The 53566-nt window shown below is 62.2% G+C and carries 62 protein-coding genes and 1 pseudogene (1 of these 63 cut by a window edge); 33 read left to right on the top strand and 30 right to left on the bottom strand.

All coding sequences use genetic code 11. The features are described 5' to 3' along the window. The 3 genes in view from NKH57_RS22300 to NKH57_RS22290 are tightly spaced (at most 60 nt apart) and all read left to right on the top strand, a layout consistent with a single transcriptional unit that may run on beyond the window. Positions 1-560: the 3' portion of an RNA methyltransferase gene (locus NKH57_RS22300; RefSeq protein WP_352947352.1), read on the top strand. It extends 355 nt beyond the left edge of the window; the window shows 560 of its 915 coding nt (coding positions 356-915); its start codon lies beyond the left edge, outside the window; it ends in the stop codon at positions 558-560. Then, positions 553-1341 (top strand): glutamate racemase, encoded by a 789-nt coding sequence (gene murI / locus NKH57_RS22295; protein WP_023759542.1) that lies wholly within the window; start codon positions 553-555, stop codon positions 1339-1341. The genes NKH57_RS22300 and murI overlap by 8 nt, the downstream gene beginning before the upstream one ends. Before the next feature lie 60 nt (positions 1342-1401). Next, entirely contained in the window at positions 1402-1590 is a 189-nt protein-coding gene (locus tag NKH57_RS22290; protein WP_023759541.1) for a DUF3008 family protein, read from the top strand. A 132-nt stretch (positions 1591-1722) separates the two neighbouring features. Here the strand turns inward: NKH57_RS22290 and NKH57_RS22285 are convergent, their stop codons facing one another. Beyond that, a complete protein-coding gene (locus NKH57_RS22285; protein ID WP_023759540.1) occupies positions 1723-1932 on the bottom strand; it encodes a hypothetical protein in 210 nt (69 codons plus the stop codon). 376 nt (positions 1933-2308) lie between these two features. Here NKH57_RS22285 and rpsD point away from each other — a divergent pair, with 376 nt between their 5' ends. The 4 genes from rpsD to NKH57_RS22265 all read left to right on the top strand — a co-directional run bounded on the left by rpsD (position 2309) and on the right by NKH57_RS22265 (position 5289). Beyond that, the gene (gene rpsD, locus NKH57_RS22280) at positions 2309-2926 is read left to right on the top strand and encodes a 30S ribosomal protein S4 (RefSeq protein WP_023759539.1); all 618 of its coding nucleotides are present in this window, start codon (positions 2309-2311) and stop codon (positions 2924-2926) included. A 166-nt stretch (positions 2927-3092) separates the two neighbouring features. Continuing rightward, positions 3093-3980, top strand: a complete 888-nt coding sequence (gene ttcA / locus NKH57_RS22275; RefSeq protein ID WP_352947348.1) for a tRNA 2-thiocytidine(32) synthetase TtcA — start codon at positions 3093-3095, stop codon at positions 3978-3980. Continuing rightward, positions 3970-4797 carry an inositol monophosphatase family protein gene (locus NKH57_RS22270; RefSeq protein WP_352947345.1) on the top strand — a complete coding sequence of 276 codons (828 nt, stop codon included), beginning with the start codon at positions 3970-3972 and terminating at the stop codon, positions 4795-4797. Before ttcA ends, NKH57_RS22270 begins: the two co-directional genes overlap by 11 nt. An 84-nt stretch (positions 4798-4881) precedes the next feature. Further along, positions 4882-5289 carry a UCP034077 family protein gene (locus NKH57_RS22265; RefSeq protein WP_352947342.1) on the top strand — a complete coding sequence of 136 codons (408 nt, stop codon included), beginning with the start codon at positions 4882-4884 and terminating at the stop codon, positions 5287-5289. Here the strand turns inward: NKH57_RS22265 and NKH57_RS22260 are convergent. The 6 genes from NKH57_RS22260 to NKH57_RS22235 all read right to left on the bottom strand — a co-directional run bounded on the left by NKH57_RS22260 (position 5286) and on the right by NKH57_RS22235 (position 11921). Further along, positions 5286-6554 carry a multidrug effflux MFS transporter gene (locus NKH57_RS22260; protein ID WP_352947339.1) on the bottom strand — a complete coding sequence of 423 codons (1269 nt, stop codon included), beginning with the start codon at positions 6552-6554 and terminating at the stop codon, positions 5286-5288. The genes NKH57_RS22265 and NKH57_RS22260 overlap by 4 nt on opposite strands. A gap of 151 nt (positions 6555-6705) precedes the next feature. Then, complete coding sequence (gene grxD / locus NKH57_RS22255) at positions 6706-7041, bottom strand: Grx4 family monothiol glutaredoxin (protein WP_013532137.1); 336 nt, start codon at positions 7039-7041, stop codon at positions 6706-6708. 183 nt (positions 7042-7224) lie between these two features. Then, positions 7225-7458, bottom strand: coding sequence for a BolA/IbaG family iron-sulfur metabolism protein (locus NKH57_RS22250; RefSeq protein WP_023759532.1), 234 nt, complete (start codon positions 7456-7458; stop codon positions 7225-7227). Between the two features lie 97 nt (positions 7459-7555). Continuing rightward, entirely contained in the window at positions 7556-8143 is a 588-nt protein-coding gene (locus NKH57_RS22245; protein WP_352947335.1) for a hypothetical protein, read from the bottom strand. Positions 8144-8150: 7 nt separating this feature from the next. Further along, positions 8151-10382 carry a phosphoribosylformylglycinamidine synthase subunit PurL gene (gene purL, locus NKH57_RS22240; protein ID WP_352947332.1) on the bottom strand — a complete coding sequence of 744 codons (2232 nt, stop codon included), beginning with the start codon at positions 10380-10382 and terminating at the stop codon, positions 8151-8153. 120 nt (positions 10383-10502) lie between these two features. After that, a complete protein-coding gene (locus NKH57_RS22235; RefSeq protein ID WP_352947329.1) occupies positions 10503-11921 on the bottom strand; it encodes an aminotransferase-like domain-containing protein in 1419 nt (472 codons plus the stop codon). 93 nt (positions 11922-12014) lie between these two features. Here NKH57_RS22235 and NKH57_RS22230 point away from each other — a divergent pair, with 93 nt between their 5' ends. Then, the gene (locus NKH57_RS22230; protein ID WP_352947327.1) at positions 12015-12266 is read left to right on the top strand and encodes a DUF1127 domain-containing protein; all 252 of its coding nucleotides are present in this window, start codon (positions 12015-12017) and stop codon (positions 12264-12266) included. A gap of 65 nt (positions 12267-12331) precedes the next feature. Here NKH57_RS22230 and NKH57_RS22225 read toward each other — a convergent pair whose 3' ends face one another. The 7 genes from NKH57_RS22225 to purC all read right to left on the bottom strand — a co-directional run bounded on the left by NKH57_RS22225 (position 12332) and on the right by purC (position 16153). Next, positions 12332-12973, bottom strand: coding sequence for a Pr6Pr family membrane protein (locus NKH57_RS22225; protein ID WP_352947324.1), 642 nt, complete (start codon positions 12971-12973; stop codon positions 12332-12334). Positions 12974-12976: 3 nt separating this feature from the next. Further along, positions 12977-13384 carry a hypothetical protein gene (locus NKH57_RS22220; RefSeq protein ID WP_023759525.1) on the bottom strand — a complete coding sequence of 136 codons (408 nt, stop codon included), beginning with the start codon at positions 13382-13384 and terminating at the stop codon, positions 12977-12979. Further along, a complete protein-coding gene (locus tag NKH57_RS22215; protein ID WP_352602663.1) occupies positions 13381-14046 on the bottom strand; it encodes a glutathione S-transferase family protein in 666 nt (221 codons plus the stop codon). Before NKH57_RS22215 ends, NKH57_RS22220 begins: the two co-directional genes overlap by 4 nt. Positions 14047-14133: 87 nt before the next feature. Continuing rightward, on the bottom strand, positions 14134-14802 hold the full coding sequence (gene purQ, locus NKH57_RS22210; protein WP_352947321.1) for a phosphoribosylformylglycinamidine synthase subunit PurQ: 669 nt from the start codon (positions 14800-14802) through the stop codon (positions 14134-14136). After that, positions 14799-15053 (bottom strand): hypothetical protein, encoded by a 255-nt coding sequence (locus NKH57_RS22205; protein ID WP_352947318.1) that lies wholly within the window; start codon positions 15051-15053, stop codon positions 14799-14801. The genes purQ and NKH57_RS22205 overlap by 4 nt, the downstream gene beginning before the upstream one ends. A gap of 18 nt (positions 15054-15071) precedes the next feature. Further along, positions 15072-15314 (bottom strand): phosphoribosylformylglycinamidine synthase subunit PurS, encoded by a 243-nt coding sequence (purS, locus tag NKH57_RS22200; RefSeq protein WP_023759521.1) that lies wholly within the window; start codon positions 15312-15314, stop codon positions 15072-15074. Between the two features lie 44 nt (positions 15315-15358). Next, complete coding sequence (purC, locus tag NKH57_RS22195) at positions 15359-16153, bottom strand: phosphoribosylaminoimidazolesuccinocarboxamide synthase (protein WP_023759520.1); 795 nt, start codon at positions 16151-16153, stop codon at positions 15359-15361. 276 nt (positions 16154-16429) lie between these two features. Between purC and NKH57_RS22190 the strand changes: the two genes are divergently transcribed. Together NKH57_RS22190 and NKH57_RS22185 are read left to right on the top strand one after the other, a co-directional pair. Further along, positions 16430-16750 carry a DUF1476 domain-containing protein gene (locus NKH57_RS22190; protein ID WP_023759518.1) on the top strand — a complete coding sequence of 107 codons (321 nt, stop codon included), beginning with the start codon at positions 16430-16432 and terminating at the stop codon, positions 16748-16750. Positions 16751-16920: 170 nt separating this feature from the next. Beyond that, complete coding sequence (locus NKH57_RS22185; RefSeq protein WP_023759517.1) at positions 16921-17694, top strand: HpcH/HpaI aldolase family protein; 774 nt, start codon at positions 16921-16923, stop codon at positions 17692-17694. Between the two features lie 55 nt (positions 17695-17749). Here the strand turns inward: NKH57_RS22185 and NKH57_RS22180 are convergent, their stop codons facing one another. Both NKH57_RS22180 and NKH57_RS22175 read right to left on the bottom strand, forming a co-directional pair. Beyond that, complete coding sequence (locus NKH57_RS22180) at positions 17750-18856, bottom strand: acyltransferase family protein (protein ID WP_502907328.1); 1107 nt, start codon at positions 18854-18856, stop codon at positions 17750-17752. 242 nt (positions 18857-19098) lie between these two features. Then, positions 19099-19647, bottom strand: a complete 549-nt coding sequence (locus NKH57_RS22175) for an RBBP9/YdeN family alpha/beta hydrolase (protein WP_352947314.1) — start codon at positions 19645-19647, stop codon at positions 19099-19101. Between the two features lie 252 nt (positions 19648-19899). Here NKH57_RS22175 and NKH57_RS22170 point away from each other — a divergent pair, with 252 nt between their 5' ends. Continuing rightward, a complete protein-coding gene (locus tag NKH57_RS22170) occupies positions 19900-20712 on the top strand; it encodes a VOC family protein (protein WP_352947312.1) in 813 nt (270 codons plus the stop codon). A gap of 52 nt (positions 20713-20764) precedes the next feature. Here the strand turns inward: NKH57_RS22170 and purB are convergent, their stop codons facing one another. Genes purB through NKH57_RS22155 form a run of 3 tightly spaced genes read right to left on the bottom strand, consistent with a single transcriptional unit; the run spans position 20765 to position 23378 of the window. Then, positions 20765-22072: an adenylosuccinate lyase gene (gene purB / locus NKH57_RS22165; protein ID WP_352834046.1), complete on the bottom strand. Its 1308-nt coding sequence runs from the start codon at positions 22070-22072 to the stop codon at positions 20765-20767. A 59-nt stretch (positions 22073-22131) separates the two neighbouring features. Then, positions 22132-22596, bottom strand: a complete 465-nt coding sequence (locus NKH57_RS22160; RefSeq protein ID WP_352834049.1) for a hypothetical protein — start codon at positions 22594-22596, stop codon at positions 22132-22134. A gap of 56 nt (positions 22597-22652) precedes the next feature. Further along, complete coding sequence (locus NKH57_RS22155) at positions 22653-23378, bottom strand: DUF2259 domain-containing protein (RefSeq protein ID WP_352947308.1); 726 nt, start codon at positions 23376-23378, stop codon at positions 22653-22655. A 128-nt stretch (positions 23379-23506) separates the two neighbouring features. Here NKH57_RS22155 and NKH57_RS22150 point away from each other — a divergent pair, with 128 nt between their 5' ends. Beyond that, complete coding sequence (locus NKH57_RS22150; protein ID WP_352602647.1) at positions 23507-23761, top strand: DUF2171 domain-containing protein; 255 nt, start codon at positions 23507-23509, stop codon at positions 23759-23761. A gap of 14 nt (positions 23762-23775) precedes the next feature. Here the strand turns inward: NKH57_RS22150 and NKH57_RS22145 are convergent, their stop codons facing one another. Further along, a complete protein-coding gene (locus NKH57_RS22145) occupies positions 23776-24801 on the bottom strand; it encodes a P1 family peptidase (protein WP_352947306.1) in 1026 nt (341 codons plus the stop codon). Next, on the bottom strand, positions 24801-25874 hold the full coding sequence (locus tag NKH57_RS22140) for a branched-chain amino acid ABC transporter substrate-binding protein (RefSeq protein ID WP_352602643.1): 1074 nt from the start codon (positions 25872-25874) through the stop codon (positions 24801-24803). The genes NKH57_RS22145 and NKH57_RS22140 overlap by 1 nt, the downstream gene beginning before the upstream one ends. 181 nt (positions 25875-26055) lie before the next feature. Here NKH57_RS22140 and NKH57_RS22135 point away from each other — a divergent pair, with 181 nt between their 5' ends. The 8 genes from NKH57_RS22135 to NKH57_RS22100 all read left to right on the top strand — a co-directional run bounded on the left by NKH57_RS22135 (position 26056) and on the right by NKH57_RS22100 (position 33922). Further along, complete coding sequence (locus NKH57_RS22135) at positions 26056-26583, top strand: flavin reductase (RefSeq protein ID WP_023759506.1); 528 nt, start codon at positions 26056-26058, stop codon at positions 26581-26583. Next, entirely contained in the window at positions 26580-27509 is a 930-nt protein-coding gene (locus NKH57_RS22130) for an AAA family ATPase (RefSeq protein WP_352602640.1), read from the top strand. Before NKH57_RS22135 ends, NKH57_RS22130 begins: the two co-directional genes overlap by 4 nt. Before the next feature lie 3 nt (positions 27510-27512). Next, on the top strand, positions 27513-28757 hold the full coding sequence (locus tag NKH57_RS22125) for a vWA domain-containing protein (RefSeq protein ID WP_352947301.1): 1245 nt from the start codon (positions 27513-27515) through the stop codon (positions 28755-28757). Positions 28758-28795: 38 nt separating this feature from the next. Then, a complete protein-coding gene (locus NKH57_RS22120) occupies positions 28796-29134 on the top strand; it encodes an XdhC family protein (RefSeq protein ID WP_023759503.1) in 339 nt (112 codons plus the stop codon). Between the two features lie 6 nt (positions 29135-29140). After that, positions 29141-29878, top strand: coding sequence for an XdhC family protein (locus NKH57_RS22115; RefSeq protein ID WP_352947298.1), 738 nt, complete (start codon positions 29141-29143; stop codon positions 29876-29878). A 66-nt stretch (positions 29879-29944) separates the two neighbouring features. Next, positions 29945-31552: an NTP transferase domain-containing protein gene (locus NKH57_RS22110; protein ID WP_352947296.1), complete on the top strand. Its 1608-nt coding sequence runs from the start codon at positions 29945-29947 to the stop codon at positions 31550-31552. Positions 31553-31791: 239 nt separating this feature from the next. Beyond that, positions 31792-32649, top strand: coding sequence for an alpha/beta hydrolase (locus NKH57_RS22105; RefSeq protein WP_352947294.1), 858 nt, complete (start codon positions 31792-31794; stop codon positions 32647-32649). A gap of 100 nt (positions 32650-32749) precedes the next feature. Then, positions 32750-33922 carry an epoxide hydrolase family protein gene (locus tag NKH57_RS22100; protein ID WP_352947292.1) on the top strand — a complete coding sequence of 391 codons (1173 nt, stop codon included), beginning with the start codon at positions 32750-32752 and terminating at the stop codon, positions 33920-33922. 44 nt (positions 33923-33966) lie between these two features. Here NKH57_RS22100 and NKH57_RS22095 read toward each other — a convergent pair whose 3' ends face one another. Then, positions 33967-35019, bottom strand: a complete 1053-nt coding sequence (locus tag NKH57_RS22095; RefSeq protein ID WP_352947290.1) for a DUF1176 domain-containing protein — start codon at positions 35017-35019, stop codon at positions 33967-33969. A gap of 134 nt (positions 35020-35153) precedes the next feature. Between NKH57_RS22095 and NKH57_RS22090 the strand changes: the two genes are divergently transcribed. Continuing rightward, positions 35154-35660, top strand: a complete 507-nt coding sequence (locus NKH57_RS22090; RefSeq protein ID WP_352726617.1) for a DUF1993 domain-containing protein — start codon at positions 35154-35156, stop codon at positions 35658-35660. 57 nt (positions 35661-35717) lie between these two features. Here the strand turns inward: NKH57_RS22090 and NKH57_RS22085 are convergent, their stop codons facing one another. After that, the gene (locus tag NKH57_RS22085; RefSeq protein ID WP_352726619.1) at positions 35718-35882 is read right to left on the bottom strand and encodes a hypothetical protein; all 165 of its coding nucleotides are present in this window, start codon (positions 35880-35882) and stop codon (positions 35718-35720) included. Positions 35883-36278: 396 nt separating this feature from the next. Here NKH57_RS22085 and NKH57_RS22080 point away from each other — a divergent pair, with 396 nt between their 5' ends. The 3 genes from NKH57_RS22080 to NKH57_RS22070 all read left to right on the top strand — a co-directional run bounded on the left by NKH57_RS22080 (position 36279) and on the right by NKH57_RS22070 (position 39241). Further along, positions 36279-36740, top strand: coding sequence for a hypothetical protein (locus tag NKH57_RS22080; RefSeq protein ID WP_352947287.1), 462 nt, complete (start codon positions 36279-36281; stop codon positions 36738-36740). 116 nt (positions 36741-36856) lie between these two features. Beyond that, positions 36857-37924 (top strand): aldo/keto reductase, encoded by a 1068-nt coding sequence (locus NKH57_RS22075; RefSeq protein WP_352947285.1) that lies wholly within the window; start codon positions 36857-36859, stop codon positions 37922-37924. Between the two features lie 51 nt (positions 37925-37975). Next, entirely contained in the window at positions 37976-39241 is a 1266-nt protein-coding gene (locus NKH57_RS22070) for a cysteine desulfurase-like protein (protein ID WP_352947282.1), read from the top strand. Positions 39242-39259: 18 nt separating this feature from the next. Here NKH57_RS22070 and NKH57_RS22065 read toward each other — a convergent pair whose 3' ends face one another. The 5 genes from NKH57_RS22065 to NKH57_RS22045 all read right to left on the bottom strand — a co-directional run bounded on the left by NKH57_RS22065 (position 39260) and on the right by NKH57_RS22045 (position 44964). Further along, on the bottom strand, positions 39260-40288 hold the full coding sequence (locus NKH57_RS22065; protein ID WP_352947280.1) for a histone deacetylase family protein: 1029 nt from the start codon (positions 40286-40288) through the stop codon (positions 39260-39262). Further along, on the bottom strand, positions 40285-40797 hold the full coding sequence (locus tag NKH57_RS22060) for a GNAT family N-acetyltransferase (protein ID WP_352947277.1): 513 nt from the start codon (positions 40795-40797) through the stop codon (positions 40285-40287). The genes NKH57_RS22065 and NKH57_RS22060 overlap by 4 nt, the downstream gene beginning before the upstream one ends. A 205-nt stretch (positions 40798-41002) precedes the next feature. Next, positions 41003-41932, bottom strand: coding sequence for a 3,5-dioxohexanoate:acetyl-CoA acetone transferase (gene kce / locus NKH57_RS22055; RefSeq protein WP_352947275.1), 930 nt, complete (start codon positions 41930-41932; stop codon positions 41003-41005). 4 nt (positions 41933-41936) lie between these two features. After that, positions 41937-43322: an aminotransferase family protein gene (locus NKH57_RS22050; RefSeq protein ID WP_352947273.1), complete on the bottom strand. Its 1386-nt coding sequence runs from the start codon at positions 43320-43322 to the stop codon at positions 41937-41939. Position 43323: 1 nt separating this feature from the next. Further along, positions 43324-44964: a N,N-dimethylformamidase beta subunit family domain-containing protein gene (locus tag NKH57_RS22045; protein WP_352947271.1), complete on the bottom strand. Its 1641-nt coding sequence runs from the start codon at positions 44962-44964 to the stop codon at positions 43324-43326. A gap of 156 nt (positions 44965-45120) precedes the next feature. Here NKH57_RS22045 and NKH57_RS22040 point away from each other — a divergent pair, with 156 nt between their 5' ends. The 7 genes from NKH57_RS22040 (at position 45121) to NKH57_RS22010 (ending at position 50987) form a co-directional block, all read left to right on the top strand. Next, positions 45121-45369 carry a ParB N-terminal domain-containing protein gene (locus NKH57_RS22040; protein ID WP_013532091.1) on the top strand — a complete coding sequence of 83 codons (249 nt, stop codon included), beginning with the start codon at positions 45121-45123 and terminating at the stop codon, positions 45367-45369. A 257-nt stretch (positions 45370-45626) separates the two neighbouring features. Next, positions 45627-46025, top strand: coding sequence for a GFA family protein (locus NKH57_RS22035; RefSeq protein ID WP_352947268.1), 399 nt, complete (start codon positions 45627-45629; stop codon positions 46023-46025). A 140-nt stretch (positions 46026-46165) separates the two neighbouring features. Then, entirely contained in the window at positions 46166-46363 is a 198-nt protein-coding gene (locus NKH57_RS22030; protein WP_023759485.1) for a hypothetical protein, read from the top strand. A gap of 186 nt (positions 46364-46549) precedes the next feature. Further along, the gene (gene uppP, locus NKH57_RS22025; protein ID WP_352947265.1) at positions 46550-47422 is read left to right on the top strand and encodes an undecaprenyl-diphosphatase UppP; all 873 of its coding nucleotides are present in this window, start codon (positions 46550-46552) and stop codon (positions 47420-47422) included. Between the two features lie 71 nt (positions 47423-47493). After that, positions 47494-48282, top strand: a complete 789-nt coding sequence (locus NKH57_RS22020) for a phosphodiester glycosidase family protein (RefSeq protein ID WP_352947262.1) — start codon at positions 47494-47496, stop codon at positions 48280-48282. 181 nt (positions 48283-48463) lie between these two features. Continuing rightward, positions 48464-49528: a glycoside hydrolase family 25 protein gene (locus NKH57_RS22015; protein ID WP_352947260.1), complete on the top strand. Its 1065-nt coding sequence runs from the start codon at positions 48464-48466 to the stop codon at positions 49526-49528. 493 nt (positions 49529-50021) lie between these two features. Beyond that, positions 50022-50987, top strand: a complete 966-nt coding sequence (locus NKH57_RS22010; RefSeq protein WP_352947257.1) for a DUF3592 domain-containing protein — start codon at positions 50022-50024, stop codon at positions 50985-50987. Between the two features lie 15 nt (positions 50988-51002). On the opposite strand, the gene NKH57_RS22005 is transcribed toward NKH57_RS22010, so the two are convergent. Continuing rightward, on the bottom strand, positions 51003-51398 hold the full coding sequence (locus NKH57_RS22005) for a hypothetical protein (protein ID WP_352947254.1): 396 nt from the start codon (positions 51396-51398) through the stop codon (positions 51003-51005). A 138-nt stretch (positions 51399-51536) separates the two neighbouring features. On the opposite strand from NKH57_RS22005, the gene NKH57_RS22000 reads away from it, so the two are divergent. Next, entirely contained in the window at positions 51537-52058 is a 522-nt protein-coding gene (locus tag NKH57_RS22000; protein ID WP_352947252.1) for a hypothetical protein, read from the top strand. Next, positions 52051-52671, top strand: coding sequence for a hypothetical protein (locus NKH57_RS21995; protein ID WP_352947249.1), 621 nt, complete (start codon positions 52051-52053; stop codon positions 52669-52671). The genes NKH57_RS22000 and NKH57_RS21995 overlap by 8 nt, the downstream gene beginning before the upstream one ends. A gap of 167 nt (positions 52672-52838) precedes the next feature. Here NKH57_RS21995 and NKH57_RS21990 read toward each other — a convergent pair. Further along, a pseudogene (locus NKH57_RS21990) lies at positions 52839-53566 on the bottom strand (IS630 family transposase); the annotation flags it as partial.

The raw sequence follows: 53566 nt of genomic DNA, 5'->3' as shown, positions 1-53566 counted from the left end.
AGCGCACCGGCATCCTGTTCGGACGCGAGCGCTTCGGCCTCTACAATGACGAGGTTGGCCTAGCCGACGAGATCGTCACCTTTCCGGTCGATCCCGATTTCTCCTCGCTCAACATCGCCCAGGCCGCGCTGCTGATGTCCTACGAATGGATGAAGTCCGGCCTCGAGGACGAGACCAAGACCAATTTTTCCGGCCCGGATATGAAGCCGGCAAGCAAGGAAGAACTGCACGGGCTGTTCGCCTATCTCGAAGGTGCCTTGGAAGCGCGCGGCTATTTCCGGCCGGCCCCGAAGAAGCCGAAGATGGTCGACAATCTGCGCGCCGTACTGACGCGCCCCGGATTTGCCGAACCGGAGCTCAAGGTGCTGCGCGGCATCATCTCGTCGCTCGACCGGTTTTCGCCGGCGATGCCGCGCGGCGATGGTTCCCCGGGCGACGATCCAAGGCGGTTGCCCGCGGCCGCCGCACGTGCCCGCAAGGCGGAAGGCAATAGCCTTGCCGACACCGTCAAGGACGACGACATACCGCCATTCGGCGGAAAGGGCTCCGACAATGACTGAGCGGCCGATCCTGATGTTCGATTCGGGCATCGGCGGGCTCACCGTGCTGCGCGAAGCGCGCGTGCTGATGCCCGATCGCCGCTTCGTGTATGTCGCCGATGACGCCGCGTTTCCCTATGGCGCCTGGGAGGAACCGGCCCTCAACGCCCATATCCTTGGCCTGTTCGGCGCGCTGTTGGAAAAATTTCGGCCCGAGATTTCGGTCATCCCCTGCAACACCGCGTCGACGCTGGTGATCGATGCGCTGCGCGCGAAATTCCCGGGCCATCCCTTTGTCGGCACGGTGCCGGCGATCAAGCCGGCGGCGGAGCGCACGCGCTCCGGGCTGGTCTCGGTGCTGGCGACGCCCGGCACGGTCAAGCGTCAATACACGCGCGACCTGATCGGCAAATGGGCGCAGAAATGCCATGTGCGGCTCGTCGGCTCGGACCGGCTCGCCCCGCTGGCCGAGATTTACATGCGCGAGGGGTTCGTCGATGAGGAGATCGTGCGTCAGGAGATCGCACCATGCTTTGTCGAGAAGGATGGCGCCCGCACCGACATCGTCGTGCTCGGCTGCACGCACTATCCGTTCCTGGCCAACCGCATGCGCAAGACCGCACCCTGGCCGGTCGACTGGATCGACCCGGCCGAAGCGATCGCCCGCCGCGCCATGTCGCTGCTTGCACCGGTCGACGGACCGCTGCCGGTGGGTGAGCCCGACATTGCAGTCTTCACCTCCGGCAAGGTGGACTTCGCTACCAGCCGGCTCATGCAGGGCTTTGGCCTGACGGTCGCCTGATATCCGGAACATTGGCTGGCTTGTCGCGTTTTCTCTCAGGCAATGAAGGGAGAATCAGCCATGCCAGCCACCTCGAAAGCCCAGCAGAAAGCCGCTGGCGCCGCCTTGTCGGCCAAGCGCGGCGAGATGAAGAAGGGCGAACTCAAGGGCGCTTCCAAGGGAATGTACGAATCGATGAGCGAGAAGCAACTTGAGGAATTCGCCGAGACGAAGCGCAAAAGCCTGCCGGAGAAGAAATCGAAACATTAGGGATCAGGGCATCCGCGTTTCGCCATCGATAACAAGCTCGTCCATAAGAACATGAGCCGGAATGAAAAAGCCCGCGGCCAAGACCGCGGGCTTTGAAACGATATGTCGGCCGCCTGAGACCGAACCGGGAGCCTACCAGCGCGCCCAGCAGCGCTTGACTTTGTAACGGATGACCCTCTTGTGGCCGTGCCGCCAGACAATCTTCTTCTTGACCACGATGCGGCAGACCTCGTGCTGCCGGTGGCCACTCCAGTGCCGCGCCATTGCCGGCTCCGGCGTTATGACCGCCATGGATCCCGCCAACACCGCGGCTCCCGTCAGGGTAAGGAAGAACTTCTTCATGCGAATTGTGGCTCCTTTGCTCAAGTCCCTTCCTAATGCCGTTGGCGCAACCTCCCGCCACGTCCGGCACCGCACTCAACCCAGAGACGCTATATCGCCGCCAAACCCAAGGCCAGCAGTGAGCTTGACACCGGTTAAATCTCCGTTTAATCAGCGCGCCAACACCGGGCCGCAATGCCCGGTGGTTTTCTTTATGTGCGCAAGATGCGTGGAAACTCAATTCTGCTATCTTGTTTGAACTGACGTGTCCCGTGGGTTTTCCGCCGCGTTGCGTGGGAAAACCCTGTCAGGTCTCGAAAACGGAGGCCAGAGGAGGGCGCGTTTCCTTCACCCGGACCATGAGGTTCCGGGTGTGTTGTTTTGAAAAGGGAATGCGATGAGCAAGCGCGAATCCGCGAAGTACAAGATCGACCGCCGTCTTGGCGAAAATATCTGGGGCCGCCCGAAGTCCCCGGTCAACAAGCGTGAATACGGCCCCGGCCAGCATGGCCAGCGCCGCAAGGGCAAGCTTTCCGATTTCGGCCTGCAGCTGCGCGCCAAGCAGAAGCTGAAGGGTCACTATGGCGACGTTTCGGAAAAGCAGTTCCGCAAGGTCTATGAAGAGGCGGACCGCCGCAAGGGCGACACCTCGGAGAACCTGATCGGCCTGCTCGAGTCGCGTCTCGACGCGGTCGTCTACCGCGCCAAGTTCGTGCCGACCATTTTCGCCGCCCGTCAGTTCGTCAACCATGGCCACGTCAACGTCAACGGCAAGCGCGTCAACATCGGCTCGTACCGCTGCAAGCCGGGCGACGTCGTCGAAGTCCGCGAAAAGTCGAAGCAGTTGGTTATCGTTTTGGAAGCGGTCGGTCTCGCCGAGCGCGACGTGCCGGACTACATCGAAGCCGATCACAACAAGATGGTCGCGACCTTCTCGCGCATCCCCGGCCTGGCGGACGTTCCGTTCGCCGTGCAGATGGAACCGAACCTGGTCGTCGAATTCTATTCGCGCTAAGCGACGAATTCCGTTCGCGCTGAGCGAACGCATTTGCGATACCATTCAAAGGCCGCCTCGAGGCGGCCTTTTCTTTGTCTGCCTTTTCTTTCTCGGCCATGTCCGCTACTCCCGGGCGCAACGAAGTGCCGAACGATCGTTGCTCCAGGATTTCGGAACCGACGCCATGAACATGTTGCCAGACGCCGAATCGCTTGAATCAGCAGCCGACATCGCGGGCGGCTTCCATCCGCTTTTCGCAGATGCGCCGTCCTCGGTCGAGTTCAACAAATTGCGCAAGCGGCTGTTGCGGCTGACCCGGCAGGCGATCGAGGATTTTTCGATGGTGAAGCCCGGCCAACGCTGGCTGGTCGCGCTGTCGGGCGGCAAGGATTCCTACGGGCTGCTCGCCGTGCTGCTCGATCTCAAATGGCGCGGGCTGCTGCCGGTCGAATTGCTGGCCTGCAATCTCGACCAGGGCCAACCGAATTTCCCCAAGCACATTCTGCCCGATTATCTCGACAGATACACCATCCCGCATCGCATCGAATATCAGGACACTTATTCCGTCGTCACCGACAAGCTGCCTGCCGGCAGCACCTATTGCTCGCTCTGTTCGCGTCTCAGGCGCGGCCATCTCTACCGTATAGCGCGTGAGGAGGGGTGCTCGGCGCTGGTGCTCGGCCACCATCGCGAGGACATTCTCGAGACCTTCTTCATGAACCTGTTCCACGGCGGCCGTCTCGCCGCCATGCCGCCAAAACTGCTCAACGACGACGGCGACGTCATGGTGCTGCGGCCGCTGAGCTATTGCGCCGAGGGCGACCTCGAGAAATTTGCTACCGCGATGCGATTCCCGATCATTCCCTGCGATCTCTGCGGCAGCCAGGAGGGTCTCCAGCGCAACGCCATGAAGGCCATGCTGGAGGGCGTGGAAAAGCGCATGCCCGGCCGCAAGGACACGATGCTGCGCGCGCTGTCGAACAGCAGGCCATCGCATTTGCTCGACAGAAAGCTGTTCGATTTCGCGGCGCTCAATGAGACCGTCGGCACAAGGCAAGCCGATGACATTTGACGATACTGCGATCGACTGGCTCGCTGGCCTTCTATCCGACGCCGCGAAAGCCGAAATCATGCCTCGCTTTCGCCGGCTGGGCGAGGGCGACATCCGCCAGAAGACCTCTGCCGCGGACCTGGTGACGGAAGCCGACGTCGATGCCGAGCGGCTCATCACCGCGCGGCTGCGCGAGCGTTATCCCCAGGCGATGGTCGTCGGCGAGGAGGCCTGTTCCGACAATCCGGCGCTGCTTGAAGGCCTAGGCGAGGCCGATCTGGCTTTCGTCATCGACCCGGTGGATGGCACTTTCAACTTCGCCTCCGGCGTGCCCTTGTTCGGCGTCATGCTGGCGGTCGTGGTCAAGGGCGAGACCGTTGCCGGCATCATCCACGATCCCGTCGGCAAGGACTGGCTGATCGGTGCCAAAGGCGCCGGCAGCCATATCCGGCATGCGCATGGCAGCATCGAGAAGGTGCATGTCGCCGCACCTGCGCCGATCTCGGAAATGACAGGCTCGGTCTCCTGGCAATATATGCCCGAGCCGGAGCGGTCGCGGCTGGCGCGCAACCAGACGAAGATCCTGTCGCAATTCGCCTACCGCTGCGCGGCGCACGAATACCGCCTGCTGGCCAGCGGCCATGCCCACTTCGTCGTCTACAACAAGCTGATGCCGTGGGACCATCTGGCCGGCGTGCTGATCCATGCCGAGGCCGGTGGTCATGCCGCGCGTTTCGATGGCAGCGCCTATCTGCCCTCGCATCTCGGCGGCGGCCTGCTTGTCGCGCCCGATCGGGAAAGCTGGCACGAATTGCGCCGCGAGCTTTGGGCGCAATAGGATCAAGTCCTGCGGCCAGTGTCCGAACCGGCGGTGTCCGGCTAAAGGAGCGTTGCAATCTCACGCAGATCCGGAGGCACTCGAATGAAACTTCGGTTCGCAATCGTCGCGGCGGCTCTTGCCGCCGCCTTGTTTGCCAGCTCCCACGAAGCAAGATCGCAAGAGCGCAGCTGTCGTAGCCCCGATCCCGTCGACACGATAAAAGAGATGTCCGACGCAATCTACGCCTGTTGGAAGCCGCCGCCCGGAACCGCCGGCATGTCCCTGACGCTGCGATTCTCGCTTCGTCGCAACGGCACACTGATCGGCAAGCCTCGCGCCACATATTCCGATCTGGGGACCGATCCCCAGCTCAGCCGGGCCTTCGTGGCTTCAATCCTCAGGGCACTCGACGACGCCCTGCCATTGCCCTTTTCGGACAGCATGGGCGAAGCCATCGCGGGGCGTATGCTTGCCCCTCGCTTCACGGCAGCCCTTGAGGGTGCGTCTTAATGCAAGTCGGTGATGTGTCCTGAAACGGGTGGATTCTGCGGCTGGAACATCTTGCCGCGCTCGGCGATGAAAATCATCAGCAGCGCTGCGACCGAGACGCTGCAGAAGCCGGCGGCCAGCGGCGTCACAGTGCCGTTGAACGCCTGGCCGATCAGCGTGCCAAGAATGCCGCCGAGAAAAGTCTGCATGAAACCCAGGATGGACGATGCCGTGCCGGCCAGTTGGCCGAGCGGCTCCATGGCCAGCGCGTTGAAATTCGCGCCGAGCGCGCCGAACGGAACCATGGCGCAGGCAAAGAAGGTGATGAACAGCCAGAGCGGCATCTTCATTTCCAGCGAAACGACCAGCCAGGCAAGGCTGATGACCAGGAACAGCAGCAGCGCGCTCTGCGACAGGCGGCGCATGCCGATGCGGCCGACAAGGCGCGAGTTCAGGAAGTTGGAGAAAGCAAGCACGCCCGCAACCCCGGCGAAGATGACCGGGAACATCTCGCCGACATTGAATATGTCGACATAGATCTGCTGCGCCGAGGCGATGAAGCCGAACATGGCGCCGAAAATGAAGGTGCTGGCGAAGGCATAGCAGATCGCAACGCGGTTGGTGAGCACGATGCGAAACCCGCCGAGGATGGAGTTGACGGTCAGCGGCCGGCGATGTTCGGGATGCAATGTTTCAGGCAGGCGCAGCAGCGACCAGGCCGAGACAATGAGCGCACCGACGGCCATGGTGACGAAGATCCAATGCCAGGTCGCAAACAGCATGATGAACTGACCGATGCCGGGAGCAATGACAGGGATCGCCATGAACACCATGAAGATCAGCGACATCACCTCGGCCATGCGCCGGCCGTCGAATGTATCGCGCACGATCGAGACGGCGATGACGCGGGTGGCGGCAGCACCAATGCCTTGCACGGCCCGGCACAAGAGGAGTGTTTCAAAGCTTGGTGCAACGGCGGCCGCCGCAGCCGCGGCGACATAGATCACCAGCCCGGCGACCAGCGGTGCGCGACGGCCGAAGCGATCCGAGATCGGCCCGAAGAACAGCTGGCCGCCGCCAAAGCCCAGAATATAGGCGGTGATCACATATTGCCGGTGGTTTTCGTTCTCGACGCCAAGCGAGGCGCCGATCTGCTGCAGAGCGGGCAGCATGATGTCGATGGCCAGCGAGTTCAGCGCCATCAGCGCAGCGCACAGCGCAATGAATTCCCAGCGAGGAATGGGCAGTTTGCTTGCCGATTGCGGCGCTGACTTTTGCTGGTCCACGGCAAGTCCGATCTTTCAAACGAAAATGCGCCGGCGGGCCGGCGCATTGGCTCGTCTTGGTCCTTAGTTCAGGACATGAAAATTGCCGAGGTGCCCTGCGTTTCATGCATGTGTGCGGCGGTCAGGCGGCCGACATGCACGAAAACAAAAGTCAGGCGGCGCCTTTGACGCTGACGCCCTTTTCGACAAGGAATGTCTGAAGTTCGCCCGCCTGGAACATCTCACGCACGATATCGCAGCCGCCCACGAATTCGCCCTTGACGTAAAGCTGCGGGATCGTCGGCCAGTTGGAATATTCCTTGATGCCCTGGCGCAGTTCGGCGGAGTCCAGAACATTCACGCCTTTGTAGTCCGCGCCGATATAGTCAAGAATCTGGACGACCTGGCCGGAAAACCCACATTGCGGGAAACCGGGCGTGCCCTTCATGAAAAGGACGACGTCGTTGCCCTTCACTTCGTTGTCGATGTAGTCGTTGATGCCGCTCATTGAATATCCTTTCCCGCCTGTGGGAGTCAGGCTCGAAACATTTCCATTCAAATAAACCCAACGATTGCTCGAAACAAGACTTTAGCCGTGCCGTGGCTGAAATGGCGCAAAGGATGGGCTGTGTTGGGCCAAGCGGTTCCCTCGACACTGACTCGTGTGGTTGCGGTTGTTTTCCGGTGCGTTTTAGTCGGGAACGCTGGTCTGCAGCGCGAGCGCGTGCAGCACGCCGCCCATATTGCCCTTCAGCGCGTCATAGACCATCTGGTGCTGCTGCACGCGGGTTTTTCCCCGAAAACTCTCGGCCACCACCTCGGCCGCATAATGGTCGCCGTCGCCGGCGAGATCGCGAATCGTCACCTTGGCGTCCGGAATGCCGTCCTTGATCAGTTTTTCGATGTCGCGGGCATCCATTGCCATGGCAGAATCCTGTTTCGAGCGGCCGGTAGCCGGCCATAACATGAGAGTCGGGCGAGCCTAAAGCCTTTCCGGTCCGGATTGAAGCCGTTCTGTCCCATCAAGGGCAAGACGATTCGGGAACATCAGGGGCCCGTGGGCTTGCTTCATCCTCGGCGACGTCCTCACGTGTCGAAAAAGCACGGCCAAGGCTGAAAGTCAGCACATAGAGGGGAATGTTGATAATCAGGCTGATTATGGGGAGATAACTCGTCATCTGCCAGGCTGGCGAGAAGAACGGTTGACCGTAACCGTCGCAGACGAGCGAAGAGCCGTACTCCCACAGCGCCCCTATGACGGCCGCGCAGGCAAAAAGCTTAATGCAGGTGACGATATGCCTTGCCCGTGCCGGATCCGGTGCAAGGCGGCCCCAAAGCACCAGGGAGACGATCGGAATCGCATAGATGAGGTTCTGCGCGATGAGCATCGGGATGGCGCCATTAGCCGCGGCAAGAAACTGCGAGCGCGTTTCCAGCCGGGCGCAAACCTCGCTTGAGGTCGTCGACAGCAGGAAGAAGACGAACGGCCCGAGGAACCAGAAGAAGAACAGCGACGGCCAGAAGACGACTGCAAGCAGCGCCCGGGCAGCCAATTTCTGTGGTTGAGCATGACCTTTTTCCGAAAACCGGTTTCCACTTTTCGGGATCATGCTCCGGTCAGCTGGCCTGACCCATGAAGCGCGGGAACCAGCCCTCGTGCGCCCCGGTCAGTTCGCTGACCGGGATTGCCCGCGCCTCACCAAGCTTCAGCGCGCTGCCGCCGGTAGAGCCGATCCACGGCGCGAAGATGCCGAGTTCGCCCTGCTGCTTGCGGATGGCGTCCCATTCATCGCCATGCGGGTCGATCGACAGCGTCAGCAGATAACGGCCCTGATCCTCACCGAACCACACCGGAATGGGATCGGTCCCGACAAGCCCGGGAACGGTCGCGCCGATGCCGGAGGCCATCGCCATTTCGGCCAAAGCCACCGCGATACCGCCATCGGACACGTCATGCGCCGCCGTGACGATGCCGGATGCGATCAGAGCGCGCACATGGTCACCGACGCGTTTTTCATGGTCCAGATCGACCGGCGGGGGCGGGCCATCGGTGCGGCCGTGGATGTCCCTGAAATAGACCGACTGGCCAAGATGCGTTCCCCAGGAGTCCGGCGCGCCGACCAGCAGGATCATCTGGCCTTGCGCGGCAAAGCCGGTCCGCACCATCTTCGACCAGTCGGCGATCAGACCGACGCCGCCGATTGTCGGCGTCGGCAAAATGCCCTGGCCGTTGGTTTCGTTGTAGAGCGAGACATTGCCGGAGACGATCGGGAAGCCGAGTGCGCGGCAGGCCTCGCCGATACCTTTCACCGCACCGACCAGCTGACCCATGATCTCGGGCCGCTCCGGGTTGCCGAAATTGAGATTGTCGGTGGCGGCCAGCGGCAAGGCGCCGGTGGCGGTCAAATTGCGCCAGCATTCGGCCACCGCTTGCTTGCCGCCCTCATAAGGGTCGGCCTCGCAATAGCGTGGCGTCACGTCGGACGAAAAAGCGAGCGCCTTGGTGGGATGGCCGTCGACGCGCACCACACCGGCATCGCCGCCGGGAAGCTGCAGCGAATTGCCCTGGATCAACGTGTCGTATTGCTCCCAGACCCAACGGCGCGAGGAAAGATCCGGTCCGCCGAGCAGCTTCAACAGCGCATCGGCCACGTCGGCTTGCGGCACGTCATCGGCGGCCAGCGGCGCCGGCTTCTTCGGCTCGACCCACGGCCGGTCATATTCCGGTGCTTTGTCGCCGAGATCCTTGATCGGCAGGTCGGCGACCTGATCCCCTTGGTGCAGCACGCGAAAACGCAGATCGTCGGTGGTCCTGCCGACGATGGCGAAGTCGAGCCCCCATTTGTGGAAGATCGCCTCGGCTTCCTGTTCCTTTTCGGGGCGCAGCACCATAAGCATGCGCTCCTGGCTTTCCGACAGCATCATTTCGTAGGCGCTCATGCGCTCTTCACGCACCGGCACCTTATCGAGATCGAGCTCGATGCCGAGGTCGCCCTTGGCACCCATCTCGACCGCCGAGCAGGTCAGGCCGGCGGCACCCATGTCCTGGATGGCGATCACGGCGCCCGAGGCCATCAGTTCGAGGCAGGCTTCCAGCAGGCACTTTTCGGTGAAAGGATCGCCGACCTGCACGGTCGGGCGCTTCTCGTCGATCTTGTCGTCGAATTCAGCTGAAGCCATGGTGGCGCCGCCGACGCCGTCGCGGCCGGTCTTGGCGCCGAGATAGACGACAGGCAGGCCGACGCCCTTGGCTTCCGACAGGAAGATCGCGTCGGTCTTGGCAATGCCGGCCGCAAAAGCGTTGACCAGGATGTTGCCGTTGTAGCGGGCGTCGAAATTGACCTCGCCGCCGACCGTCGGCACGCCGAAGGCGTTGCCATAGCCGCCGACCCCGGAAACCACGCCCGAAACGAGATGCCTGGTCTTGGGGTGGTCAGGCGCGCCGAAGCGCAGCGCATTCATCGCAGCGATCGGCCGCGCGCCCATGGTGAAGACGTCGCGCAATATGCCGCCGACGCCGGTCGCCGCACCCTGATAGGGCTCGATGTAGGACGGGTGGTTGTGGCTCTCCATCTTGAAGACGACGCAGTCGCCGTCGCCGATGTCGACCACGCCGGCATTCTCGCCTGGGCCCTGGATGACTTGCGGGCCCGTGGTCGGCAGCGTGCGCAGCCACTTCTTCGACGATTTGTACGAACAATGCTCATTCCACATCGCCGAGAAGATGCCGAGTTCGGTGAAGCTCGGTTCGCGCCCGACAAGATCGAGAATGCGCTGATACTCGTCGGGCTTCAGCCCGTGCGCGGCGATGAGTTCGGGGGTGATCGGCACGGAATTGGAAATGGTCATGGGCAGCGATTTTTATCCGGGGCGCGTTGGGATTTTGAGTCACGTCTTATCGCAAGCTTTAAGGTCGATACACCCATGGTTCGACGAAAACGACGGAAAACCGGACAAAACCACAGGGCGTCAGGAGAAGCTGTCGTAGCCGGCACGGCCTTCATCGAGAAGTCGCCGGATCACCGCGACACCCTCGGCGATGTCCTTGCGCTGCCGTGGCTGCGAAATGCCGAAGCGGACGCCGTGGAAAACCTGCTCGGAACGGCCGGCCTTGAACTCGTCCTCGTCGTCGATCAGCACGCCATGTTCGAGGCAGGCGTTCTTGAAGGTGCCGGAAAGCCAGGGATCGGGTAGGGTCATCCAGACAAAAGGCACCCTGTCGTGTGCCTTGAACGCGAAGCCGGCCAAAGTCTCTCGCACGATTCCGATGCGGGCGCGGATTTCGCCGATGCTGCGCTTGCGTATCTCGTCCGCCTGGCCAGACAGCACCAGCCTTGTATTCACCTCGGCCAGCAGGAAAGGCATGCCGCCGGTCATCATCTTGTGGGCGACGCGGATGCGATGGCGATAGGCAGGCGGGCAGGAAAGCCAGCCGCCGCGCACACCGGCCGCGACCGACTTGGACAGGCCACCCGCCACAATGGTGCGTTCTGGCGCGTATTCGGCCAGCAACGGTGTCGGATCGTCGGTCAAATTGCCGTAGAGGTCGTCCTCGATGAGGATGACATTGTATTCGCGCGCGACACGCGCGATTGCCTCGCGGCGCGCCGCCGACAAGGTCGCCAGCGTGGGATTCTGCGCCGTCGGCATCAGGAAGATCATCCTGGGATGCTTTTGCGCGCAGACGCGCTCGAAATCCTGGGGGTCGATACCTTGGTCGTCCGATGCCACCAGTGCGGTGCGTCGGCCGATCAGGCCGGCGCTACGGGAAATCTGCGAGTAGGTGAGGTGCTCGAAGGCGACATAGTCGCCAGGGGTGGTGAGCGCCGCGATCGCCGCCATCACCGCGGCGTGGGTGCCGAGTGTGGGGACGATGGTCTCGCCATTAGGTCTGAACGAATTGCGCGATAGCCAGCGGGCGCCGGCTTCGAACCAGCGGTCGGGGAAATCCCTGGTATAGCTTGAAATCTCATGCGGGTGGTCCTGCGTCGTGCGCGACAGGATATCGGCGATATCAGCGCCCTGGCCGATGTCTGGCGCTGCCGTGCTGTCGAAACGCAATTTGCCGCGCGGTGCATCGATATGGCGAGTGCCTTCGCCACTGGTGACCGGCGCCGGCAGGTTCGGTTTCGCGCCGTCGGCGCGCTGACCGAGTACATAGGTTCCACGCCCGACTTCGCCGCTTACTAGGCCGCGCTCGCGCAGCAATTGATAGGCCCGGCCGACCGTGCCGACCGTAGTGCCGATGTCGTAGGCGAGGTCGCGTTGCGGCGGCAGCTTTGCTCCGGCTTCGATCACACCCCGATCGATATCCGTTTCGATTGAATCCGCCAGGCGCTGATACAGCGGGCCGGAGCCGTCAGTGAGATCTGGAAGCCAATTTGTCATGGTGACAATTCTCTATATTGCACCGAATTGTGAGTCAATACATATCGGAGTTGCACCAAAAAGGGTGCAATTTGGAATTCGGGTCGAAAGAAAATGAGCACAATCGCTACAATCCGCTCTTCGAGAGTCGAGCTATCAGGTCAATCGGCACGCCCACCGAGCCAAAGTGGCTTTGTCACCCGTCTGGTGCGCTTGGTCAGGTCGCTGGCGAGATGGATCGGCCATCTGCTGGAGCGTCGGCGCAGCAGGCTGGCGCTTCTGGAAATGACCGATGACCAACTCAAGGATATCGGGCTCTCGCGCTGCGATGCCCACCGCGAGGGTATCAGACCCTTCTGGGACTGAAAGCCAAGGCATTTTGCAGCCAAGCGGAATCGCTTGGCGTCGCAGAGGTGCCAATGCATGCCGCTCTAGCGGACGCTCAATAGCCGGGTGCGCGCAACGCCATGGTCCGCAAGGACGGCGACCACGCACAGCACGAGAAAAAGTCCGGTGATGGCGGCCGCCGAGATGGCAACGCTGGCCGGGCCGTTCCTGGCGACGTCCAGGAACGGGTAGGGCACCTCGCCTGCAAACGGCGCCCGCATCAGCGCATAGATCAGATAGGCGACGGGATAGAGCACCCACCAGGAGATGTCGCTCCAGCGCGTCCGACCGTCGGCGCCTGATGTCAGCCACCACAACACGAACAGCACCGGCGTCACATAGTGCAGCAGGACGTCGCAGAGCAGGAACAGTCCCTGCGGCTGCCAGAGCTGTGCCAGCACCGTGGCGTAGATGATGAAGACCAACGCGATCGAAACGGCAACGCCGGCCCGTATGCGCGTCCCGGCGAAGGCCGGCAGCCAAGCATAGCCGGCGGGCGACAGCAGCGACGCGTACACCAGCACCGCACCGATGTTGGTCAGGATGGTGAAGAAGCTAAAAACGAAAACGATGGAGCCGAGCAGGCTGCGGCCTGCCTCCATCGACGCCGGAATGCTGATGCAGAACTGCAGGACGAGCCCGGCCAGGCCAATGACCAGCCCCGTCATCTGCAGGACGCGGCCCATGGGCTAGGCGGTCGCGGCGCAGGCCGGATTGCCGGCTTGCCAGCGGGCGATGTCCGAGCCGATGCGCGCGCCGAGCGGATCGTTCATCAGCGGTCCGAACACATCGACGCGGCTTGAGTTGCCTTGCGCCTGAACGACCAGCAACGGTTTGCCGCCATAGTGTTTGGCCGGCACCAGCAGGAAACGCGGCGTGCCGCTGAACGAATTCAGTTCATTGGCCATCTGATATTGTTTGAAGGCTGGGTCCTTGCTGGCGATCCAGCATTTATGAGCCGATATCGCCACCTGTTCCATGGCCAGCAGCGCTGCACTCTTGCCCGAGGGCACAGGCGTGCTCTTCGGGGTCGATTGGCAGGATGTGAGAGCGAAAGCCGCCGCGGCAACCAGCGCGATCGCCTTGCTCCTGGTCAAGCGGCACCCATCTCAAGCTCGGACAGAAATATCTTCTGGCCGTCGGTCATCTCGCCCCACACCCGCGACAATGCCGGGTGCTGCGAGGCGATCTGCTCATAGGCGTCGAATTTCGGGTAGGCGTCGAGCAGGTCGCGGCGGCCTGTCATGGCGCGGAAATTGTTGAAGATGAACCGCGTCGGCGTCAGCCAGGCATCGGCGAAACTGATATCGTCACCGAGCGCGAAGGGCCCGTGCGCCATGCGCTCCTCGATCGCTGCCAGCCCGTGGTGCAGGCGGATGAACTGGGCGTCGATCTCGGCACTGTTTCGCTTCGGCATGGAATGAAGCTCGAAAAGCTTCATCATCGGGGTCAGCACATCGAGATCGGTGATGCGGGCGAACATGCGCACCAGCGCGCGGTCCTTGGAATCGGGCGGCAGCAGAGCCGGTTCCGGAAACCGCTCTTCGAGATACTCGGCGATGACCACCGATTCGACGATCGTTTCGCCAGAGCCGGTGATCAGCACCGGAATCCGGTTCATCGGCGAGATGGCGCGAAATCCTTCCGGGATGGGAAAGCCGGGCGGCGGCGCGATGATCTTGAGCGGCACGTCCTTGATGTAGGCCAGCGCCCGCACGATCGACGAGTAGGGCGACAACGGCCGCGAATAGAGTTTCATGACCGTTTTTCTCCCCCATGAACTGGACTTGCCTCGACAAAGAGACAGGAATGTCCGGATGTTTTCAAGACGCTTGCCTCGAAGAGGTCAGGCGGCGATGCCAAGCGCACTTTCGAACAGTCCACGGCCGTCAGTACCGCCATGGGCTGCTTCGATCAGGTTTTCCGGGTGCGGCATCAGGCCGAGCACATTGCCGCGGTCGTTGATGATGCCGGCAATGTCGTTGATCGAGCCGTTGGGATTGGTGCCGTCCGCATAGCGGAACACCACCTGGCCTTCGCCTTCGAGACGGGCGAGTGTGTCGGCGTCGGCGAAATAATTGCCGTCATGATGCGCAACCGGCGTGCGGATGATCTGTCCTGGCCGATAGCGGCGGGTGAACATCGTGTTGGCGTTGGTGATCTCAAGCTTCACTTGCCGGCAGACGAATTTCAGCGATGTGTTGCGCATCAAGGCGCCCGGCAGCAGGCCGGCCTCGACCAGGATCTGGAAACCGTTGCAGACGCCGATAACCGTCACGCCCGCGGCTGCCTTTTCGGCCACCGCCCGCATGACCGGCATGCGCGCGGCAATCGCGCCGCAGCGCAGATAATCGCCAAAGGAAAAACCGCCGGGAATGGCGATCAGGTCGACATCGGGGATTTCGGTGTCGGTCTGCCAAACAGTGATCGGCGGCTTTCCCGAAATCTTGGTCAGCGCCGCGATCATGTCACGGTCGCGGTTGAGGCCAGGCAGAAGGACGACAGCTGATTTCATTTCGGTTCGAAAGGCCTTTGGTTTTCGGCGAGTTCGCGTAAGTCGAGGCGTCGTTCTATGCGTTCGAGGCGCTCGTCCTGACGGGCGAGAATGCCATAAATGTTATGGATATCGCTTTGCGTCGCCACCATGTGACCCCGCAACACATTCAATTCCCGCTTCGTCTCGGAACCATCCTGACGAAGTTCACCAATTTCATGATGCACGCGCTTAAGAAGCTCGTACATCAGCTCATTCGTGACTTCCGGCATAGTGCCTCCGGCGCAACCTCAGGTAATCGCTACACTATAATTCTCAATCACCGTATTCGCCAGCAGCTTATCGCACATCGCCTTGAGGTCCGCCTCGGCTTTGGCCTTGTCGCTTTCCGCCAGCTCGACGTCGAACACCTTGCCCTGCCGCACCGCGCCGACGCCGCCAAAACCCAGGCCCGACAGCGCGTGTTCGATCGCCTTGCCTTGCGGGTCAAGCACGCCGTTCTTGAGTGTGACGGTAATGCGGGCCTTGATCACGCTGGACATGCTCCTGTTCTGACTATCGGGTTGCAAGCCGCTATTCAGTGCGGCTTGCCTTTGAGGCCGTCGGTCGAGGCGACAAGCACCGGGCCGGTGGGGCGCGGCGGCTCGTTCTCGTTCATGATGCCGAGGCGGCGGGCAACTTCCTGGTAGGCTTCGACGAGGCCGCCCATGTCGCGGCGGAAACGATCCTTGTCGAGCTTGTCATGCGTCGCCACGTCCCACAGGCGGCAGGAATCCGGCGAAATCTCGTCGGCGACGACAATGCGCATCATGTCGCCCTCGAACAGACGGCCGCATTCGATCTTGAAATCGACGAGCTGGATGCCGACGCCCATGAACAGGCCGGAGAGGAAGTCGTTGACGCGGATGGCCAGCGCCATGACGTCGTCGATCTCCTGCGGGCTCGCCCAGCCGAACGCGGTGATGTGCTCTTCCGACACCATCGGATCGTCGAGCGCGTCGGCCTTGTAATAGAATTCGATGATCGAGCGCGGCAGAACGGTGCCTTCATCGATACCGAGGCGCTTGGACAGCGAACCGGCGGCGACGTTGCGCACGACCACCTCGAGCGGAATGATCTCGACTTCCTTGATCAGCTGCTCGCGCATGTTGAGCCGGCGGATGAAGTGGGTCGGGATGCCCATGCGGTTGAGGTGGTTGAAGATGTGCTCCGAAATACGGTTGTTGAGCACGCCCTTGCCGTCGACGACTTCATGTTTCTTCTTGTTGAACGCGGTGGCGTCGTCCTTGAAGAACTGGATGAGCGTACCCGGCTCGGGTCCCTCATAGAGGATCTTGGCCTTGCCTTCATAAATGCGGCGGCGATTTTTCATCTGATTTTTTCTCTGGGGTTCCGGACAGGCGGCAATTGGCCATTTCCTGTCCGTCTGCCTGAAATAGTGCGGCTTACGGTAGGGTTCAATGCCGGGTCTATCCCAATCACATCGTTTGCTCAATCGGCAAATCCTTCCAATCAACCGCTTTCGGGACCGAAATGCCGCAGCGCAGCATGCGACGAAGCGTATTGACCGGCCCGCGACCTTTTGGTTTGTGCTTTGGCAACACACATATCCACCGCCAACGAATCGAATTTGACCCGGAGGGACGCCATGAGCAGCATGAAAGACCGCGAAGAGGGCTTCGAGCGCAAATTTGCTTTCGACGAGGAGCTTCGGTTCAAGGCCTCGGCGCGCCGCAACAAGGCGCTCGGCCTGTGGGCCGCCGAAAAGCTTGGAAAGTCCGGCACCGACGCCGACGCTTATGCCAGGGAAGTGGTTGTTTCCGATATCGAGGAAGCCGGCGATCACGACGTGTTCCGCAAGATCCGCAAGGATTTCGATGCGGCCGGCGTAGACCAGTCGGACCATCAGATCCGCCGCACCATGGACGAGTTGATGGCGCAGGCGATCGAAGAGATCAAGAACACCTGATCCGGCCGAAGCAGGTTCCGCAAAAGTGGCCAACGGCTTTGCGACAGAGAACCTGCGACAGACCAAAGAATGACTGGACCAATCGACCGCCCGGCCCATCCGGGCGGTTTTTCTTTGCCTTTGCCGCGGTTTCCGGCTGAAACTGCTGTCGTTAACAAGGAAGCGATTAGATGTCCCTGAAGTCCCGTCTTGCAGCCGATGAAACGCTGTTCACCGCATGGTCCGGCGTGCCGGATGCCCTGACCGTCGAAATCGTCGCCAAGCAGGGCTTTGATGCCGTCACGCTCGACATGCAGCATGGCGGCCATCACGAGGATAGCGTGCTGCGTGGGCTGGTGCCGGTGCTCGCTGCCGGAAAGCCGGCGCTGGTGCGCATTCCGGTCGGACGTTTCGACATGGCGAGCCGTGCGCTCGATTTTGGCGCCGAGGCGGTCATTGCGCCGATGGTGAATTCGGTGGCTGACGCCAAACTGTTCGCCGCCGCCATGAAATACCCGCCGGTCGGCGAGCGTTCCTGGGGCCCGACCTACGCCTTTCCGCGCCACGGCAAGGGCGACCAGGCCGAATGGCTGCGCGACACCAACCAGCGCGTGCTGGCCTTCGCCATGGTCGAAACGCGCGCCGCCCTCGATGCGCTCGATGGCATTCTCGACACGCCTGGCATCGACGGCATCTTCCTCGGCCCATCGGATTTCTCGATCGCCTGGAGCAATGGCGCCACGGTCGATTCCACACTGGAAAGCATGATGGAGACAGTGGCGTCGGTCGCCGAGCGCACCCGCAAGGCCGGCAAATATGCGGCGATCTATGTTGTCGACCCGACAATTGCCGGTCGTGTCGTATCGATGGGCTACCGGCTGCTGGCCATGGGATCGGAACACGCGCTGATCGGACTCGGTGCAAAAGCCCTGATCAACAGCGTCAGGGATTCGATCGGGTCCTGAACCCGAACGGACCAATTGTCGCTACAAGCCCAATTGTCGCTGCAGCATCGTGTCGTCAGGCCCGCGCTGCCGCGGTCATCGCCGCGGCTGGTCTGCTGCGTCTGAATTTGTTGAACAGGACGCCGAGTGCACGGACCCACCAATTGTTGAAGGCCATCAGCGGCAATGCCGCGAGGATCGAACCCAGTATGGCGGCGGCGGCGCCGAGCGCGGCGGAGCCGCTGGCCAGCAGGACCCATGACCCGAGCGAGCAGATGACGGGTACATGCACGAGATAGAGTGGGAAGGACAGATCGCCCAGGAAACGTGCCGCCTTGCCCGAAGACCATGACGGCGGCTCATCCGTACTCAGCACGGCATAGACCAACATGATGCTGGCCGGAATGGCCACGCAGGATTGCCGCAGGCCTACATCATCGGACACCATAGCCTCAAGCAGTGCAAAGGGCCGATATATGCCTACCGCATCCCCCGCATAACCCAGCAGCGCCAGGGAAATCATCGCCATGGCGCCTCTCACCCAGGGATTCGGACGAAATCCCATGGCGAGAAGCGGATAGAGCAGGAGGCTGGCCGGAAAGGCACAAAAGAAGTAGCTGACTTGTACCGTCAGGAATGCGCCTGTCGCTATGCAAAACCAGGATACCAGCGTCCCGCGGCCATGGAAGAAAAAGACGATCGGGGCGAGTGCGAAGGTCAGCATGCTGCCCCAGAACTCGACCGTCATGGTCCACAGGCTGCTGTCATAATATTTGTCGCCGTAAATGAACGTCCGCCAGGCCCCTTGCAGGAACGCATCGGAGAAACTCGCTGTCTCCCGCGACAGAACCTTTGGAGCATTGCCGAATCTGCCGAGCCACTCAGATTGGGTGACCGCCGCCGCATCCTCGAAGAAATACAGGTCGAGCTTGAAGAGGACACAGGACAAGAGAACCACGACAAGCACGGGTCCAGCCAGACGAGGCAAACGCTTTATGGCACCCAGCCACAGGTCTTGCGCCTCGCGGGTCTGAAAATAACGCTTCACAAGCACATAGGAAGAGAGCACGAAAAACAAGTAGACGGCGGAGCCGCCATTGAAGGCGATGAAAGCCGGACTTGTCTTGAGCGATTGCGCCGCCTTGTCTCCCTCTCCTATCGCCAACGGCGCAAAAGCACGCAAACAGTGCCCATTCAGAACAATGAGTGCCGCGACACCTCTCAACAATTCGAGTGAAGCATCTTTGCGCAAGTAGGGCCTTTTTTCTTGGAAAATTGCCCGTTTAGCGCACGAGAATAATCTTCCAGGTGAACAGAGCGTGCCGTCACCGAAGATCTTACCCCGATGTGCATTAAATTATTGTTCACACAAGCACAGCCGGGCCTATCCGGGCGGGTCCGTGCGGAAGCTTTGACAGCGACGTATTACAGGTCCGTCAGGAATTTGGCGAAGGTCATCGAGCCTTCGGGCCAGGGACCAAAGCCCGAATCCGCGTTGAGGTGACCGGTCGCGCCGGCATCGACGAACAGCGAACCCCACGCTCCGGCAATGTCCTCGGCGACATCGAAGGCGCAGAACGGATCGTTGCGGCTGGCGATCACGATGGACGGAAAGGGCAGCGGCCCGCGCGGGTAGGGGCCGAAGGTCATCAGGTGCCTCGGCCTGATCTCGGGATTGGCGACATCGGGCGGCGCCACGAAGAAGGCCCCGGCAACCGGCTTGCGGAACTGCGGGATGGCTTGCACGGCCGTGGCCACGCCGAGTGAGTGCGCGATCAGTACGACCGGCTTCTCGGCTTCGTTGACCGCCTTGGCCACGCTGGTTGTCCAGTCGTCGCGTACCGGCTTCGACCACTCGGCCTGCTCGACCCTGCGCGCCGTCGACAGCTTCGATTGCCAGCGGCTCTGCCAATGGTCGGGCCCGGAATTGGTGTAGCCCGGCACGATGAGAATATCTGCTTCCTTGACCTTCATGGCGCCTGAAATAGCGAGCCACGTCGCTTCGTGCAACGGGTCATGAACAGCGCTCTTGATCACAATAGTGAACAGGATGTTCGCTTCTTCACGTCTTGTGTGAACGATACCGATGGACGAAAGGTGGCCAGGAAAAGAAACAGCCGTGTGCGGAAGCCCTCACTTTTGGAACTGACACGACGTATGATGATTGGCGGTGCGGGGCTTCTTGCCTTGGGAGCTTCACCGCAGGCCGGTCGATCGGAGCATTTGATGAGTGAACTGCCCTTTGCCGCCACCACGCCGGTCAGCGTTGCCCGCGTTGGGTTGAAAGCGCGCGACGCTGAAAGTCTCGCGGCCTACTATCGCAGCGTCGTCGGCTTGCAGGAATTGAGCCGTGCCGACGGCGCGATCACGCTGGGCGCAGCCAACCGTCCGTTGCTGGTCATCGAGGCCGATGCTTCTGCCAAGCCGGATGATCCGCGCAGCGCTGGCCTGTTCCACACGGCCTTCCTGCTGCCCAGCCGCACCGATCTCGGCCGCTGGATCAACCATGCCATCGCCGAGAAGATCGCTATCGAGGGTGCCTCCGACCATCTGGTCAGCGAAGCGCTGTATCTGACCGATCCCGAAGGCAACGGCATCGAGATCTATGCCGACCGCCGTCCGCAGGACTGGAAGTGGAATGGCGACAAGATTGCCATGGCGACTGAGCGGTTGAACATTCCGTCGGTCGTTGCCGAAGTGCCGGTGGGTGACGCCGGCTGGCAGGGCGCGCCCGAAAACAGCATTATCGGCCATGTCCACCTGCGGGTCGGCCGACCGGAAGACGCCGAGGCCTGGTGGAACCAGGAGTTCGGCTTCGACACGGTGGCCAAATATGGCGGCCAGGCGGTGTTCCTATCGTCCGGCGGCTATCACCATCACATCGGCGCCAACGCCTGGCGGAGTTCGGGTGCGGGCCGCCGCGATCCAAGCAGGTCTGGCCTGGCTTGGGTCGAAATGCGTTCGGACAATGTGACCAGCCCGATTACCCGCGAAGATCCCTGGGGCACGGTCATCAGGACTGTTCCCGGCAAGGCCTGATTGCCATCTGGCGAGCGTCTTTCTTCCCGTCACTATACGGGGAGAAGGAAGCTCAGGCTTCGCCGAACACCCGCTTGAAGATCGTGTCGACGTGCTTGGTGTGATAGCCGAGGTCGAATTTCTCGCGGATTTCAGCTTCCGGCAGCGCTGCGGTCACTTCCTTGTCGGCGAGCAGTTCTTCAAGAAAATCAGCGCCTTGCTCCCATACCTTCATAGCGTTGCGCTGAACCAGCCGGTAGGAGTCTTCGCGCGACAGGCCGGCCTGCGTCAGCGCCAGCATGACGCGCTGCGAATGCACGAGACCGCGGAACTTGTTCATGTTCTTCAGCATGTTGTCGGGATAGACGAGCAGCTTGTCGACGACGCTGGTCAGCCGTGACAGCGCGAAATCGAGCGTCACCGTGGCGTCCGGCCCGATCATGCGCTCGACCGACGAGTGCGAAATATCGCGCTCGTGCCAGAGCGCCACATTCTCCATTGCTGGCAGCGCCATGGAGCGCACCATGCGGGCAAGGCCGGTGAGGTTTTCCGTCAGCACCGGGTTGCGCTTGTGCGGCATTGCCGAGGAGCCTTTCTGGCCCGGCGAAAAATACTCTTCCGCTTCCAGCACTTCGGTGCGCTGCAGATGCCGTATCTCGATCGACAGCCGCTCAATCGATGAGGCGATGACACCTAGCGTGGCGAAGAACATGGCGTGGCGGTCGCGCGGGATCACTTGCGTCGAGACCGGCTCGGGCTTCAGGCCGAGCTTTGCCGCCACATGTTCCTCGACATAGGGGTCGATGTTGGCGAAGGTGCCGACCGCGCCCGAAATCGCGCAGGTGGCAATGTCTTCGCGCGCATGCACCAGGCGCTCGCGGCAGCGCGAGAATTCGGCATAGGCCTGCGCCAGCTTGACGCCAAAGGTGGTCGGCTCGGCATGGATGCCGTGGCTGCGGCCGATGGTGACGGTGTCCTTGTGCTCGAACGCACGGCGCTTGAGCGCTGCGAGCAGGCCATCGATGTCGGCGAGCAGGATGTCGCTGGCGCGGGTAAGCTGCACGGCAAAGCAGGTGTCGAGCACGTCCGACGAGGTCATTCCCTGGTGGATGAAACGGGCGTCCGGCCCGACGAATTCGGCAAGATGGGTCAGGAAGGCGATGACGTCGTGCTTGGTGACGCGCTCGATCTCGTCGATCGCCTCGACATCGAATTTTGCAGCACTGCCCTTTTCCCAGATGGTTTTGGCCGCTTCCCTGGGGATGACGCCGAGTTCGGCCAGCGCATCGCACGCATAGGCTTCGATTTCGAACCAGATGCGAAACCGGGTTTCGGGCGACCAGATGGCGACCATTTCCGGCCGGGAATAGCGAGGGATCATCGGTCAGTCCTGACGTATCGAGAGGTTTGCCCGCGTCCTAACAGAGGCGAGCAAAATGCTCAACGCTGCTGGCGCGCAAACCAGACGCTCGCGGCAAACAAGGCCACGAAACCAAGCGGAAAATAAAGCCGGATGCCCAGCACCACGAACTGGTAGAGCGCAATCAAGGTCGTGAAGACGAACTGGAGGGCCCAGGTGTGGGTGAAGGCAGGTGCATGCCACTCGGCATAGTAGGAGCGGTACTGCAGGGCAAACAACCCAGAGGTCAGGCCGACCGTTGCTGCGGCAAGGCACACGAAGGCTGCTGCGAAGGCGACTTCCCAGCGCCTGCCCTGCGAGACCAGCTTCGCGGCAAACAGGCCGATCGGAAAGGCCAGCGCAGCTCCCACAGCAAACAGGAGGGTGACAATGCGGATTTTCGCCGGGGTCTCCCAGTTGTCCAAGAACAAGTTGACGAGCGCGCTGGCACCCATCGTCACCGCCCACAACAAGGCGCCGAAAAACGCGATGCGAAGTTCCGGCATCGCGTGGCGAAGGCGATTCAGGGCGCGATTGCGCCTGGCAGTTTGAACAGGGGATGTCACAGGCGGCCGGTCACCGCGATCCAGCGAAAGTCCGGCCCCTCGAAGCCGTATTGGCGCACCGCGATCAGCACCGCATAGGCGCTGAGACTGTCCATTGAAAAGGTTTGCACGGCGCCAATGCGATAGCCGTTCGGGCAGCCCCGGCTTTTCGGTACCGCCTTGTCCTCGTGCAGCAGCTTGGTGGTGCCACCATCCTGTGCCTCGATACGCAGCAAGCGAAAACCGTTGATCTCGCCCTGGCTCTGGCAGCCTTCGGTGTTGTTCATGCCCAGCTCATCGAGGCGGAACTCGAGCGGCTGATCGACCGGGGAGAAGATCGGGCGCGGGTTGACCGCCATCCGGTGCGGATCGGCTGAAAGTTCGGTCACCGGGTTGAAACCCGCTGTCATGCCGCGGTTGGCGCTCAGCTCGGCCTGACTGACGATGGCTTCACCTTTTTGCCGGGCCTGAAGGCGCGCCGCGTCGAGCTTGGCATTCTCGTCCTCAAGCCGCACCCGGATCGGCGTGCCCTTGAGAAAGCTGTCGGTGCTGGTGTCGATGTAGTAGCGGTTGGCATAGGGAAAGCCCGATCCATCCTGCACGCCGTATTCCTCGAAAGCGAAGACACTGCCGTCCTTGGCGAAGCCGAGGATTTCAAGTTCAGCGACATCGCCGGCACGTGCGGCGATCGAGGTCGCAAACTGTGCAAGCAGGGCAACTGCAAACAGAAATAGCATTCGCATCGGTCTTCACCCCCGTGATCGTTTCAATCCCCTAGCACGACGAAATCAAAACGTCGTGCGGTGCGAAAGCCGATGCATCCAATCGGCCCCTCATTTGTTAATGTCGGCAGTCCCAATGGAGAACCACCATGACCGACACCAGCAAAATTCGTGAACATATGGAAGTCGTCGGCGCCGATGGCGTGCATGTCGGCACCGTCGACAAGGTCGACGGCCAGCGCATCAAGCTGACCAAGGCCGATAGCGGTCAGGGCACTCACAAGGGCCATCACCATTATGTTCCCGTGAGCCTGATTGCCGAGGTCGACGGCAACAAGGTGTGGCTGTCCGCGAATTCCGATGTCGCGGTGACCTTCGAGGAAGAAAAGTCCGATCGAGTATGATCGAGGGCCTCTGTTTATCCCAAACGCGATGACCAGACCGGAAACAGATCGTTTTCGGCCGGCGTCGCGGCAAACACGCCGCGGCTGATGGCGCGCGCCATCGTGGCGCCGGCTGCGGCATAGAGGTCGATTGCCGCGTCGGCGGTGAGTTCGATGCCGCTCGTGCCGGTTGCCAGCGCGAATACCAGGTCGCCATCGGCCGGCGTGTGGGTGGGCCAGATGGCGCGCACGAAGCCGTCATGCGCCGAGATTGCCAGGCGCTTTGCGGCAGCCTTGGTGAGAACCGCGTCCGTGGCGATGACGGCGATGGTGGTGTTGCCGCCGGTCTCCATCTGTCTGCCCATGTGCTTGTCGCGGTATTTCAGCAGGATACGCTTCGCGTCGTCCGGCATCGGCGAGGGATAACCAAGTCCGCCGAATTCGTCGCCGATTTCGAACGGTGCTGCCCAGAAATGGCGGGTTCGGCCTGTTGTCACCGACCCGGTCGGATTGACGCCGGCCAGCGCACCGATGGTGATGCCGTTGTCCAGCAGCGTCGAAGCCGAGCCGAGGCCGCCCTTCAGCCCCGAAGTCAGCGCACCGGTGCCGGCGCCAATGGTGCCGAGCTCGAAATCGGCAGCGGCGTTTTGCGCTGCTTCATAGCCAAGCTCGCGGTAGGGTGGATAAAGGCCCCAATCCTTGTCGCCGCCATTGCGCAGGTCGAACAGGATCGCCGACGGCACGATCGGCACGCGAAAGCCTCCGACCTCCAGGCCGATGCCGCGTTCGCGCAGCGCCGCCTGCACGCCGGATGCAGCGTCGAGGCCGAAAGCCGAACCGCCCGAAAGCACTACGGCGTGCACCACATCGACCGAATTGTGCGGTTCGAGCAGGTCGGTCTCACGGGTGCCCGGCGCACCGCCCAGGATCTGAACGCCGGCCACCGTCGGTTCGTCGCAGAGCACGGTCGTAACGCCGGATTTCAGCTTGGCATCGGACGCGTTGCCGACGCGCAGTCCGGCAACGTCGGTGATCAGGTTGCGCGGGCCGGTGCGAAACATCAGTTGCTTTCCAAAGGCGCAAAGCGCGTGCCGTCGAATCGGAAGACGCGGTAGGGGCTCTGGCTGAGGTCGCCTTTTGCGTCAAAGCGGATCTGCCCGATCGCAGTGGTGAAATCCTGTCCGGTCAGGGCCTCGGTCAGTGGCTTGCCCGAGCCCTCGGACAAGGTTGACGCCGTTTTGGCGATCTCGATCGCCGCGTAGGCGGGCAGCGTATAACCGTCGGGCACGACCTTCTGCGTGGCAAAGGCCGACAATAGTTTGGGGTCGGCGACATCGGCCCATTCCGGCGGTGCGATCATCAATGTTCCCACGGCATAGGGCACGTCGCCGGTCGGTGTGCGGAGGTTCTCCCCGCCGGCAAAGACGATGCCGGCCTGGAGCTGTGCGGCATCCCGGCCCATGATGGCTATGTCGTCGCCGTCGCCGCCGGCAAATACATGCGTGGCGCCGGCCTTCTTCAGCCGGCCGATCATGCCGATCTGATTGTCGAGCTGCGGCCGGAACGTGTCGACGAATACCGGTTTCAGCGCTGCCTGCTCCGCGGCCGCCCGCAACGTCTCGGCGATTTCGCGGCCATAGATGGTGCCGTCGTCGATGACCGCGAACAACTCGCCTTGCCACAGATGGGTGAGGGTGGAGGCGACGGCGTTGCGCTCATCGTCGCCGCGTGGCCCGAGGCGAAAGACCGGCCAGCCGGTCTTGGCGCGGCGGTCGGTCAGGCTTTCGGTTCGCACGCCAACGGTAATGACTGGAATGTTGGCATCCCTGAGGATCGGCATCGCCGCCTCGATCGCCTCGGTGCAAAGGAATCCGACCACGACATTGACCTTGGCTGCGACGAATTCCCTGGCCGCCGCAGCGCCTCCGTCCGCAGTGCAGGCGTCATCCACGATCTTGAGTTCTATGCCGTTTGCTAGGGCCGCCTGACCGGTGCCGGCCTCGATCTGCTTGCCGAGAATGGCCGATGGTCCAGAGAGAGGCGCTGAGACGCCGACCACCAGCGTCTGGGCATTCGCATCACTGGCCAGAAACAGCCAGAACAGCGCCGCTATCGTTCTTGTCCTGGGTCGCATTCGAGCGATGAGGTCCTCTGTGCCGGTCTTATGCTGCTGGCACCTATTTATCGCCAAGACCTAAAGCCTGCCCGACCTTGGTGCAACACGCGAATTTCGGGATATGGCTCAAGCACTTCGCTTGTGGCAGGCTATGTATGGCCATATATGTCGGTAGGATCCTGACCATGGAAAACATACGGTGCTGAAGAAGAACGAAATTGGGCCGCAGGCCTACCGCGACGCCATGAGCCATTTTGCCGGCCACGTCCATGTTGTCACCACCGATGGGCCGGCCGGCAAGCGCGGTGCGACGGTGATTGCGGCCTGTTCCGTGTCAGATACACCGCCGACCATTCTGGTCTGTCTCAACCGTGAAAATCCCAAGAATGAGCCGTTCGTGAAAAACGGCAAATTTGCCTTGAACACCCTGGCCTCGCACCAGGAGCCGCTGTCGATCGGGTTTTCCGGCATCACCGGCCTGCCGGTCGAGGAGCGCTTCGCGCTTGGCGAATGGGACGTGATTTCCACCGGCGCGCCAACTCTGAAGGGCGCGCTCGCCGTGTTCGACTGCGAATTGATCGACACCAAGGACCTGGCCACTCATCGTGTGCTTTTTGGCAAGGTGACAGGCCTGCGGATGGGCGATAATTTGCGGCCGTTGATCTACCACGCCCGCGGCTACCACGTTCTGGAAAGCGGAGCGCCGGCGTTCACGGAGAAAGAATGACCGAGCTGAAACCGCGCGCCGCGCCGCGGACGATCGATGAGACGCTCGATCTCCTGACCGGCGCGGATTATGTGGCGGATCGGTCGCTGGCGACCGTACTGTTCCTGTCGTTGCGCATGAAGCGGCCGCTGTTCCTTGAGGGCGAGGCCGGCGTCGGCAAGACCGAAATCGCCAAGGTATTGGCGCAGGCGCTCGGCCGTCGGCTGATCCGCCTGCAGTGCTATGAAGGCCTCGACGTCTCGTCCGCCGTCTATGAGTGGAACTACGCCGCCCAGATGATCGAGATCCGCATGGAGGAGGCGGTCGGCAAGGTCGAGCGCTCCGCCATGGAGCGCAACGTCTTTTCCGAAAAATATCTTATCCGCCGCCCGGTGCTCGATGCGCTTACCGGCAAGGCGGGGGCTGCTCCGGTCTTCCTGATCGACGAGCTCGATCGCACCGACGAGGCGTTCGAAGCCTTCCTGCTCGAAATCCTGTCGGACTTCCAGGTCACGGTGCCTGAACTCGGCACCATCAAGGCGGACGAGCCGCCGATCGTCATCATCACGACCAACCGCACCCGCGAGATCCACGATGCGCTGAAGCGGCGCTGCCTCTATCATTGGGTCGACTATCCCAATGCCGAGCGCGAGCTGGAAATCGTGCGCCGCAAGGTGCCGCAGGCCAATCAACGTCTTTCGGCCGAAGTGGTCTCCTTCATCCAGAAGCTGCGCCAGATCGAGCTGTTCAAGGTGCCGGGCGTCGCCGAAACCATCGACTGGGCCGGCGCGCTGACCGAGCTCGACAAGGTGGCGCTCGATCCTGAAACCGTATCCGACACGATCGGCGTGCTGTTGAAATACCAGGACGACATTGCCCGCATCGAACAGGGCGAAGGCCGGCGCATCCTCAACGAGGTGAAGGCCGAGCTTTCGGCGGCGGAGTAAGCGATGCCGATCCAGGAGCCGAAACAAGCGAAGGTCGACGGGCGGATCGCCGACAACATCGTCTATTTCGCCCGCACTCTTCGCAAGGCCGGCATGCGGGTCGGGCCCGCCTCGGTCAAGGATGCCATCGAGGCGGTTCTCGTCGCTGGCATCGGCTCGCGTGACGATTTCTACTGGACGCTGCACGCCGTGCTGGTGTCCAGGCATGAGGATCACGCCATTTTCGACGAAGCCTTCCGGCTGTTCTGGAAATCGCGTGAACTGATCGAAAAGATGCTGGCGATGTTTTCGCCGGTGGCGCCTGACAACAGGGAAAAGCAGAAGCCCCGCGCAGGCGAAAACCGCGTCAGCCAGGCGATGTTCGAAGGCCACCAGAAGAACCAGCCAGCTCAGGAAATCCCTGAGATCGAGGTCGACGCCCGCTTCACTTTTTCCGGCAACGAGGTGCTGCGAGGCAAGGATTTTGCCCAGATGAACGCGACCGAGATGGCCGACGCAAAGAAGGCGATCGCGCAGCTGCGGCTGCCTTTCGACATGGTGCGAACGCGGCGCTTCAAAGCCGACGCGCAGGGTCGCCGCGTCGATCCGCGCGCCATGATGCGTTCAGCCGCGCGCACCGGCGGCGAACTGATCCTGCCGAAATTCCGCTCAGCTCGCGAAGTTCATCCGCCGCTGGTTGTGCTGGCCGACATTTCCGGCTCGATGAGCCAGTACACGCGCATCTTCCTGCATTTCCTGCATGCGCTGACGGAAAAACGCCGGCGCGTGCACACGTTCGTTTTCGGCACCCGGCTGACCAACCTGACCCGTCAGATGCGCCATCGCGACCCCGATGCCGCCCTTGCCGATTGTTCGACTGCGGTCAGGGACTGGTCGGGCGGCACCCGCATTGGCGACACGCTGGCCGAGTTCAACCAGATATGGTCGCGCCGCGTGCTGGGGCAGGGTGCGGTCGTGCTTTTGATCACCGACGGGCTGGAGCGCGACGATGTCGCCGGACTGTCGGAGGAAATGGAGCGCCTGCACAAATCCTGCCGACGGCTGATCTGGCTGAACCCGTTGCTGCGTTTCGACGGCTTCCAGGCGCGCGCCCGCGGCGTCAAGGCGATGCTGCCGCATGTCGACGAGTTCCGCTCGGTGCACAATCTCGATGCGCTCGCCGACCTCTGCGCGTCGCTTGACAAGAAGTCGGCACAGTCGGTCGACCCGCGCCAATGGATGGAAGTTGGCGCGAGACGTGCCGCATAGCCATATATCCGGAAAAACAGACTCTCAGAGAAACGATCATGGAAAACAGCATTTATCTGGATGAAGCCCGTGACCCCTTGATCATCGCGGAAGGCTGGATGAACGACGGCAAGGACGTGGCCATCGCGACAGTGGTCGAGACCTGGGGTTCGGCGCCCCGACCTGTGGGCAGCCATCTGGTCATCGACGCAGACGGCAATTTCCACGGCTCGGTTTCGGGCGGATGCGTCGAAGGCGCTGTTGTGACCGAGGCTATCGACGTCATCGACAGCGGCAAGGCCAGGATGCTGGAGTTCGGTGTTGCCGACGAAACCGCCTGGCAGGTCGGCCTGTCCTGCGGCGGCCGCATCAAGGTGTACGTGGAAAGACTGGGCTGATCTCGAATGGATCCGTATGCGCTGAAGACGCTTAACGACGAACGACGCGCCCGTCGCGCCGCGATTCTTGTCACCGATCTCGGTGACGGCCGCAACCGCATCGTGCGCGAGGGCGATCAGGTCGCCGGCGATCTTGGAGCCGCAATTGCAAAGGCGTTCCGCACCGGCAGTTCCGGTTCGGTCGAGGCCGAAGGACGAACCTTCTTTCTCAATGCACATCTGCCACAGCCGCGTCTCCTGGTGATCGGCGCGGTTCATATCAGCCAGGCGCTGGCGCCGATGGCGAAAATCGCCGGTTACCCCGTGGAGATCATCGACCCCCGCACCGCTTTCGCCACGCCGGACCGCTTTCCAGACGTGGCGCTCCATGCCGAATGGCCGGAGGATGTGCTGAAGCGCCAGCCGCTCGACAGCTACACCGCACTTGCCGCCGTCACCCATGATCCGAAGATCGATGATTTCGCGCTGAAGGCCGCGCTGGATGCGAACTGCTTCTATGTCGGAGCGCTCGGCAGCAGGAAGACGCATGCCAAGCGGGTCGAACGCCTGCTGGCGCTCGGCGCGACCGCCGACCAGATTGCCCGCATCCACGCGCCGATCGGGCTCGACATAGGTGCTGCCAGTCCGGCCGAGATCGCGGTTGCGGTGCTGGCGCAAGCTATCCACGCCTTTCGCACGCGTAGTCTCGATGCCTCCGCATCGGCTCCAAAATCGAAATCGATTTTGGAAAAGCACGATGCGTAGATTCAAAGTAGTAGAGCGTCCTTTGCGCGTCCAAAAGGACGCGCGGCGCTCTACGGGCGCGGCGGCGTGAAATTCGGGCCTATCCCGCTCGAGGCGGCTGAAGGCGCGGTGCTGGCGCATGCCACCACCGCTGGTGAACGGCGCTTCCGCAAGGCGCACAGGCTGAGCGCCGAAGACGTGGCGCTGTTGCGGGCCGCCGGTATTTCTGAGGTCGTTGCGGCTGTGCTGGCTGCCGACGACCTCAGCGAGGATGCCGCCGCGCAGGCGATCTCCGAGGGTATGGCCTTTCGCGGCATCGAGGTCAGGTCGGCCGCGACCGGGCGGGTCAATCTCCATGCCAACGCGTCGGGTATCTTCACGGTCGATGCCGCGATGGTTGACGCCCTCAATGCCATCGATCCGGCCATCACCATCGCCACGCTGGCGCAGCATGCGCCGGTTGAGAAAGGCCAGATGGTCGCGACGGTGAAGATTATTCCGTTCGCGGTCAGGTCGGCGCTGGTCGACGCCGCGACAAAAATCTGTGCCGACGGCGAGATCTTTGCCGTCAATGGCTACCAGGCGGTGCGTGTCGGCATCATCCAGACGGTTCTGCCGGGCATCAAGCCTGGAGTGCTCGACAAGACGCTGCGCGTCACCGAGGCGCGGCTGGCGCGCACGGGCGGCAGGCTGACGGCGGAGCGCCGTACGCCACATGAGATCGCACCGGTGGCGGAAGCCGCGGCCTCGCTGGCGCGAGACAACGACATGGTGGTGATCTTCGGCGCCTCGGCGATGAGCGATTTCGCCGACGTGGTTCCGGCGGCGATCGAGAGGGCAGGTGGGACCGTCATCCGCGCTGGCATGCCGGTCGATCCCGGAAATCTACTGGTGCTCGGCACACTCGATGGCAAGCGCGTCATCGGCGCGCCCGGTTGCGCCCGCAGTCCCAAGGAGAACGGCTTCGACTGGGTTCTGGATCGGTTGAGCGCCGGCCTTGACGTGACCGCCAAAGATATTGCCGGCATGGGGGTCGGCGGGCTGCTGATGGAGATCCCGACACGCCCACAGCCGCGCGAACCGCTGCCGAAAAGCCAGCTCAAGGTCGGCATCGTGCTTCTGGCGGCTGGTCGGTCGAGCCGCATGGGCGGACCCAACAAGCTGCTGGCGTTGTTCGACGGCAAGCCGCTGGTGCAACGCACCGCCGAGCGGGCGCTCGGCTCGAAGGCGTCTAGCACGATTGTCGTCACCGGCCACCAGCGCGAGCGGGTGCGCGCGGCGCTGGCGGGCCTCGACGTGACCTTCGCCGACAATCCCGATTTTACTGACGGCTTGTCCACCTCGCTGAAGGCCGGCATAGCCTATCTGCCCGAGGACACCGCCGGTGTGATGATCGTTCTCGGCGACATGCCGGGAGTCGCGTCCCACGATCTCGACAGGTTGATCGACGCCTTCCGCAAGGCCGGCGGCAATTCGGTGGTTCGCGCTACACATAATGGCAAGCGCGGCAACCCGGTGCTTTTGCCGCGTTCTCTGTTTCCGGCGATCGCCCATCTGGAAGGCGACACCGGCGCACGCCATCTAGTCGAGACCGAAGGGCTCGATGTCATCGATGTCGAGATCGGTGCGGCGGCGTCTGTCGATGTCGATACCCGCGAGGCGCTGGAAGGCGCCGGCGGCGTGCTGCAGGATTGACAAACCCGAGCCGAATTACGCATGCCAGAGGGATGACTTCATCTTCCATGTTGGCGCTTTTACCCCCCTCTGGCCTGCCGGCCATCTCCCCCTCAAGGGGGGAGATCGGCAGTTTCGCCGATGGTGCTCGATCTGCAACTTTGGAGATTGGCGAAAGCCGAAGGCGCATCCAATCTCCCCCCTTTAGGGGGAGATGGCCGGCAGGCCAGAGGGGGGCGTGCCGCGCTTTCCTTACAACAATGCTTTTCTTGTTTTCTTCGGCGGCCCACGCCGACACATTATCTCTAAAACCCTTCAAGGACGACCTCTTCGCCTATCCGGCCACGCTGTCGTCCAACACCAACGGCGCCTACATGGTTCTGGACTATCGCGAGATGCGCGACATCAACCAGCGTGACCAGGTGCCGGAGCGCCGGGTGAACGCCCAATACACCGACACCGGCGTTCGCAAGGTGCAGCAGGATCTGCTCTTGAAGACCGATGCCGGCGATGTCAGGCATATTGCCGTCGGCAAGACCGAGGGCGCCGGCATCATCGTGCTTTATCTGCATGGGCAGGGCGGCAGCCGCAAGCAAGGCGTCGACGACTTCACCTTCGGCGGCAATTTCAACCGACTCAAGAACCTGATGGCCGGCAATGGCGGCCTTTACCTCAGCCCGGATTTTTCCGATTTCGGTGACACCGGCGCCGCGCAGGTGGCGGCCCTGATCAATCACTATGCGGAACAATCGCCAGCCGCGAAGATCTTCGTCGCCTGTGGCTCGATGGGCGGCGCCCTGTGCTGGAAGCTTGCCGCCCGCAACGATACCGGCCGGCGCATCAACGGGCTGCTGCTGCTCGGCTCGCTATGGGACGAGAGTTTCCTGGCAAGCCCCGCCTTCAAGCGTCACGTCCCGGTCTTCTTCGGCCAGGGCAGCAATGACGTGGTTTTCCCCGTGGAAAAGCAGGAAGCGTTCTTCCGCTCGATCGTCGCCAGATCGAAAGCCTATCCCTATCCGACGCATTTTGTCCGTTTCGAGACCGGCACGCACGGGACGCCGATCCGTATGACCGACTGGCGCGGCACGCTCAACTGGATGCTGTCGAAGGCGCCTTGATGCATATCGGCCAAAGTGCAGTGGGTTTGGCGATCATGGCTCGGCCGATATCCTCTTGCCGGTGTAGACTGACATGATCCAACAACTCGGAAGCAAGGCGATGGACGCTCGCCCCTTCAATATCCAGATTCCGAACGAACAACTTGAGGATCTCCAGGACCGTCTTCACGCAACGCGATGGCCAGTTCCGCTAATCGAAACAGGCTGGAACGACGGGGCCGACCTGCCGTTCATGGAGCGCCTTGCGGATTACTGGCGAGATCGCTTCGACTGGAGAGCGCAAGAGGCGCGGCTGAACCGGCTGCCGCAATATCTGGCTAGGGTGAACAACCTGGACGTCCATTTTGTCCACCAGCTAGGCACCGGACCGGCGCCGCTGCCGCTGATCATCACGCATGGCTGGCCCGGTTCCTTCATCGAAATGGAACACATCATTCCATTGCTGACGGATCCATCCGCCCATGGTGGTGACCCGGCCGACGCTTTCCACGTCGTGGTTCCCTCGTTGCCCGGATACGGCTTCTCGCAGGCGCCGACGGAACCCGGCTTCCACTCCGGCCGCATCGCGGAGCTATGGGTGCAGTTGATGTGCGGGCTCGGCTATGAGCGCTTCGCCTGCCAGGGCGGCGACATCGGCGCGGGCGTCTCCGCCTGGATGGCACGGCTCCTTCCTGAAAACGTGCTTGGCGTCCACGTCAATTACATTCCCGGGAGCTATCGGCCACCCTTGGGTGCAGATCAGCCGCCTGTCACCGTCGAGGAACAGGCCTTTCTGGACAAGGCTGCGGCTTGGGCGGCAACAGAGGGTGCCTATGCCCATCTGCAGGGCACGAAGCCTCAGACGCTCGCTTATGCGCTGACTGACTCGCCGATCGGCCTCGCAGCCTGGATGATAGAGAAGTTCCGTTCCTGGAGCGACTGCGACGGTGACGTGGAACGCGCCTTTGGCATGGACGCGCTCCTTACGGACGTTTCTCTCTACTGGTTCACCAATGCGCTCACCTCATCCTTGCGGCTCTACAAGGAGAATCGGCTCTCCCCTCTTGCGTTCAAGGCGCAGGAACGCGTTTCGCCGCCTCTTGGGGTAGCGCTTTTCCCCCGCGAGTTGCCAATGCCGCCGCGCTCCTGGGTGGCGAGGGTCTTCGACGTGCAGCGATGGACGCCGATGCCGCGCGGCGGCCATTTCGCTGCGCTGGAGGAACCGAATCTTCTGGTCCAGGACATTCGCGCCTTCTTTCGGCCGATGCGTTCGCGGCCTGAAACGAGAAGGTGAATGCGGAGGACGGGTCGAACGCGGCGTTCTTGGTTGGAGTCTTCCTACGGCGCGGTGTTGTAGTCGACAACCGTCTGCGGATTTTCCTCGCCGTCATAGGATGCATCGACGTCGTACTGGACCAGCGAAAAATCACCGTTGCGGAACAAATACGTGCCGGAGTCGGAGGCATCGCCGATGCCGCGCCATTTGTTGAAAGTGGTGATCGTATGGGCGTCCGGGTCATAGTCGGAATTGGTGGCCCATCCCGTGGTGTGGAAGCCGACCACGGTCACGCTCAACAGCTTGCCTTCACTGTCGTTGTTCTCGTAGCGGATATCGGTCTCCGGTTCGGCGAACTGCAATTGCTGCACCGCCGAAAGCTCGTCGGTCATGTAGTAGACCGAATTTTCATTGTAAGCGGCGGCCGAACACGAAAAATGAAACAGCCGTGTTTCCTTGTCAGGATCGCCGGGCTGCGCATTCTTGTCCTTGTACTTGATCGAAAAGACCTCTGGCTCGTCGGCCAGGAACTGCTTGTCGCATTGGTCGCCATACGTCGCCAGAAAGGCCTTCTTGGCCTGTTCCAGTGCCGTGTCCTTCTTCGGCGGCGGCGGCCCGTCGCCGCAGTTTGGCGGCAACGCCTCTTCGAAATCGGCGGTGAAGGGTTTAAGCGCGCCTTTTTCGATGTGGATCGGATCGAAGGGCGGCGCGGCCTGGATTTGGGCATTCACCTGGCGCAGCGTATAGCAGCCGGCAAAGACCTTCTCGCCGCCGCTCTTGTCGGTGGCGCGGATGGCGACGGGGACGTTGTAGAAAATGCTGCCGGCGGCGCCTTCGTTCGAAACGGCCCCGGTCTCGACCTCGACTTTGTCGGTGCCGTCATAACCCTTGACAAAACTGTCGAAATCCTTAGCCGGCTTCGTATCTCCGAAATAGCCCCAGGCGCGGGCGAATTCATGCCGGTTGATGGCGCTGTAGAGCGAGCGGACAACCGCATCGGCGCTCGACCGATCATCGACATAGGGCGTTTCGGGGGTATCTTCGGCGGCCAGGACCGGCAGGCCGATCGGGGCAAGGGCGAGAAAGGCAGTCGCTGCGAAAAGGGCGCGTCTCATCGGGTATCTCCGCTCGATGGGAGATTCCATGGCGATTGCGGCAACGTGGTGACGCTGGTTCGGCGGTCTTGAAGAATCGTGCGCGAAGGCGCTACGTCGCATCCGCCGGCGTTCGGCCGGACAGGAGATTTGACGTGGCAATATCGATGTATGAGGCATCCGTGCCTGTGTTTTCGGCCAGGCTGAAAGCACTTTCCAATGTGCTTGCGACCGCCGAACAGAATGCGATTGACCGCAAGATCGACCCGCAGGTGTTTTTGACGTCGCGGTTGGCGCCCGACATGTATGCTTTGACCCGACAGGTGCAGATCGCCACCGACCATGCCAAGGGGGCGCCGTCACGGCTGGCCGGCCGCGAGGTGCCCAGATACGAGGACAATGAGGCGAGTTTCGCCGATGTCCAGGCGCGCATCACGAAGACCCTGGAGCTTCTGGCGACATTTTCGGCGGCCGAGTTCGACGGTTCCGACGACAAGATAATCGAATTGAAGCTTGGCGGGCGCGAAAGCTCGATGCCGGGCATGCAGTATCTGCTGCATGTGGCCATGCCCAACTTCTATTTCCACCTCACCACGGCTTACGACATCCTTCGCCACAACGGCGTGCCGCTGGGCAAGGCGACATTCCTGGGATCGCGTTAAGGAATTGAGATTTGGAGATGTCCCGACTGATCCGGGACATCTCGCGGCTCGATACGTTTAGCGAGCGGACATTTCGCGGGCGACGCGGGGGAAATCGGCCGGCTTGATACCGATGTCGGCGCGGTCGGCGTTGCTCATCGCATAGAGCAGTGCGAGCGCCGAACGGTATCTCAGATGCTCCTGCGGCCGCGGCCGGGCGAACATTTCAGTGAAGAAACCCATGATTCAAGCCCCTAATTGGTCCTCCACGGCCACCAGTATAGCTGAATCGTGACGATTGTGCAGTGCAGCATTTGCATGCCTGCCATGCTTGGCGAAGTTTTTTCGCCATTTCCTGAACCGACCGAAACTTTTGGCCGACGCGTATCGTAGCCTCGAATGCTGGCTACATGGCCGGTTTTTCCTCGCCACTCCTGGCGAATTCCGGACCGCATGAAAGTGCGGTCCGGCTTCTCATTTCTGGGGTTGAGGAGTTGAAGCGGCGAACCCGCGCAACGGCTAAATTCGTTAAGATCGACGGCATGCAATTTTAACGAGCCGGTTATATGCTCTGAAGCTTGCACAGTTGGGCAAGGGGAGGCAGACATCGGCACTGGCGCCAAGCGTGATTTCGCTTCGTTGCTCGACGACCTCTTCGTTGCCTCCGACAAGGGCGACGGAGTTGGGATCGACGATGCCGGCGCCCGTCCATCCATCCCGTTCGATTATCTCTCGGTGGCCGATGAACTTCATTCCGGCCGCATAAGAGTTTCCGCCACCGAATATCGCGAGGCCGGCGCCGATCTGGCGTCCGAATTCGCCGCCTTGCTCGATCATGCGAAGCTGGCTCTGGCAGGCGAAGAGCCAAAGCCCGAGGAGGAGCTGCCGCCGATCGATCCGGAATCCATCTCCGTCGAACTTGGTCTCAACCAGCCCAAGCAAATCGCCGATTTCAGCCGTATGCGCCGCAGTTTTGCCTTTGCCAATCATCCGGACCGCGTCGCGCCGCATCTGCGCCAGCGCGCCATGATCCGCATGCAGGTCGCCAACATGCTGATCGATGAGGCCAAGCGGCGCGCGGTGGCCGCCGCTCGCCGCTGAACGCCGCTGGCTCACGCAAAAGTCGGTCTGGCGAGGCTTGGAGAGCGCCTCTGGTTTCCGTAGGATGGGACTTCCTCCCCGCGCTGCCGCACCATTTTCCTCCGGAGCAGATTTCCATGCACAAACGCCGTCTCGGTCGGACCAACCTTCTTGTTACCCAGATCTGCCTGGGCTCCATGACCTGGGGCCAGCAGAACACCGAGGCCGAATGCCATGCGCAGATGGACCTGGCCTTCTCGCGCGGCGTCAATTTCATCGACACCGCCGAACTTTACCCGATCCCGCCCAAGGCGGAGACGCAAGGGTGGACCGAAAAGATCATCGGCAGCTGGATGAAGGCCAACCGCAACCGCGATAAGGTGATCCTTGCCTCCAAAGTCGTCGGTCGCACGGCCAACCGGTGGTTTCGCGGCGACAGGCCGTCGCGACTGGTGCGCGCCGATATCTTTGACGCCATCGAAAAATCGCTGGCCAAGCTCGGCACCGACTACATCGACCTCTACCAGATCCATTGGCCGGAACGGGACATCCCTTGGGGCGCCAATCCGACACGCATCGGTGCTGTATCGCCGCGCGCCGATTCTGTCGGCGCACCGGCCGACGAAACACCGATCGCCGAGACGCTTGCCGTGTTCGACGATCTGGTGAAGGCGGGAAAGATCCGCCATTTCGGCCTGTCGAACGAGAGTTCCTGGGGCGTGATGCGTTTCCTTGCCGAGGCTGACAAAGGGATCGGCCCGCGCGTTGCGTCGATCCAGAACGCCTACAATCTCGTCAACCGCACTTTCGAGGTGAACCTCGCCGAGGTCTGCGAACGCGAGCAGGTATCGTTGCTTCCCTATTCGCCGCTGGCGCAGGGTTATCTGACCGGCAAATACGATCATGGCGCGCGCCCGCAAGGGTCGCGCTCGCAGCTGTTCAATCGTGGCCAGCGCTATGAGACGCCCAACGCGGCGCAAGTGCAGCTCGAATACAATGAGCTGGCGCGCTCCTTTGGCCTGGAGCCGGCATTGTTTGCCAATGCCTATGTCTCAAGCCGGCCCTTCGTCACCTCCAACATCGTCGGCGCGACGACCCTTTCGCAGCTCGAGATGGCGCTGTCTTCCGTGGAAATCGTCTGGACCGAAGAGATGCAGAAGGCGGTGGATGCGATCCACCAGCGCGTCGGCAATCCCTGTCCCTGAACGGGATCGGACGTGGCCGAATACTCGACAATTCCAAGGGAGCGGGCGACAATGAATTTTCCGATAGAGCTGGTCCGCGAACGATTTCCGGCGCTGTCCCTGACCGACAAGGGCCGTCGCCGCATCTATCTCGACAATCCTGCCGGCACGCAGGTGCCACAGGCAGTAGCGGATGCCGTGTCGCGCTGTCTCTTGGCCACCAACGCCAACCTTGGCGGCTATTTCGAAACGACGATTGCCGCGCAAACTGTCGTCGACGAGGCGCATCAGGCGATGGCCGATTTCTTCGGTGCGGCGAGCCCCGAGGAAATCATCATCGGCGCCAACATGACGACGCTGACCTATCACATATCGCGCACGCTCGGCCGCGCGATGCAGCCCGGCGACGAGATCATCCTCACCCGTATGGACCACGAGGGCAACGTCTCGCCCTGGCTGCAACTGGCCGAGGATCTCGGGCTCGTCGTGCGCTGGCTGCCGTTCGACGAAACGAGCTGGCAGGTCGAAGAGGCGACGCTGGCTGGCCTGCTTTCAGACAAGACGCGATTGGTCGCCTTGAACTATGCCAGCAACCTGACCGGTTCCATCAATCGCGTGAAGGCGCTGACCGCCATTGCGAAACAGACCGGTGCGCTGGTCTATGTCGACGCCGTCCAGTTCGCGCCGCATGGCCTGATCGACGTGCAGGAGCTTGGCTGCGATTTCCTGATCTGCTCGGCCTACAAGTTCTTCGGTCCGCATATGGGCATTTTGTGGGGGCAGCGCGACGTCATCGATGGCCTGAAACCTTACAAATGCCGCTGCTCGTCGAATGGGCTGCCGGAGCGGTTCGAACTGGGCACGCCGCAAATCGAGTTGATGGCCGGTCTCACGGCTGCGGTTGACTACTTTGCCGACCTTGGCACGGCAGCGGGCGAGGGTGGATCGCGAAGGCGGAAGGTTGCCAAGGCGTTCGAGATGTCGATCGCCTACGAAAACCCGCTGGCGCAACGCTTGATCGAAGGTCTGTCCGATATCGAGGGTCTGACCATCCACGGCATCACCGATCCGAAGCGGATTGGCGAGCGCGTGCCGACCGTCTCCTTCACCGTCGACGGCATCGTGCCGGAGACGATCGTGCGACAGATGAACGCCGAAAATATCTTCCTGTGGTCTGGCCACAACTACGCCTGGGAGATCGTCCACCAACTCGGCATTCCGGCTGAGCAAGGTGTCGTGCGCATCGGCATTGCCCACTACAATACGGCGGCCGAAATCGACGAGACGCTGGAGAGCGTGCATCGGGTCATCGCCATGCTCAGGCAGCAGCGCTCCTGACGTCTGGTCAGGGTGAGATCACCGCGCCTTGCCGTCGAAGCCGGTGAGGAAGGCGGTGAGATTGTCGCCGAGTTCATCGCAGAGATAACCGCCCTCCTGGACGATCACCGTCGGTAGGCCGAGCTTGGCAATGGCCTCGCCGATGCGCGCGAAGCCCGGTGTCGTCACAGAAAGTCCGCCGAACGGGTCGCCCTCGAACGGGTCGAGGCCGAGTGCCACGACCAGCGCGTCGGGCGAAAAGGCTCGGATGCGCTGGAATGCCACTTCGAGTGCTTCGAGAAACGCCGCATCAGTGGATTTGCGCGGCAGCGGCAGGTTGAAATTGTAGCCGAGGCCAGACCCTTCGCCGCGCTCGTCGGCATGGCCCCAGAAGAACGGATAGAAGCGCACCGGATCGGCATGCAGCGAGACGGTGAGCACATCCGGTCGCGCATAGAAGATACCTTGCGTGCCGTTGCCGTGATGCAGGTCGACATCGAGGATCGCGACGCGCGAAGCCGTCCTGCGCAAAACCTGCGCCGCGACGGCCGAATTGTTGATGAAACAGAAGCCGCCGGCGACATCGGCAAAGGCGTGGTGACCGGGCGGTCGGCACAGCGCGTAGGCGGCCGGCGCGCCTGACATTACCACTTCAGCGGCTTCGACCGCGCTCCAGGCGCTCCACAGCGCGCTCTGCCATGTCTCGCCGGAGATCGGGCAAGCCGTGTCGGCCATGTGGTAGCCGGCTTGGCCGACCGCCGAAGCCGGATAGGAGCCGCTGCGCGCGATCGGGTGGATGTTGGGGATCACTTCAGCAGACGCGCCGTCGATGCGCTGCCAGCGCGTGTAGATATGCTCGAGGAAATCCAGATATTCCGGTGTATGCACCGCTGCGACCGGTCCGAGCCCGTGATTGCGCGGCCGCACGATCTCGCAGCCGGCTGCTTCTGCGCCGGCTAATAACCTCTCGACGCGTTCCGGCTGTTCCGGGTTCGGCTGCGCCGCACCGCTCGAAAGAAAGGCCTTGGGGTCGTGGCGCTTCTGTTCCTCGGCATAGAAGGTTTTCATTCCTGCTCCCCATTTTCGGTCGCATCGGCGAAGGCGAAAAAGGCCTCGCCGGTGATCTTCTGCGTCTGCTCGTAGCTCGACCAGGCGATGCCAAGCCTTTCATAAAAGGCCTTGGCGCGCTCATTGTCGGTGTCGACAGATAGACGGAGATAGACGCCGCCGTCTTTCCGGCACTGCGCCGCAACATGCCGCAGCAGCCGCTCGCCGATCTTGCGGCCTCGAAAACGGTCCTCGACATAGAGGTCCTGCACATAGACACCAGGCCTCCCCATCCAGGTCGAAAAGATCGGGAAATATAGGCAGAGACCGGCGAACTCGCCGCCGACTTCGGCGATCAGGGTCGAAAAGGCGGGTTTTTCGCCAAAGCCATAGCGGCGGAGATCGTCGGCGGTGGAGATGATCTCTTCCGGTGCCCCGATGTGGGTCCCGAGTTTCAGGATCGATGCGTGGATGGTTTCGACGTCGTCGATCCGGCCAGGGCGGAGGGCGATTTTGGGCGCGGCAATCATTGGAGGTTCGGCGCCCAGGCGCCCCCCTCTGTCCTGCCGGACATCTCCCCCTCAAGGGGGGAGATTGGTAGCTTTGGCCTTGTCGCCCATCCTCTGACGTTGGAGATTTGCGAAAGCCGTTGTGACAGCCAATCTCCCCCCTTGAGGGGGAGATGTCCGGCAGGACAGAGGGGGGCCGGGCTGGACGCAATCATCTCAGTGATTCTCAAAACGCCACCCGGTCGCCACCCTTCAGCGCCAGCATGTCGCGCGCTTCGGCGGGGGTGGCGACCTCCAGCGACAGCCCATCGAGAATGCCACGGATGCGGCGCACTTGATCGGCATTGGACTTCGCCAGCTGACGGCCGTCATAGAGACTGTCTTCCAGGCCGACACGGACATTGCCGCCCATCGCCGCGGCGATCGAGATCAGCGGCATCTGCTGACGGCCGGCGGCCATCACCGAGAACTGGTAGCTGTCGCCGAACAATTTGTCGGCGATCCGCTTCATGTGGGCGAGGTTGTCCGGGTCGGCGCCGATGCCGCCCAATATGCCCAGCACGAACTGGATGAACAGCGGTCCTGACACCAGGCCCCGGTCGCGGAAATGCGCCAGCGAGTAGAGATGTCCGACGTCGTAGCATTCGAATTCGAAGCGCGTGCCGCAGCCCTTGCCCAGCCTTTCCAGCACGCCTTCCATGTCGGCGAAGGTGTTCTTGAAAATTGTATGCCGCGTTGCTTCGAGCAGCTGCGGCTCCCATTCGTGCTGCCATTCCCGTGGCTTGTCGAGCATCGGGAACAGCGCGAAATTCATCGAACCCATGTTGAGCGAGCACATCTCTGGCTCGGCGCGCAAAGGAGCAGCCAGCCGCTGATCCAGTGTCATCAGCGACGAGCCGCCGGTGGTGATGTTGATCACCGCATCGGTCGCCTGCTTGATGCGCGGCAGGAACTGCATGTAGACGTCCGGATCGGCGGTCGGGCGGCCATCCCTGGGGTCACGGGCGTGCAGATGCAGGATCGAGGCGCCGGCTTCCGCCGCGGCGATCGCGTCGGCGGCGATCTGGTCCGGTGTCACCGGCAGATAGGGCGACATCGACGGCGTGTGCACCGAGCCGGTGACGGCGCAGGTGATGATGACTTTTCGCGGCGCCATTCTTTTATCCCTGGCCTTCGATCGGCAGGTCGAGCTCGGAGGCCAAAACCTCCAGCGAGTCGCCGATGATGGAGACGATCTCGCCGACCTGCTGGCTAGTGACGATCATCGGCGGCGCGACCATGAAATTGTCGCCGTCGACGCCGCCCTTGACCTTGCGGCCATAGATGATCAGCCCGCGCTCATAGGCGAGGTCGAGCAGCCGTTGCGTGGCCTTCTTGGTCTGGTCGATCGGTTTCAAGGTCTCGGGATCGGCAACCATCTGGGCGCCTGTGAGCAGGCCCTTGCCGCGTACGTCGGCGATGAACGGAAACCGCTTCGCCAGCCCCTTCAGCCCGTCCATCAGCACGTCGCCCATGGCAGCCGCATTGGTGATCAGGTCGAGCCGGTCCATTTCGCCGAGCACGGCCAGCCCGGCGGCGCAGGCGAGCGGGTTGCCGGCATAGGTGTGGCCGTGCTGGAAGCCGCCTGAGGCAAGCAGCGGCTGCACCAGCCGCATCGGTGCGGCCAATGCGCCAAGCGGCGCATAGCCCGAGCCAAGTCCCTTGGACAGCGCGACAATGTCGGGCTTGCAGTTCCAGTGATCGCCGCCGAGGAATTTGCCGGTGCGGCCGGCGCCGCTCATCACTTCATCGTGGATGAGCAAGATGCCGTAGCGGTCGCAGATCTCGCGGACGCGCGGATAATAGCTGTCCGGCGCCACCAGGGCTGAGGTGGCAGCACCACCGATCGGCTCCATGATGAAGGCCACCACGCTGTCGGGACCTTCCGCCAGGATCTTCTCCTCCAGCATGTCGGCATAGCGGATGCCGCGCTGTTCCATCGAAAGATTGTCGCGGTCGCGCCAGGCGTTCGGCGCCGGCACGGTCGGCATCACCCGCATCATCGGCTCGAAAGTTTCGGCCAGCGCATCGTCGCCGGTGATCGACAGCGAACCCAGCGTGCCGCCGTGATAGGAGGGAAAGCGGGTGATCACCTTCCACCGGCTGGCCTGGCCGGTGGCGACGGCCCATTGCCGCGCCAGCTTGATGCAGGATTCCGTCGCCTCCGAGCCGCCCGAGACGAAGAAGATACGGTCCATGCCTTCCGGCAGCTTGCCGGCGAGTTCCCGCGCCAGCTCTTCCGCCGGCTCGTTTTCGAAATGCAGCCGATAGGCAAAGGTGGCGCGGTCCATCTGCCGCTTCATGGCGTCGAGCACATTGCGGTTGGAATGGCCGATATTGGCGACCATCGGGCCGCTCGATCCGTCGATGAAGCGGCGGCCGTCCTGCGTCCACATGTAGATGCCTTCGGCGCGGTCGATCAGCGGCCGGCGCAGGCTCGACAGATAGAACAAATGCGATTCTCGCCGGGCTTCCGTGTCTTGAGCGGCGGTCTGGGCTTTCGACATGTCAGGACTTTCCGAGATAACGATCGAGGACATTTTTTGTGACGCGTTCGACCATCGGGTCCTGTCTTAGCAGGCCTGCGACCCATTCGCAGCTTCCGGCGTGGAACACCTCGCCCTTGCCGCGCGGGAAATTGACGATCATGCCGTTGCCGCGTTTGACCTTCTCCAAATTGGCGTCGCTCGCCTCGCCGAACAGAGTTTCGGCGGTGAAGCGACCATCCTCATCGGTGAGGAACTGGTCTTCGATCGGTATATCGGCACTTTCTTCCACCTGGCTGGCCATGCCGACGGCGAGAACCTGCAGGCCATCAGGCGCGCCGCTGGTTGTGGTGGGGTAGGGCAGGCCGCCGCGTATCTCGAAGTCGAGCCCGTCGACCTCATAGCCATAGACATGGCTGTCGGCGCCCAGCAGGTCGCCATAATAGATACCAGTGCCGGCGAAGGCCCAGTGCTCTGGCCGATAGACCGGAAAGCCGCGCACGCCGCGCGGTGCGCAACCGCCCCAGCCGGCATAGACGCCGCGCGTCGCATTGAGCCCGAAGGTCGCCGAACCAGGCCGGCCGATTTCCGGCGCTTCCCAAGAGTTGGTGGCGCGGGTGACATCACCGCCGCGATAGACGGGATCCTCGGCGCGCGCGCGGTATTTGTAGCAGACCTGCCGGCGGCCCTCATCCTCCAGCCGCGTCTGCCACATGAAATTGCCGGCAAAACGCGCCGCATGGCCGCCGCGGGTCACATAGGTGTCGACGGCGTCACGCATCTCCCAAGTCCAGTATTCGTCATGGCCGACAAAGACAACGCAGTCATAGCCGTCGAGAATTTCCGGCGAAAAATGCAGATCGTGCTGGCTGGCGAGATCGACCTCATAGCCGGCCCGTTCGGCGAAGCGGAAGAAGTGGCTGTCATAACTGGCCCAGCCGGACGAAGCGTATTTCTTCGAATGGCCGGTGGCGAGCGCCCATTCCATGTGCGGATAGCGCGGCACCGTCTTCGGCGGCACGGCGACTTCCAGCGGCACGCGCGGCGCATCTTTCGGCAGCACGACGAAGCCGCGGCACCAGGGGCGCTGCGTCGACACGATGGGCGAATACTGGTTGCGGTCCGGCCCGGTGATACCCTGGTAGTGGTTGGAGCCGCCCCAGGTGTTGTAGGCGAGCCAGGTCCCGGTCGCCGCCACCTGCAGCACACGGCCGGGCTTCTTTCCGGGCAGGGGCGTGACGATGAAAATATGGTGGCAATGGATCGGCTTGCCGTCACGGCCATCGGCGGTCAGCGTCACCCGGTAGGCGCCGGATGGCCAGTCCGCCTCGACGCGGAATTCGAACGAGGCGTCCCAGCCGCAGCCTTCGACCGAACATTGGTCGGGCGTGTCCTGCCTGCGCGCCGCGATACCCGTCTTCTCGAACACCTTGGTCTCGGTGCCACCGTCTCGGACGATCTCAATGTTGAACTGCGAGGCCGTCGAACTGACATGGAGCGCTGCCGTTTCGCCGGCGCGATAGGAAAACCGGCCGCTGTAGCACCAGATCTCGCCGCGCTCGCCATCCATGCCAGGCCATTCGTAGTAGTGGCCGCGCACCGCGTGCCGGCGCTGCTCGGGCGTCAGTCCGAAATCGGGGAACTCGGTCGGCAGTTGGGTCATGAACACCGGAGAAGTTCGAAGGCCGCCATTTCGGCGATCTGCCGGTCCAGCGTCAAATGGAAACGATCGGGCCAGCATTCGTTAGCCGCGCCCTTGGCCCCCGTGGTCAAAGAGACTATCTCCACAAAGGGCGGCGTTTCCGCCACGGGGGTCGGCATGCTCAGAGTGCAAAAGGTCAAGGTCGACGAGATCTACGTGCCGACGGCGCGCAAGAAGACGCTGCATCCCGAGACTGTCCGCCATCTGGCCGAGGACATTCTCGAAAACGGCATGAAGACACCGATCCAGGTCCGCCATGACGGCAAGCGTCATATCCTCGTCGAGGGCCTGCATCGGCTGGAAGCGGCAAAGTGGCTCGGCGAGACCGAGATCGAGGCCTATCTGGTGCAAGCCAAGCGCCACTGACACGTCGACAAGAACACCGGTTTCTCGATCAGATATGCTGTCTTAACAAGTCGAATGCCCCGGCGACCGGCGGAAACGCGCCCATCGCTTCGCTCGGCGGTTTCATGCGCCAGAGCCGCGATTACTCCGCCGAAGATGCCATCATGACTTCAGTCCCATCACCATAATCGATGACGTTGTATCAAAGCTTTTGAATTGACCCAATCGGCTCCGCCGCTACGCTCGCGGCTTATTCTCCCCAACAATGGATCCGAGCGATGGCAAGATATGAGGGCGGATGCCTGTGCAAGGCGGTGCGCTACCGCACGGATGCGGCCCCGATCAATGAGCGCATCTGCCACTGCCGGGTTTGCCAGAAGGCGATCGGCGCCGCCTTCAACGCACGCGTGCTGTTTCGCATCGACGATTTGACGGTCGACGGGCCGCTGGCGACGATAAACTCCTCGCCGGAGCTCAAGCGCGGCTTTTGCCCGAGCTGCGGCACGACGATGTTCTCCCGGCGCGATTCCGCGGGCATCATCGGCGTCACCACCGGTTCGCTCGACGACCCCACGGTTTTCAAGCCGCAAATGCATATTTTCATGGCCTCGAAGCAGCCCTGGCTGGTGCTCGATGACGGCCTGCCGCAATACGAAGGCGCGCCGCCGCCAGGTTAGTTTTTCCTTCGGAACGGAGGGCGCAAGCTGAACAAAATTTAATCCAAATCAACACGAGATAGCCGGCAAAGCGTCATTGGCGGGCCATCTTTGTCTTCCTATTTATGGGGTGCGGGTAACGGCATTCGAGGAGACGACGGATGAACGACAGCATCAGCACCCTGGACGAGCTTTTGAGCGATCCGATGGTCCTGCTTGTAATGGAGCGCGATCGTGTGCGCCCCGAACAGGTGCGCATGCTGCTCGAACGGGTTCGCCGGCCTGCCGTCGATGAGCCCGTCGTTCCGCCGGCGCACGTGATCGCCAGGGCATGCCAGAAACTCTGGCTCTGCCCGTAATCGCGTTGCGATTTTCCTGTGAACCTCAAGCCGGCCCAAGCTCGGCCGGTTTTCAATCGCGCACCCCGACGCACCAGCTTACAAATCCGTAAATTGATTATCTGGCCCACGACTATAAGGCTTGCCGGGGATTGACCTCGACTGGTCGGTCCGCGCAAGCCGATCTCTCATGCATGGAATTCGCCATTGGTCGACATCTGCACTCAAGGCCTGGACACGGGCTTCGTCGGCCTGGGCTATGCCAAGGTGGCGATCCTTGGCGTGGTGCAAGGCATCACCGAATTGCTGCCGATTTCCTCAACCGCCCACATGCGCATCGTGCCGGCTGTGCTTGGCTGGCAGGATCCGGGTTCGGCCTTCTCCGCCGCCATGCAACTCGCGGCCCTTGCCGCGGTGATCAGCTATTTCTGGGGTGACGTCAGGGACATCCTGTTTGGTTCGCTCGATGCCCTGGCGCGACGCGATTTCGCTGACCGGCATCTCAAGCTGGCGCTGTGGATCGTGCTGGCAACGATCCCGATCGTCATCGCCGGGGTGGCGCTATCGGGCGTGCTCAATACCTGCAATTCGCCGCTGCGCAGCCTGACGGTGATCGGCTGGGCCTGCATCGCCATGGCGATCCTGCTGGCGCTGGCCGAGATTCTTGCCCGCCACCGGCGCACTGTGGACGAAGCCTCGCTGGCTGACGCGCTGCTTGTCGGCATCGCCCAGATCGGCGCCCTGATTCCGGGCGTGTCGCGCTCAGGTTCGACCCTGACCGCGGCACTGGGGCTCGGCTTCAAGCGGGCCGAGGCGGCGCGTTTCTCGTTCCTGCTCGGGCTGCCCGCGATTGCGCTCGCCGGCCTCAAGGAGCTTTGGGAACTGCACAAGGTCCATCTCGACGCCCATGGCTGGTCGGTCCTTGCCGTCGGGCTGGTCGTCGCCTCGATCTCCGCCTTCTTCGCCATTTGGGGCCTGATGCGTGTGCTGGAGCGTTTTTCGGCCTGGCCGTTCGTCATCTATCGCGGCGTGCTCGGCGTCGTCCTGCTGCTGGGCGTCGCGATGGGCTGGCTCGTTTAGGGCACTTTCACAGTCTCGCTTGAAACGGGCTATATCCGTACCGGACCCCGAATCTGGATTCCGGTACGCGCATGGATTTTTTGACCCTTCTGCAATCGGTGCCGCCGCTGCTGGCGCTGGCCAAGAGCGCGCTGCCCTCGGTGGCGGCACTCGGCATGGGGTTTGGCCAGTGGGTTGCCTCGCTGCCGCCGTGCCGGGACTTCGCCTTCGAGGCGACCAGCTATCTCGTGTGCGAGGTCGATCCGAAACGATATCAGGTCGAATTGTTCTGGAAGGACCCGGCGGGCAAGCCGTTTCAGTCGCTGCACAATCTCAGTGCCTCGCAGCAGGCGGTCGGGCGCACGATGCTGTTTGGCATCAATGCCGGCATGTATCATCCGAACCTCGCGCCGGTCGGTCTTTATGTCGAGCAGGGCCAGGAAATGGCTTCTGTGAAGACCGGGTCGGGAACCGGCAATTTTTCGCTGCAGCCGAACGGCATTTTCTACATGCGCGACGGCAAGGCGGCGGTCCGCGCAACCAAGGATTTTGTGAAAAGGCGTCCGCCCGTCGACTATGCGACGCAATCCGGGCCGATGCTGGTGATCGACGGCAAGCTGCACCCTAAATTCCAGGCCGACGGCACCTCGCGAAAAACCCGCGATGGTGTCGGCGTGCGTAGGGATGGCGTCGTCGTCTTCGCGATTTCGAACGGCACGGTGACCTTCCATGCCTTCGCCCGTCTTTTCCGCGACGCGCTCGGCTGCGACAATGCGCTGTTCCTCGACGGCACGATATCAAGCCTCTTCGCGCCGGCCATCGGCCGCAATGACGACTACTGGAATCTGGGGCCGATGATCGGCGTTTTCAGGAAGCCGTAGCGGCTTTGCCGACCCCACAAGAGTGGCCGATCCCTTGCGCGGAGAGCCAGATTTCGCTGTTTGGCCTACGTGAAAAAAATTGATTCAAACTTTATTGGTAATTTCTCATTCATAACTGGTCCGGTTTGTCCGTTGGCTGTCATTTCGCCCTCGGTCTGTTGTGTTTTGAGTACAGGTCCAGATGCGGATTCCGGGCGCCATCAGTTTCTTGATCGCATCGCTATGCCTTGCCGGCTGCACGTCGACGACCGGCGTCGATGCCCTTGATTTGCAGAAACCGTCGAGCGAAACAACCAGCTCGGTGGTGCGGCCGCCGGCACCCATCGCGGCAGTGCCTGCGTCAGCGGCCAGGCGCGCGCCACGGGCGGAAACGGCGCCGGTAGACGCGAGCCCCCGGCCTTTCGGCCTGGCCGAAGAAGAGACGGTGGCACTTTCAGCCCCTGACCCGTCGGAGAGCGTCGAGCCGATGGTCGAGCCGGCGGCCCTGGTATCACCGCCGAGGCTGCTGAGCCGCGCAGCACCGCCGATGCTTGCCGGGCCCGTCACGCGCTATGGTTTTCGCGACGCCAAGCCGATCAATTTCGGCAAGGCTTCGCCCCGCCACCTTGCCGTGCACGGCGTCGATGTCTCGCGCTGGCAAGGCAACGTCAACTGGGAAAAGCTACGCGCCCAGGGCGCCAACTTCGCCTACATCAAGGCGACCGACGGCGGCGACCATCTCGATCCGATGTTCAATAGGAACTGGCGCAATGCCGACGCGGCCGGCCTGAAGCGCGGCGCCTATCACTTCTTCTACTGGTGCCGCACGGCGGGCGAGCAGGCCGACTGGTTCATCCGGAACGTGCCCAGGGTCGAAGGCGCGCTGCCGCCGGTGATCGACGTCGAGTGGAACGGCGAGTCCAGCTGCAAGCGACGGCCTTCGCGCGAAAAGGTGCTGGAGAAGATGCAGGTGTTCATGGACAGGCTGGAGCGCTATTACGGCCAGCGGCCCATCATCTACACCGCGCCTGATTTCTATCGCGACAATCTGCGCGGCGCCTTTCTCGATTATCCGTTTTGGTTGCGGGCGGTGGCGCGGCACCCCTCAAAGGTCTACCCCGACCGCAAATGGCTGTTCTGGCAGTATTCCGGCTCCGGCCTGTCGCATGGCGTCACCGGCCGCATCGATCTCAACGTTTTCCACGGCGACGAGCGGCAATGGCGCGCCTGGGCCGGAGGTCGAATCTCCGTCGCAGAAGCCGACTGACGCAATCCATCAGGCCCGGCATCCTCCGCTCTGTTGGACCCGCGATGATGCGACCGGGATCGAGGCGGCTGCGATGGCGAAGAATGGAACAATTTCCTGGCCGTGAGGCCATCGTGACGCGCCGCAGACTGTTGCTGTTTGCGCTGCTACGGCCACTGAACGCCGGTGCCTGTCCGCGATGAGCAGTCGCCGCATATGCCCATCCTATCAGCGTGGCCGGCGATGCGATTCATCGAAGGTGACATAGGCCAGGACTGCGGAGAATGATCCGAAATAGGTCAAGACCGCAGCGGCAATCATGAGGTCGTAAGTCGACACGTTGGTTCTCCCTTCGATTGATATCGAGAAGACAGCACACGCGGTGAATGTGCGTTGATCCAGATCAACGGAAGACAGTCGTTTCCAATTCCGAGGGGAGGTTTCGCGAATAGACAAGACATTGCTGCCGCGTTGCTGTCTATGTGCAGGTTCCTGCACTCCTGGGGGAGACGAGTTGGAGCTCAAGATTCTGCTTGTCGGCTTTGCCTGCGCGGTCGCCGGCATGTTGTCGCTCATCACCTTCTTGAAATGGCGCGAGGTGCAGGCGCTCAGCCGCTGGCTACCGGCGCCGGGAAAGATCATCTCCTCGCGCGTCGAGGCACGCGAGGTCCGCAGCTCTGGCAGCGGCTCGGATAGCAGCGATTCCACCGAGATGCGCAATTTCCCGGCCATCACCTTCGAGTACAAGGTTGGCGGCAAGACATTTCAAAGTTCGCGCTACAGCGTGCAGGAGAATCTTGGAAATTTCGAAGTCACGGAGACGCTTGCGCGGTTTCCCAAGGGCGCTCAGGTGACAGTGTTCTATGATCCGGCGGCTCCGGGCAAAGCCGTCATCGAGCGCACCATGCCGGAAGGCGCCTTCAAGTTCATGGTCCAGCTTTCGGCGGGGCTGGTGATCGGCGCGGTGGCGCTGGTGTTTTCCGTCGGTGGTGTCCTGGAGGCGATCGGCCCGCATTTGCCCAAGCCGCAGAACCTCGGCGCAGGTGCGCTGCTGCTGTTCATGGGCCTGTTTGCCCTGCGCATGGGCTTCGCCCAGAAATCGATGGCCGAGCAGGCGGCAAAATGGCCGGTCGCCGCCGGCCGCATCGACACCTCAGGCCTGCAGGCGCTGCGAACCCATGAAGGCTATCGACGCCGGCGGACCGTCTTCACATCCCGTATCGTTTACTCCTATGGCGTCTCCGGTCAGCGCTACAGCGCCGATCGCGTGATCTTTGGCGCCACCGTGACGGCTTCGCTGCCCGGCCTCGTCGGCGGTCAGGCGCGGCAGTATGTCGAGGGCAGCAAGGTCGACGTGCACTATGACCCTGCCAATCCCGGCTCGGCGGTGCTCGAATGCCGGGTGCGCGGGCTCTGGTTGCTGTGGGTCTGTTCTGCCGGCTTGCTCGGCGGCGCCGCCTTTCTGGTCGGGCTGTTCTGAGGCGCCGGGATGCCGTCAGCAGCGGACGAGGAGGCCGCTGTCGAAGCCAGGCCAGGTGAACCGCAGCGTGGCGCCATGTCTCACGATATGAATGATACGCGTGAACGGCTCCTCGAGCGACGGATCAGAGCCGTAGCATTGGCTTGCCTGCACCACCCAGCCCGTCGGGCTTTTGCGAAATGTCGCGTGCTCGCAGCCGAATTCGGGAAGCGACAGCGCGGTCTGTTCCACGGTGAAGACGGTCTTGCGCTGGACGTCGGCGGCCGCGTGGCAGTTCAACCTGTCGCTCGACCATGTCCCGACATAGGGCGCCGCGGCCAGTGCCGTGCCGCCTGCGAATGCGGACATCGCCATCGTCATCACCAAACGCTGCATCACCGGTTTTTCTCCATCGCTGATGCGCTCGACCATACAGACTGTTGGGGACCAAGGGATATGTTTCGTCCAGGAGCGGATAAACGCAGCCGTTCCGGATTTCGCTTATGCTTTTGCCCGGATGATGCGACTGTGCGGGCCAGTACTCAGGCAACGCTTTCCCAGAGACATCTGATGATCACCCGCACACTGGCCTTCGTTTTTCTGGGCCCGCTTGGCCCGATGCAGGCGGCTAACGCCAAGGACTGTCTGCTGAGCCACGCCACCTATCGGGAACCGCGCTCGGGCGCCGTCATGCAATTTCGGCCGCTCGACAATGAACCTGCGGCGCTGACGGCCGAAGTGCTTTCGCTGACCGTGCCCAATACCGTGACAAGCCTGCCGGCCGACATCACCTGGACCAACGGCAAGAATTCGTTTCCGCTCGGCACCATCCGCCACACCTGCACCGACGACGATCGCGAAGCGGGCCTGCAGGACGGCAGCGGGCTGTGCAGGATATGGGATGGCCAGGTCTACGCCTTGACCGGCGGCGGCGCCGAGCAGTTGAATTCGCGCGAAGCGACACCGGCGCCGAAAGGGCTGCTCTTGCCGGATTTCGGCGTGGCTTTTACCGAATGGGCCGAATTCGCCAACGCCAACCCCGATGGCTCAGCGTGGGATGCCTTCACATTGACAGGATGCAGCGATGAATAGCGCCATCAGATCGATCAGCTTGACCTCCGCCCTGCTTGCATCCGCGACGATACCCGCCGTGGCGGACGAGCCGGCGCCGTCACGCCCGCCCATCGACAAGTGCGTCTGGGAAAAACTGGCCGACAAGACTGTCGGGCTCGCCGCCTGGGCGCAGCGCTGCGACTTCGGCTTCCGCCAAATCCACTTCGAATTCGCCGGCAACGCGCTTGCAATCAAATACAGCGATGGCGGCGCGGCAGACCCTCTCGTCGAGGTCTTCGATATCATATCAGGTGAAACCGCCGAGGCCGCCTTGCGGCGCCTTTTCCTGGAAAAGACCGACAAGGTTGTCAGTGCGCGCTGCGTGCTGGCGCCTTACACCGAGGGCACGGTGCCCGCCGGCGTCAAACGCTACACATTCAGCCCCGACGCCGACTATGCGAGAGAGCTGAAAGCGGTAGCCGACCCCAACGAGGTTCCGGAACCGCCGTGCGGAGACTGGGGCGAAGTGCCGGACGGCATCCAGTATTTCGAGGTGCCAGCGGGTGAGGGGCGAAAAGTGCTGTTCGTGCGTATAGGCCAGGACGAGCCGTTATTTGACGAGCAGACGCTGCAAGTGTTGCCGGCGGGGTAGGGCGGGGATCAGGTCCAATCTGGATTGATTGGGCTATGTGGTCTGCCTTCTACGCCTCTACGTACTCAGCGAGGCTGACACCGTTAGGCACATCCAGCCCATCGGCTCGCAAGCCTTCGATGTGAAAGCGAATTGCGTCGCGAATCTCGGTTTTCGCTTCAGGCACATTAGAGCGGGATGAATTTAGGTTGGGCATAGCCAGCCTCGGTGAAGTAATTTCGGCATTCGGTTGACGTGACCTCGCCGAGGATTTGGCCGATGGCGTCACAGACGGTTTCGACTGTTCGCTTGGCAGCCTTGCGCAGCCAGTGCTTGAGCTTGGCGAAGAGCTTCTCGATAGGATTGAGGTCGGGCGAGTATTTCGGCAGCAAGAACAGCCTGGCGCCGGCTGAGCGAATGGCGCGGCGCACGGCCTTGCCCTTGTGTGAGCCGAGATTGTCCATGACGACGATGTCGCCTGGCTTGAGGGTGGGGACGAGAACCTTGTCGACGTAGAGCTGGAAACGCTCGCCGTTGATCGGTCCGTCGATGAGCCATGGTGCATCGACACGGTCATGGCGCAACGCCGCCAGGAAGGTCATTGTCTTCCAATGGCCGTGTGGCACCTTGGCTTTGATCCTCTCGCCGCGCGGCGCCCATCCCCTGAGCGGCGCCATGTTGGTTTTGGTCCATGTCTCGTCGATGAACACCAGGCGGGAAGGATCGATACGGTCCTGATACTTGGTCCACTGTGCCCGCCGGCGCGCCACATCCGGGCGATCCTGCTCAGCCGCGATCAGCGTCTTTTTTTGTGACTGAGCTTCTCGGCGTGGACGAACTCCCACACCGAGCGGTAGTCGACCGCAAGGCCGCGCTCGGCCAGTTCGGCCACAAGTCCGCGTAGCGTAAAATCCGC

It is taken from the genome of Mesorhizobium sp. M1050, from assembly GCF_040318715.1.
Classification (GTDB): Bacteria; Pseudomonadota; Alphaproteobacteria; order Rhizobiales; family Rhizobiaceae; genus Mesorhizobium.
Note: the sequence above shows the minus strand (reverse complement) of the source record. Positions and strands in the feature narration are given on the sequence as shown.

What these genes read in the sequence shown, in the direction of transcription:
- NKH57_RS22095 (WP_352947290.1), bottom strand. Translation starts at nt 35,019, where the DNA reads ATGAGACGCGCCCTTTTCGCAGCGACTGCCTTTCTCGCCCTTGCCCCG.
- NKH57_RS22175 (WP_352947314.1), bottom strand. Translation starts at nt 19,647, where the DNA reads ATGAAGGTCAAGGAAGCAGATATTCTCATCGTGCCGGGCTACACCAAT.
- NKH57_RS22185 (WP_023759517.1), top strand. Translation starts at nt 16,921, where the DNA reads ATGTCCCTGAAGTCCCGTCTTGCAGCCGATGAAACGCTGTTCACCGCA.
- NKH57_RS22035 (WP_352947268.1), top strand. Translation starts at nt 45,627, where the DNA reads ATGGCAAGATATGAGGGCGGATGCCTGTGCAAGGCGGTGCGCTACCGC.
- murI (WP_023759542.1), top strand. Translation starts at nt 553, where the DNA reads ATGACTGAGCGGCCGATCCTGATGTTCGATTCGGGCATCGGCGGGCTC.
- NKH57_RS22235 (WP_352947329.1), bottom strand. Translation starts at nt 11,921, where the DNA reads ATGACAAATTGGCTTCCAGATCTCACTGACGGCTCCGGCCCGCTGTAT.
- NKH57_RS22290 (WP_023759541.1), top strand. Translation starts at nt 1,402, where the DNA reads ATGCCAGCCACCTCGAAAGCCCAGCAGAAAGCCGCTGGCGCCGCCTTG.
- NKH57_RS22005 (WP_352947254.1), bottom strand. Translation starts at nt 51,398, where the DNA reads ATGGTCGAGCGCATCAGCGATGGAGAAAAACCGGTGATGCAGCGTTTG.
- ttcA (WP_352947348.1), top strand. Translation starts at nt 3,093, where the DNA reads ATGAACATGTTGCCAGACGCCGAATCGCTTGAATCAGCAGCCGACATC.
- NKH57_RS22230 (WP_352947327.1), top strand. Translation starts at nt 12,015, where the DNA reads ATGAGCACAATCGCTACAATCCGCTCTTCGAGAGTCGAGCTATCAGGT.
- NKH57_RS22130 (WP_352602640.1), top strand. Translation starts at nt 26,580, where the DNA reads ATGACCGAGCTGAAACCGCGCGCCGCGCCGCGGACGATCGATGAGACG.
- purB (WP_352834046.1), bottom strand. Translation starts at nt 22,072, where the DNA reads ATGATCCCTCGCTATTCCCGGCCGGAAATGGTCGCCATCTGGTCGCCC.
- NKH57_RS22075 (WP_352947285.1), top strand. Translation starts at nt 36,857, where the DNA reads ATGCACAAACGCCGTCTCGGTCGGACCAACCTTCTTGTTACCCAGATC.
- NKH57_RS22000 (WP_352947252.1), top strand. Translation starts at nt 51,537, where the DNA reads ATGATCACCCGCACACTGGCCTTCGTTTTTCTGGGCCCGCTTGGCCCG.
- NKH57_RS22100 (WP_352947292.1), top strand. Translation starts at nt 32,750, where the DNA reads ATGGACGCTCGCCCCTTCAATATCCAGATTCCGAACGAACAACTTGAG.
- NKH57_RS22285 (WP_023759540.1), bottom strand. Translation starts at nt 1,932, where the DNA reads ATGAAGAAGTTCTTCCTTACCCTGACGGGAGCCGCGGTGTTGGCGGGA.
- NKH57_RS22190 (WP_023759518.1), top strand. Translation starts at nt 16,430, where the DNA reads ATGAGCAGCATGAAAGACCGCGAAGAGGGCTTCGAGCGCAAATTTGCT.
- NKH57_RS22030 (WP_023759485.1), top strand. Translation starts at nt 46,166, where the DNA reads ATGAACGACAGCATCAGCACCCTGGACGAGCTTTTGAGCGATCCGATG.
- NKH57_RS22070 (WP_352947282.1), top strand. Translation starts at nt 37,976, where the DNA reads ATGAATTTTCCGATAGAGCTGGTCCGCGAACGATTTCCGGCGCTGTCC.
- kce (WP_352947275.1), bottom strand. Translation starts at nt 41,932, where the DNA reads ATGGCGCCGCGAAAAGTCATCATCACCTGCGCCGTCACCGGCTCGGTG.
- purQ (WP_352947321.1), bottom strand. Translation starts at nt 14,802, where the DNA reads ATGAAATCAGCTGTCGTCCTTCTGCCTGGCCTCAACCGCGACCGTGAC.
- NKH57_RS22170 (WP_352947312.1), top strand. Translation starts at nt 19,900, where the DNA reads ATGAGTGAACTGCCCTTTGCCGCCACCACGCCGGTCAGCGTTGCCCGC.
- NKH57_RS22245 (WP_352947335.1), bottom strand. Translation starts at nt 8,143, where the DNA reads ATGATCCCGAAAAGTGGAAACCGGTTTTCGGAAAAAGGTCATGCTCAA.
- NKH57_RS21995 (WP_352947249.1), top strand. Translation starts at nt 52,051, where the DNA reads ATGAATAGCGCCATCAGATCGATCAGCTTGACCTCCGCCCTGCTTGCA.
- NKH57_RS22250 (WP_023759532.1), bottom strand. Translation starts at nt 7,458, where the DNA reads ATGGCAATGGATGCCCGCGACATCGAAAAACTGATCAAGGACGGCATT.
- NKH57_RS22225 (WP_352947324.1), bottom strand. Translation starts at nt 12,973, where the DNA reads ATGGGCCGCGTCCTGCAGATGACGGGGCTGGTCATTGGCCTGGCCGGG.
- grxD (WP_013532137.1), bottom strand. Translation starts at nt 7,041, where the DNA reads ATGAGCGGCATCAACGACTACATCGACAACGAAGTGAAGGGCAACGAC.
- NKH57_RS22050 (WP_352947273.1), bottom strand. Translation starts at nt 43,322, where the DNA reads ATGTCGAAAGCCCAGACCGCCGCTCAAGACACGGAAGCCCGGCGAGAA.
- purL (WP_352947332.1), bottom strand. Translation starts at nt 10,382, where the DNA reads ATGACCATTTCCAATTCCGTGCCGATCACCCCCGAACTCATCGCCGCG.
- NKH57_RS22205 (WP_352947318.1), bottom strand. Translation starts at nt 15,053, where the DNA reads ATGCCGGAAGTCACGAATGAGCTGATGTACGAGCTTCTTAAGCGCGTG.
- NKH57_RS22060 (WP_352947277.1), bottom strand. Translation starts at nt 40,797, where the DNA reads ATGATTGCCGCGCCCAAAATCGCCCTCCGCCCTGGCCGGATCGACGAC.
- NKH57_RS22040 (WP_013532091.1), top strand. Translation starts at nt 45,121, where the DNA reads ATGCTCAGAGTGCAAAAGGTCAAGGTCGACGAGATCTACGTGCCGACG.
- NKH57_RS22160 (WP_352834049.1), bottom strand. Translation starts at nt 22,596, where the DNA reads ATGCCGGAACTTCGCATCGCGTTTTTCGGCGCCTTGTTGTGGGCGGTG.
- NKH57_RS22085 (WP_352726619.1), bottom strand. Translation starts at nt 35,882, where the DNA reads ATGGGTTTCTTCACTGAAATGTTCGCCCGGCCGCGGCCGCAGGAGCAT.
- NKH57_RS22065 (WP_352947280.1), bottom strand. Translation starts at nt 40,288, where the DNA reads ATGAAAACCTTCTATGCCGAGGAACAGAAGCGCCACGACCCCAAGGCC.
- NKH57_RS22265 (WP_352947342.1), top strand. Translation starts at nt 4,882, where the DNA reads ATGAAACTTCGGTTCGCAATCGTCGCGGCGGCTCTTGCCGCCGCCTTG.
- NKH57_RS22150 (WP_352602647.1), top strand. Translation starts at nt 23,507, where the DNA reads ATGACCGACACCAGCAAAATTCGTGAACATATGGAAGTCGTCGGCGCC.
- NKH57_RS22270 (WP_352947345.1), top strand. Translation starts at nt 3,970, where the DNA reads ATGACATTTGACGATACTGCGATCGACTGGCTCGCTGGCCTTCTATCC.
- NKH57_RS22105 (WP_352947294.1), top strand. Translation starts at nt 31,792, where the DNA reads ATGCTTTTCTTGTTTTCTTCGGCGGCCCACGCCGACACATTATCTCTA.
- NKH57_RS22020 (WP_352947262.1), top strand. Translation starts at nt 47,494, where the DNA reads ATGGATTTTTTGACCCTTCTGCAATCGGTGCCGCCGCTGCTGGCGCTG.
- purC (WP_023759520.1), bottom strand. Translation starts at nt 16,153, where the DNA reads ATGAAAAATCGCCGCCGCATTTATGAAGGCAAGGCCAAGATCCTCTAT.
- NKH57_RS22015 (WP_352947260.1), top strand. Translation starts at nt 48,464, where the DNA reads ATGCGGATTCCGGGCGCCATCAGTTTCTTGATCGCATCGCTATGCCTT.
- NKH57_RS22140 (WP_352602643.1), bottom strand. Translation starts at nt 25,874, where the DNA reads ATGCGACCCAGGACAAGAACGATAGCGGCGCTGTTCTGGCTGTTTCTG.
- NKH57_RS22115 (WP_352947298.1), top strand. Translation starts at nt 29,141, where the DNA reads ATGGATCCGTATGCGCTGAAGACGCTTAACGACGAACGACGCGCCCGT.
- NKH57_RS22120 (WP_023759503.1), top strand. Translation starts at nt 28,796, where the DNA reads ATGGAAAACAGCATTTATCTGGATGAAGCCCGTGACCCCTTGATCATC.
- rpsD (WP_023759539.1), top strand. Translation starts at nt 2,309, where the DNA reads ATGAGCAAGCGCGAATCCGCGAAGTACAAGATCGACCGCCGTCTTGGC.
- NKH57_RS22155 (WP_352947308.1), bottom strand. Translation starts at nt 23,378, where the DNA reads ATGCGAATGCTATTTCTGTTTGCAGTTGCCCTGCTTGCACAGTTTGCG.
- NKH57_RS22145 (WP_352947306.1), bottom strand. Translation starts at nt 24,801, where the DNA reads ATGTTTCGCACCGGCCCGCGCAACCTGATCACCGACGTTGCCGGACTG.
- NKH57_RS22045 (WP_352947271.1), bottom strand. Translation starts at nt 44,964, where the DNA reads ATGACCCAACTGCCGACCGAGTTCCCCGATTTCGGACTGACGCCCGAG.
- NKH57_RS22215 (WP_352602663.1), bottom strand. Translation starts at nt 14,046, where the DNA reads ATGAAACTCTATTCGCGGCCGTTGTCGCCCTACTCGTCGATCGTGCGG.
- NKH57_RS22125 (WP_352947301.1), top strand. Translation starts at nt 27,513, where the DNA reads ATGCCGATCCAGGAGCCGAAACAAGCGAAGGTCGACGGGCGGATCGCC.